The following is a 57,671-nucleotide window of genomic DNA, read 5'->3' as shown; positions in this document are numbered from 1 at the left end:
ACAATAAATAGTGGAGCATTGTTGGATAAAGAGCTGATACCGCGAACGTTGATCGTAGTTCCGTCATTCGGGTTACCGCTTGAACTCATGACGGACACACCCGCAATTTTTCCTTGTAATGCATTAGCCGCAGAAGTTGCTACATCTCCATTCAGTTCTTTCGTTCCTACGGAACTGACAGCCCCCGAGAGGTGGCTCTTCTTTACCGTACCGTAGCCGATAACGACCACTTGATCCAGCTGAACATTGTCTTCTGACATTGAGATATTGATGGGAGAGTTGGAAGAAACTTTTCTTTCAACTGTTTTCATGCCTATAGTCGAGAAAACGAGTATGTCGTTCATCTTTGTCTGAATGGTGTATTGCCCATCTAAATTTGTGATAGTGCCGTTGGTGGTTCCTTTCACCTGAACTGTAACTCCGGGCATCGGTTCATTGGTCGAAGCCTCCGTTACTACACCCGTAACCTTTATTTCCTGGGCAAATCCGGAAAGGGTTATGAGGCATAATATAAAGAATAAATAAAATCTTTTTTTCATAATACTTAGGGTATTAAACATATATTGTTTTTGGGGAGGTATGAGGTATAGGTACTGCACATTTATCTTCTTGATTGATGGCTCATACTTAATGTATCAGCAATCAATAAATGTAGTTTGAATTGGAGAGAATGCTTTGATTCTCTCCTTTCATTTCTTACTGCAATGAAAATAGATGTGATGTTATCTGAGGGTACCTTATGATCATAAACCTTACATTATTCTTTGACAAATTTTAATCCAAGTTTAACATAAGTACATTCGCCGGATCCAACTCCACTCTTCTCGTCATAGTTCTGATACTTTAAGGCGTTCGGAAGTGTCGACAGTAGCAGTGCTATATTTTCTTTATATGCTCCTAAGCTTTGGCTGTCAAGAAATTCGTTAATAACGGTCTTTGCCGCCGGGTCATTTGCCAGTTCTACTAATTTGGCTAGAATGTCTCTCAATGCAACTCCGTCTATGTTAAGTATTAATTTGTCACCATTAAGTTCATAATCACAAGGGATACCTTTTTCGAGCATCGGAACCAATAATTTAACCAGTTGTTTGGCTATTTCTTTTGTATTTCCATAGTCTATTTCAGCACGGGTCCCGCGTGAGACGGGGGTTATAAATCCTTGGATAATATCAATGAGTAAACCCGAGTTGAGTTCAAGGTGTATTTTTTCATCCGGTTTTTCGGGATCGTAGTAGTAACGCATTGCATTGTGAGGCATGCCGTCTGAGCTGCTCCATTGTGGATGTTCAAGATCACCGCTATATGAATAAATAGCATACATACCGCCATTGGGTTTAGCTGTCACACTCTTCAGTAGGTTTGATATCCATTTTTGAACAGGCAAGTTGATGGGAAGATAATCTGCCATTATGGGATCACCTAATATAACAATAAGATATGTAAATATTCCGTTAGGTTGTTGCTTTAAATTGTCTACTCCTTCAATATAGCCGGGATCAATTGCTACTTGAGAGTCCCAGTTAATCCACAATGGAGAAGTTGTTACGCAATTTATTCCCTCCATCATCGCATTGGTGTTAACCGGTGCAAGATTCCATGTGCCTGCCAGTTTTTGATTTGTCAGTTCGTAATTTATATCGACAGTCAGCTTTTCGTCTTCAATTTTCCCTTCATAGTCCATAGTATATGTTGGCTGGATATAGCTACCTTTGAACATATAATTCATTCCATTTCTGAATAGAGGAACATTCGTAATGGTGATTTCCTTTTCTCCCGGAACCGGGCTATTGCCTGTATATTTAAGACCCAGACCTTGAATCAGGTTAGCACCGGGAATCAAGCCGATTATACTTTCCAAATCAGTTTCTGCGGCAGCAAAGGTGATAGTAGCTGATTCATTTGTTTCATCCACTGCCATAACCACTTTTTTTCCTTCAAGGGGTTCTCCGTTGCAAGTCATAATTAACTCATAATCTCCTTCTATACTATAATCACCATTTAGATCAGGGAGTTCATCACCTTCTTCGTCAGTTCCATTGTTTTCTGTAAACTTCTGCTCAAGATATTCGTCATCGACACCATTGACACAAGAAGTAAATGTACTTGTGTAGCACAATAGACACGCTACTCCAATAAGATAAGATAGTTTGTTTTTCATTGCATGTTATTTTTGTTATTTAATATGTGGCAAAGTTACTTGGCTTTACTCCGTCAGACAAGTAGTATTTTATCATTTACTAATACAATTCTATCGTTTTGTATTTCAAGCTGATTCTGCGAAAGGACAAATGTGCTATCAGTTTTTTTGATGCTGTTTGAATTCGCTGGATTGCCTGTGAAGGATGCTGATAGAGTATATTGGGGGGAAGGCAAATTTTCGGGGTATAATATTCATTTGTCGCTATACATTATATGATGAAAGTTATATTTTGTTTTGTTATCGAGGGCAAAGGTATAAGGATATGTATTTTGATGCAAGTATTATGCTGTAATTAACAGCTATAAAAGAAGGAGTTTTATTACTTATAAGTAATAAAACTGTTATGATTCCCCATTTTATTACTTATAGGAAATAATTTTTGTAGCCTATATAATGATAGTGCCAAGAGTTAAATTGAAAAAGGAGAAACTCGTTATTTCTAGTCTCTTCTTCTTCCTATTAATCATCTTGAATGATTATTTGAAAACAATCTCCATGGGTCTACCTATCCAAACTTGTGGTTGTTCTAAATTAAAGATGCGGGCAATTGTGGAAGCCACATCGTATTGCATCATACTTACATCGTCGAATCGGAGGCCTTTTTTAATATTCTTACCGGATATAATGAAAGCGGTTTCCATCTCTTGCATTGTTTTGCCTCCGTGTCCTTTATCAATGCCTCCGTGGTCGGAAGTTAATATAAAAATAGTATCATCCAGCATTCCTGCATCTTTGACTGCCTGAACGATCTGTCCGACATAACTATCCAGTTCTTTAAGTTTCTCATAATATGCCGGAGTATCATGTCCTTCTGTATGTCCCGTATGGTCGGGACCGTCGAAACAGATGGCTACCAATGCCGGATGTTTTTCCTTTATGTAAGAAGAGGACATATTACCTAATTCTTTGGGTGTTTTATTGCAGTCGGCCACATGGTAGTGGTAATTTAGAGAGAGTGTATCTACCAGATATTTAATACCTTCCCATTCGTACAGACAGCCGATTTCTGCTTCCGGTCGAGCATCGCGCAGCAACTGGAAAACAGTCGGGAAGATACCGTTCTTGTTTAATACGCGTGATGGAAGTTCCGGAGTTTTAGATCCCCATTCGGTATATCCGTGTAGTTCCGGTCCGGCTCCCATAAACATGGATGCCCAGTTGATGGCACTGGAAGAGGGGAGGGCGGAACGCTTTTTCAACGTATAAGAACCGTCTTCCATCAGTTTCTTCACATTGGGCATATCTGCCTTAGGAAGGCTGTAGGCTCCCCAGCCGTCTAAACCGATGAAGACAACGTGTTTGGCTTTATCTTTTCCTTTGGCATTGCAGGAGAAGGTGAAACTGAAGAGAAGGGCGAATGTAGCAAGTAGGGTTAAAAAGGTTTGTTTATTCATGATATTGTTATTTATATGGTTAATGTTTTATTCATTATTTAATGGGGAGGACCCTAACTAATGATAGGCAAAGGTAGGACTATTTTAGGGGGAAGACAAATATAATATTAGCAGATACTAATACTTTTTATACTATTTCTTTGGATGCTCTATATTTTGATTTTGCTTTTCGATATCCTGATTGTAAATTTATGCGCATACGTTTTTTGTATGTAATATTAACTGTCAACATAGTTTTCTTCTCCAAAGATGAATAGACTCTCTTTTTGTTAGAGATAATATCTTTACAGTTTTAGAATAAACGGTCACAATGTTTTTAATAAATAGTTGAAGGGTTTATTATAAACGGTCTCCAAGTTTATTAGACACTATTTTGGAAGAATTTTCGGATTATTGGGGAATTATATAAACAAAATGGGGGTGTGCCAGCATTTTGACACAACTCCATGAATAATAGTTTTCAGTACGAATGGAAACTATAGTATAATATTGATTATCAATTGTTTCAATGATAAGAGTGGTCTTTCGGGAAATCTTCTCCCTCCCATGCTTTTTTCGACGTCCAAGGCAGTGGAGCATCTGTCCAGAATGGAGCATCGGCAGGGAGACCTAACGGCAGGAAGGCGAGAGATGCCATATATAGGCTGCCATTGTTGGTATAATAGTCAGATATATCAGGCTGAGAACCATTGAATCCTAATGTAAGGAAGCCTTTTTCATTGAAATTATGATTGTCTCCAAACATACGTTTGATGACTGCCGTCATAGCAGAACGTACTTGACCGTTTGGTAATTCTTTGGGTAGCCAATGGCGCCAGGCGAGCAGGGCCAAGGTCTGTAAGGAGCCTGTGCGGTAAGTGATAGACCGTCCGACGACAGGTAGTGTACCTTCCGGAGAGATGAGGCGTTCGAGAATGATTCCGAATCGTTGCGCGCGTTTGATCGCTTCATGATAGTTACAGCCGGGCATATTTCCAATCTTTTTATGTTTGCCGGCTTCGGTAATGATCTCCAGTGTTTCTATATACATAGGATGTATGACAAAACTGTTGTAATAGTCGAAAGCGAAATTAGGACCGTCCGAGTACCAGCCGTCTCCTATATACCATTCTTCTATTTTACGCAGAGAAGAACTGATGCGATAGGTATCGCTGGATGCACCTGCTTTCCGGAGAAATGATTCGACAGTGGCGCTGAACAACAGCCAGTTGCTATAAGAAGGGTCTACTCTCCTGAGATCAGTAAATTCAGCGATATATCGTTGTTTGGTGATGCTGTCTAATGGCATCCATAAAGCGTCATAGTTTCTTAAGAAACTCTCTGCAATAAAAGCGGCGTCTACCAATGTCTGATTCTCCTGACGCCATAGCAAATAATCGTTGGAATCCGGATCTACGGCATTGGCATAGCTTTTCAATGCCCATTCACGAAGTTGCCTGCGTCGGACTCCTTCCGGTGTGTCGTCATCCGGCAGTGACAGCCAGGGTGCCAGCCCTGCCATTAAACGTCCGATGCATTCCATGTAGGTGACGTTCTTATTGCGTCCGTCCCATGTCGGACTTAATTCAACCAGCATATTCTGTTTTAGAAGCCCTTCGCTCATATTACTCAATACAGGGGCTGCCATTCGGTACATTATATCACACCAGATTTCTCTGTCACTCTTTTCCGCTTTCTTTTTGGCACTGATACTTTTTATCGGAATCAGCAGAATAATGAATAGTAATAACCAATTGAGATTTTTCATGTATTGCCTTATTTTTAAGATTAATCTTACGATCATGAACTGTCATAACGAATGATACGGCAAAGGTAGGATTATTCCGATAGTGGGACAAATACAATTTTAGCATTCACTAATACTTTTGCGTTATTTATCAGATACTGATACTTTCTTGTGCAAAATGACTGTAGGGTGATGCTTGTCTCCGGATTTGTTATACATTTGTCCGGTAAACAAAAATAAGACTATGAAAAGGAATTGGATATGTAGCAGTATGGTTGTTGCCATGTTTGCTTTGTTGGCGGGCGGGTGCGGTAATTCACAGCGGACTCTGGAGTTTCGTGGAATTTGTGTAGATGATGCGCAGGGAGAACATGGATTGTACAATCCCGGAAGAGGATTCCGGCTGGAAACAGCCGTGGATGTACTGCACGAAAAAGATAGCCCTACCAAAGAACTGGATGAATTGTCCGCTAAATATATCTCCGATAGTGTGTCACTGGCACAGAGTTACTTTTATCTTACCTATTTAATAGGCGAGAAGCTATCTGAAGAAAACTTCCGGACCATGCAGGCTTATTTTGATGAACTGCAAAATCAAGGGAAAAAGGCTGTACTGCGTTTTGCCTATGAACGGGACTTTATGGGGAGATCACCCATCGGTCCTACCGGCGAACAGATACTGGATCATCTGGACCAGTTGAAACCTTTTCTGGAGAAAAATAGAGATCTGATTTTAGTGGTGCAAGCCGGAATGATCGGTGCATGGGGAGAATGGCATAGTTCAGTTCAAGGATTGGAAAACTCGGAAGAAACAAAGGCTGCCGTATTGGAGAAACTGCTTTCTGTAGTACCTGCGGAGAGAAATGTACAAGTAAGACTTCCTGAATTCAAGAATCTGTTAAAGGATAAACCGGAGCTTTATAAGAGACTTTCTTTCCATGATGATTTTATTGTCATACGTCCTGACAGATGGGATGCCGACATGCACGAAGGAACTCCCAAGTTTGATCAGATAGTGGCGGAATCTCCTTATTTAGTGGTTGACGGTGAACTGCCCTGGGGATTTTGGAGTGTAGGAGCCGATCCGGACAGTCCTTCTGCCGGATGGATTATTGACGGTGTGCAGGCGGCAAGACGGTTGTTCCTCCAGCACTATACTTCCTTGAGCGTTATACATAACTATAAAGAACAGCATCCCAACAATCGGTTTGACGAAAATAACCCGCCCGAATACTCTATGGTAGTCTGGAAAAAAACGATGATAACGGAAGACTCTCTTCTCCAGCATCATATGCCTGTGTCCGACAGCTATTTCCGGAAGAAAGACGGAACGAAGGTAAAGCGTAATGTGTTTGATTACATACGAGATCATCTGGGTTATCGGATTGAACTGCAGTCACTTCAGCTTCCCTCAAAATTCGTGGGTGGAGAAGAGAACATGCTGAAGTTAAGTTTGAAGAACAGAGGCTTTGCCACTGTATTTGGTGAGCATCCTGTTTATTTCGTGCTGATAGATAAGGAAGGAGAAGTTACGGAATTTCCAACGGATGCCAATCCTTTGAACTGGCAACCGTTTGAACCGAATGATTCGACCTATACCTCATTGATGCACACGGTAAATTTATCTCTTAAACTCCCGGCTTCGATTCCTGCCGGAACTTATCAGTTAGGGTTATGGATACCGGACGGATCGGACAGGCTCAGATATAATCCTCGTTATGCTATCCATTGCGCTAATGGAGATACGGACTGGTGGATTTCCAGAGATGGAAAGTATGGCGTGAATGTTTTGACTATAGCTGAGGTGGAATAGATTCTTCTTTTTGGATCTAAATATGAAAGGCTTCCGGACATAATTGCCGGAAGCCTTTTGTTTTTTTAATGTGGTTTGCCGGATTACGTATTGTAAATCAGTACCATCGTATATGCCACATAGCAAAGTATCATAATACCTCCTTCTATACGTGTAATCGTTCGCTTGGCAAAGAACAGTCCGAACAGCCAGAGCAGAATGCTGGAACCTACCAGTGTGAACAAATCGAAGTTGGTAATTCCGCTGAGGTGAAGGGGAGTGATGCTGGCACTGCATCCTAATACAAAGAAAATATTGAAAAGATTGCTGCCGATTACGTTTCCGATAGCTATTTCCGGGTTCTTTTTCAGGGCGGCTACAATAGAAGTGGCAAGTTCCGGCAGAGAAGTTCCTCCGGCTACCAGTGTCAGTCCGATGATAGATTCGCTGACGCCCATACTGCGGGCAATGCCCGTAGCTCCGTTAACGAACAGTTGGCCTCCATAGATCAGGGCTGCCAATCCGCCAATGATATAGAGGATTGATTTCCACCACGAAAGCAATTTGATTTCTTCTTCCTGGACTGCCGCATGTTCTGCCGGTTCCGGTGTAGCGGAAGACTTGGGAAAAGCGATGGCAAATGTATATCCCATGAAGATAGCGAAAAAGCAGAGTAAAAGCAAACCGTCTACTCTGTTCAATATATTTTCTGTGGCATTATCCAGAAATATATCATTGGCACATATCAGCAATACGACAGACGAAAGGATACAGAGTGGAATCTCTTTTCGTAAAGTATTCCGGGTGATGACAATCGGAGCAAAGAGTGCCGTGCATCCTACAATCATCAATGTATTGAATATGTTGCTGCCTACTACATTGCCGATGGCGATATCTGCGCTTCCTTTCAGAGCAGATGCGACACTCACCGTCAGTTCCGGGGCGGAAGTACCGAAAGCAACAATCGTGAGTCCGATTACGATAGAAGGTATGCGGAAACGTTTGGCTACGGAAGCAGCACCATCTGTCAGTCCGTTAGCTCCTAGTAAAATGAGAATCAATCCTCCGATAAGTAACAGTATATTCATAATCTATATTATTTTCGGCACAGTCATCCTCTGCCGGGTATTCGGTGCAAAGATATATTTTTCTTCTTACTCTTTGAATAGGATAGATTGAACTTTACCGGAGGAACCGTATTTTTAGCTGTGTTTTTTATTTGCCCCCAAAAGAGGAGGGGACGGGCAAATAATTGATTAAGGAAGTTGCATTCTTTTTATTCAGGCAAATGAATCCGGATCATTATCCGGATTGATGCTCCAGCGGTTCTTCGCCTGTATGTCAGAGAGGTTCAGGCAGAAAAAACATAAGAGAACGATATACAAATTCTTTTTCATAAACATCATCTATATAATTGATCTTTTCTTAGTGTTTGAAACCGGACAGTATTTTTTTATACTCTTTCTCACTGATGCGGACCATTGCTCCGTGGCGTGAATCCGGAATAGTCAGATCCGTACAGTCCCATTTTTCGGCATCCATACTGCCTGCCTGGAAACGGACATACTCATGCGGATACTTCTCAGAGAAGATCATCCACCCGTCATTGTCCGGTTTGGGCATCAGGATAGGAGCTTCATAGTAAGTATAAGGAGTAGTCACCGGCTGGCCGGGATCAGTATATGGACCGGTTAAATTCCGGGAATGGGAGATTCTGACAGTTTTGCCTGTCGGCACTCCGTCTTCAGGCCATCTTTCATCTTTAATAACGGCATAATAACTGCCATTGATTTTTCGGATGATGGCATCAATCGTAGCCATTTCCCGGTCTGCCTCATTTTGGAAGTCAAACAAACGTTCAGGTGTTGTGAAATACTCAAAATCCTTGGTCAATATATAAAAAGTTCTCATGGTTTTCCACTCTTCGTTGCCGGTGGCTCCTGCCTTGCAGGCATGCCAGGTAATCAGATATTGATCTGAATCCTTATCATAAAAAAGTTTGGGAGCGCCAAACCAGACACGTTCTGTAAAGTAGCCTTCGATATGGATAAATGGTTCGGCAGATAACTCTTTTTCCTGTTTCCATTTTACTAAATCTTTGGAAGTCCAAAGGATGGGATTCTGTGTCTTTTCAGATACGCCGATCATATAGTAGCGTCCATCCCTGCCTTTCATGATGTCGGGATGCCCCCTGTATTCCGGAACCACCCGTTCGTTGCTATTCAACTTAGTCCAGTTTTTAGCATCCCTGCTGATATAGTAATATAGGCGTCCATAGTCTTCATGCTTCATATGTGCGAAAAGATACCCTCCGTTTCCGGCTTTAAGGTAAGAGCTGGTTAGTGCAAAACACACAAATAAGAGTTTCAAAAGTAAATGTTTTCTCATGATAATAAAAAGTTGATTAGTTAGTAGCTTTCGATAAATCTTCACTCCATCCGGGACGTGAATAGGTTTGCTGTAAGTTTTTTCCATATGATTTTGCCTGTTCTACAAAATAGTTAGGCAGCGGTACATACTGGTGTGTAGGTAATACGCCCTTTGTTTTGCGGCATAGCTGGGCATACTTGTTGAACCGGATCAGATCGATTTTCCTCTGTCCCTCATACAGAAACTCTTTCGCTCTTTCTTCCAGAATTGCATCGAGAAATGTTTCTTTGGAGTTTGTCTGTTGTGTGGACAGGTTGTTCAGTCCTGCTCTGTTTCTTACTTCATTGACTGCACTGACAGCCTCTGCAGAAGGTGCTGCATTGGATTTACGCACTTCCGCTTCCGCCATCATTAATAATACGTCTGCCCAACGGGCCAGCGGGAAATCGTTTCCCTGAAAGACTGTGTTTGTCTCTATCGGGAATTTATTGATAATGTATCCATCCCATCTGATTCCCAGATCTTCTTTGGTTCTTTTGGTAGTCACTTCTCCTGTTCCGTTGTCTACCCAATACTCATTTAAAATGACGGCTCTTCGTTTGTCTTTGGAGTCGTAACTGTCATACAACTTGGGAGATACATTGTAGAATTGTGCCCATCCTTTTCCCTGATAATAGAATGGAGTAGGATTGCCGTTTATATCTACTTTGGAGGCGTCATTGGGAGTCGTAAGCATGGATAACGGGAAAAAGTTTCCGCTATTGTCTCCTCCGTCAGCGGACGGATCGCAGCTTAAAGCCATGATAATCTCACAATTAAAGTCATTTTTGGCTTTGTACATGTCCACATACGGATTATCCCCTTCTTTAAAGAGTTTGTAGCGATGAGTTGCTTCCAGTTCCTGATACATTTCTAAGGCTTTCTGATAGTACTGCGGCATGTGCTCCCCTTCGTTGAGGCAGTGTTTCATCATACAGAATCTGGCATAATCTGAAGTGTAACGTCCTCTTTCTTCCACTGTTTCCGGAAGATTTTCTATTGCGAATTCAAAATCGCTGTAGATCCATGAAGTCATCTCTTCCAAAGAGGGCCTGACCAGATTATTTAAGACTTCATCGTTTGTAACATCCTCTCCTCTGGTGACGGCGGGCAGCGGACCGTAAATATGCATCAGATAATAAATCATCAGCCCCCTGCATAAATGCACTTCGCCCAACAGCTGTTTTTTACTGATGGTGTGGAAAATGTTTTCATCAGCTTTCTCCAGTGTGGAGATGATTTCGGTGAATCTTGTGATTTGGGCCAGTTTGGGTATGTGGTTGATGTTATCTTCACTTACCCAGGAGCGCTCATAGTAAATGCAGTTGTTGAAATTGGCTTGCGAGAACTTCAGCCATTCTCCCCATCCTGTGCCCCAGACAGCCACATTGTCCGAGGGAGATTCAAACATTCTGAGAATGCCGCCTTCCGGTATATAGAAACCATGCTGTCTCAACTCAGTACCGATGTAATAGGTCCATGTCGTAGTGAACGGTATATAGCATGCTAGGGCATAGTCTTTATATTCCGTTTCTGTGGAAGGAAAGTTGTCGGGGTTCAAAGTACCGAATATTTTGGGATCGAAGTTATCTTCACAACTACTTAATACGAGCAGGCTTGTTGCAATAAACAGTCTTATCAATCTTATCTTTTTCATTTCTGCAGATTTTCTTAGGTTCATTTAAAAAGTAATATTAACTCCGAGAGAGAAAGTGCGGGTTTGAGGATATTCACCTCTGGAACCTCCACTAGCTCCGCCGCCTCCGGTATATATTTCCGGATCAAATCCTTGAAATTTAGTCAGTATGAAAGGATTCTGGGCATCTACATATACCTTAATGTTTCGTACATATCTTTGTAGAGAGCCGAGTATGTTCCCAGCCAAATTATAAGCCAGTGTGATATTTCTCATTCTCATGAATGAGGCATTTTCCCTGTCTGCATTTACCCAGGCATTACCCGGTAATGCCCCCATTTTTCCAATGGCCAGACCGGGCCGGCTTCCATTGGGATTTGTTTGCGAGTTCCAGAGACGGTATGCAAACTTATTTGAATTCTCCGGATAGTCAACTGCCAATGGACCGGCCTGTGCTGCGCTGTAGGCAATATTATATTTCTGTATGCCGAACTGCCCGTACATGAAGAAACTAAATTCAAATCTTTTGTAAGTAAAAGTGTTTCCGATACCGACATAAATGGCAGGAGAGTTATCTTTCATGTAGACATCGTTCTCATCGATTTTGCCGTCTTTGTTTTTGTCTTCAATAATCGGACATCCGGGCAATTGGGCTTCTGCCTGCAATGTCTTTTGTGATTCCGGCATATTGGACCGGTCGGTGTTGATGATTCCGGTGACGTTGTAATAATAATAGGCACTCATCGGCTCATTTTCTCTTTGCTGGTAAATCTGGTAGTCGTAGTTGGGCAGTCTTTCTTTCCAGAACGAATTTGTTTTTGAGAAGGTAAGCGAGGTGTCCCATGTGAATTCTCCGACTAGATTCTTGGTATCCACCATCAGTTCCCAGCCTCTTCTGTAGTAGTGTCCGCCGTTGATCGGTCTGGTTTCGTAGATTGCCAGAGGTGAAGTGGAAGCATATCCCAATAAGCGGGTGATGTCATTCCTGAAGAAATCGAAGCTGCCGGAAATACGGTCGCTTAGCAAATAGAAATCCAGGCCGATATTTTTCATGGTTGTTTTTTGCCAGCTTACATCCGGATAATTGGCTCCCATCGATACATAGGGAATGTTGATAATGCCGTTATCGCTGAAATTGACTTTGAAATTGTTAGGTGCATACGATCCGTAAAGAGAACTGCCCAAGTTGTCCTGCCCTGTCTTTCCCCAGCTTGCTCTGAGCTTTAGCAGGTTGATCCATGAAATGTTTTTCAGGAAATTTTCATTTGAAATCTTCCAGGCACCCGATACGGATGGAAACAAGGCGTACTTGTTTCCCGGGAAAAACTTGTCTGTTCCGTCCCGTCGCAGAGTGGCAGTAAGCACATACTTGTCCAGTATGTCAAAACTTGCTTTAAAAAACTGCGATCTCTTCTCATTTTTTCCAGTGTGCGATGTCGGATAAAACTTTCCTTTTGCCGAACTGATATCATGCTCGTTGATGGCATCGTGCACATCTTCATAGGAGATGCCGTATCCTTCGTAACTTTCCAGATACTTGCCGATACCTGCCAAGGCATCTACCTGTACGGTATTGAACATATACTTAGAGAACGTCAGCATGGCTTCCAGTGTTTGTGTCAGCCGTCTTTCAGATTGTATGTTTCCTCTTGATTTGTACATTCTGGAGAAGTAAACATCTGAAGGTATAAAAATGGAACGTCTCATGTTTTCCTGATTCATCCCATATATCCCTTTGATTGAAAGAATGTCCTTGTACAGTTTCAGATTGGCGGTGAAGTTCAGGTTGTATCCGTTTTCTTTCGTTTTGTCGGCGATGTCTTCCATTGCTTTGGGATTAGGGATGCTTCGGAAGATCGTATAACTGCCGTCATCTTGCGTCAGGGGCAGATAAGGGGGATATAAGAGTGCTGAAGTCAGTGCACTTCCCGCTACATCTCCCCGGTTGCCAGTATCGGTACCTACCATACAATTGCTGTAGATGTTTTGATTGGCATTGAAAGCGGAAGTGAGGTTCAGAAAAGGGAAGAGTTCGACACCGATATTTCCGCGAAATGTATATTTGGTCATACCGGAATTAAGTACGGTTCCTTCCTGGTCCAGGTAGCTGCCTCCCAGATAATACCGGACTTTTGATGTGCCTCCGCTGATTGTCAGATTATGCTTGGTGATGTATCCGCTTTTCAGCACATAGTCTTTCCAGTTTGTGTTGCGCGGGTTCAGACGGTCTGTTTCAGAGAATAGCGGACTCCATTTTCCGTCATATTCATCAGGACCATAAGGATACTGTTTCTTATTATACAAGTAATTCTCTTTGTTGAATACATTGGCGAGTTCCATGTATTCCTGTGAGGTGAGTGCGTCCAGATACGGATAGTTTCTCACAAAAGAGTAACTGCCCTCATAGCTGATAGTAGGCTCGGTTTGCGGCGCCTTACTGCCTTTCGGCAGCAGGTTTCCGCAGACCTGCCTCCGAACCGTACGTACATGTTCCCATGTATACGGCTCTCCATTAATAACATTAATCTATTTGCCATAACTATGAATCGTATGAAAGCAATTTTCGCACACTGCAAGCGTCTTGCGGTTCCTCTCAATCATCAGTTTATGCCATTTTGTGTCTGGCCTTAGAAATCTGAGATTTCTCACTTGGTACATGACCAAATCTGAGTTCATGCCGCATAATTCGCATTTGCCCAGTTTCAGTCTGTCGACCAAAGTTGGAAGGGGCGTATATATACGGTGGTTGAGTTCATCAACATTCGCAAATCTATTCGCTTCCGCCTTACGTTTGTAGCCGCCATTGTAAAGGACAATACACTTTTCATTCCCCTTCTTGTCCTTATACTTGACTACAAAGTCGCCACCTCTGCGATAGCGTTTGTTAATCTTTCGTATGGAACTGCGGTGCTTGGCCGCAAGGGTCTTGAAAAAGCTGAATGTCATGACATAGCCGAACGAGCCCACTACTTGCGACACATTGTGTGCGAATGCATAGTAATTGTAGAGACCTCTTATCTCGGAGTTGACTTGGGCAATGATTTCCTCTTCGGGTCTGCTTATCAGATTGTTCCTTCGTATCGGCCACCATACTTCTCTGCCATCTAAAGTCTTGAATTCAACTGCTTTGTAGGCTTTGAGTTTGGTCTTTATGGCTTCTACGGGGACTTTCAAGACAACCGCACCCGCGTGGATTCTTGCCTTGTCTCCGTTTCCATTTCGTTTGAGTAAGTCTGATTTCTGTACATGTATGTCATATCCGAGAAAGTGGGCGCTCTCTTCGGAGTGTGTGATTAGTGTCTTTTCCTGGGACATTTCCAAGTGAAGGATTTCCTTCATGAATTTGGATATGTCCTCTTTGATTTTGACACATTCGTCTTTTGTGCCGATTACTCCGATGAGAAAGTCGTCTGCATATCTCACATATTTCAATCTTTTGTACTTTTCATCCATACTCATTCCGAATGGGATGGTCACCATGATTGCTCGTGTGGCTTTGAGTTCTCGAAGAAGTGATTGCCTCTCCGTATCACTCTGTGCGACTTTGAGTTTACGTTGAATTGCGGACATCCGATTTCGGTATACATTGTATTCTGGGTTTGTCCGTCTTTTAACACCTTTGTCGAACTCTTGGGAATATTGTTTCATATACTTGTCGAATTTGTCAAGATAGATGTTTGCCAGTATTGGGCTGATGATACCTCCTTGCGGTGTTCCCGAGAAGGTTTTATTATAAGTCCAATCCTCCATGTATCCAGCCTTGAGGAATTTTCTTATCATTCTTAGGAATCGTTCATCTGATATGCGTTCCTTTAGGATTGCAATCAGAGTCTCATGGTCTATGTTATCGAAAAAGCCTTTGATGTCTCCTTCTATGAACCACTTCGCTCCTTTGAAGTTGACTTGAATATCCTTAAGTGCAGTGTGACAACTCTTATGAGGTCTGAAGCCATGAGAAGTGTTTTGGAAAGCGCCTTCGTATATGGCTTCAAGAATCATTCTCGTTCCCTCTTGCACCAACTTGTCTTCAACCGAAGGAATACCTAAAGGTCGCTTGCCTCCATTCTTCTTGGGTATGTAGACACGTCGTGCCGGATGTGGTTTGTAAGCCTCGCTCTTGAGACTTTCTATTAGGCTTTCTATTCTTTGAAGACTCATGCCGTCAATGGTCTTGCCATCGGTTCCGGCTGTCATGTTGCCTTGTTTCGCATAAATACGTTGATAGGCAACAAAGAGCATCTCTTCATTGAATAGTAGACGGTATAGCCTTTCGTACTTGTAGTCCGAAAGCTTGCTATGTGCCGCTAGATTATTTAATACTAGCTCGGGATTTCTCATAATGTCTCTCACATTTTCCTTTGTTTGTATTAAAGTTATTAACTGCCTCCCTTCCCCATGTACAAGTCGTTATCTTGCTCAGAGTACTACGGAGGCTCCGTTGCCATATTAGATTTTCAGAGTCTGAAACTCATAGCCTTTTAAAGGGCATTCTAACGTAGGCAATCCCCATTTAGATGCATGTTAACTATTTGGCTCGATAGATTGTCGGATATGACTTACGTCCTTTTATTCGCTCATTGCGATTGTGCCGAGATATGTTCCTGCTCTTCCTCTTCCAGTGTAAGGTCGAGTATCTCGGAGTGACGTTTATAACTGCTTTCCGTCACCACCAAGGCCTGGGTCACTGAACTATCATTCAACCAATCAGGCTTTATCCTCATATCTATCCTTCTTCCTTGCAGACCTAATACAACATAGCAGTTAGTTGCTTATCCGCATTACCGACATGCTACATTCCCCATACGAGTTTCCTCTCAAGGTAAGTCGGTTGGAAGTAGACCGTTGGAACCTAGTCTAATCTCTTGCCAAAGAGATATTTAACATGCAGCCATTATGGGCGCACCTGGGAGCGCCTTCTTTCCCTTTCTTGGTGGTGATTAAGATAACTCCGTTGGCTGCGCCGATACCATAAATGGCTGCTGAAGCATCTTTCAGTATTTCTACGGACTCGATATCAGAAGGATTCAGTCCGGCAAGTCCGCCACGGTTTACATTGCTCGGCAGCCCTGTTTCTCCACCATTTGTGCTGATGGCTTCGCTTGGCATTACGATGCCGTCCACTACATAGATCGGATTCTCTCCTCCACGGATGGATATATTCACTTTACCGTCCGGTTGGGTGCTATTGACAATTGCCTGTAAGCCGGCGGCACGACCCATTAATAACTGGTTGATATTGCTTGCTGCCGCTTGTGGAATCTTTTCCGGCTTCACCTGGGCAATGGCAGTCGTGAGGTTTTTTTTGGATACCGCTCCATATCCTACTACCACTACTTCGTCGATCACTTTCGTGTCTTCAGACATCCATACTTCCAGCAGGCTGTTCGCCTTTACCGGAACAAGCTGTGTGACATAGCCCATATAAGAAACGCAAAGTCTCGAATACTCCGGAGCTTCAATCTCGAAACGACCGTCAATATCACTGATAGAACCGGTTTTCTCCCCTTCTACCGTAATGCTTGCTCCGATAATCGGTTCACGGGTTTTACTGTCCATGACGATGCCTTTAGATTTAGCCGGCGTTTTCTTCGTTTCCTTCTTTCCGGCATTCAAGATGATTTGCTTTCCTTTGATATGATACTGGATATCTGTACCCTTCAGAAGAATATTTAATACTGCTTCTATCGGTTGGTTCTTTACATGGATCGTACGTTTCTGTTTTACGTCGATAACTTGTGTGCTATACTGAAAAGAATAGTTTGTTTTCTTTTCTATTTTATTCAGGATCTCATTCAGAGGAGTATCAGACATGCTGAGTGTCAATGTACTGTTCTGTGCTGACATGAGATTGGGAGATAAAATAGCTATCAGAAAAATTAATAATAAGAATTTAATTCTCTTCATAATCAGAATTGTTTTTTAGTATTGATACAGGAATGCACTTAAGTGATTTGCATATAAGACTGCTCAAAAAGAAAATACCACATGGAAAAATGAAAAAAAACAGCTGGCAGAGAAAATAAAGAGAATGAGGTTGTGTCAAAATGCTGGCACAACTTTTTTTTATGCGCAAAGCCCAGACTTTCCCAAGCCCGGGCTTTGTTATTACCTAATTTTTTTGTAACTTTAGGCATTACATTTTCGTTATGGCAAAGTTACATTTTCGTCCTTACATTCCCAACCAAACCGTTCTTTTTCCACAAAGAATTGATGAAAACATAGCTGCGAACGACCCTGTCCGCATCGTCAATGCAGTTGTTGATAATCTCAATCTTGATAATTTCAAGAAGCTTTATAAAGAAACTGGGCGCTCAGCCTATCATCCTAAGATGATGCTCAAGGTCATTATCTACGCTTACATGAACAATATCTATTCCTGCCGTAAAATCGAGAAGCTTCTTTTGCGTGACATCCATTATATCTGGCTTGCCGGTAATGAGCATCCGGATTTTATTACCATCAACCGTTTTCGTAACCGTGTAAAGGAGGAAATAAACAACGTATTCACGCAGTTGGTTCTTGTCCTTGCCGACAAAGGTTTCATCAGTCTTGACGTGGAGTATATCGACGGTACCAAGATCGAGTCCAAGGCCAACAAATATACTTTTGTCTGGCGCAAGACAGTCGAAAGGAACCGTACAAGGTTGATGGATAAGATCCGCATCCTTCTGGAGCAGGTGGATGAAACCATTGCACAGGAGAACTCCGTAAAAGACACATCCGTGGAGTTCACTCCCTCCATGCTCTCGGGCATAGCGAATGAACTTAAAGAAGCCCTGGAACACCGGCCTGCAACAAAGGACAAGGAAGAAAAGAAAACCCTGCGGGAGAAAAAGAAACAGGTCAGGGAACTTGAAGGGTATCGTGACAAGCTGATGGAATACGACAATCACCTTGATGTCCTTGGAGAACGTAATTCCTATTCCAAGACCGATCCTGATGCCACATTCATGCGCATGAAAGAAGACGCCATGAGGAATGGGCAGACCAAACCCGGATATAATTTGCAAACAGGCACTGAAAACCAATTCATCATAGACTTCCGACTGTTTCCCAACCCTACCGATACGCTGACCCTCATTCCTTTTTTCCACTCCTTCCGGCACCGCTATAACCGCTTACCTGCTATCGGTGTGGCAGACTCCGGTTACGGCTCGGAAGAAAATTACCGGTTCATGCAGGAGAACGGGATAGAAGCCTTTGTCAAGTACAACTACTTCCATAAAGAACAGCGTCCCCGTTATACGTCCAACCCGTTCCATGCGGAAAGTCTCCATTACAATGCGGAAGGGGATTATTACGTTTGTCCGATGGGGCAGCACATGAACCGCATAGGAACCAAACGTGACAGAACGGTGAGCGGATACACCACCGAAAGTGCCCGGTATAAGGCACAAAGATGCGAGGGCTGTCCTTTGCGTGGAAGTTGTTTTAAAGCACGGGGGAACCGTATGATAGAAGTCAACCACCGGTTAAACCAATACAAACGACAAGCCCGGGAAAGGTTGCTCTCAAAAGAAGGAATCAGGCATAGAGGCAGGCGGTGTATAGAACCGGAAGCTGTTTTTGGACAAATGAAATACAACATGGCATACAGAAGGTTCCGGCATGTGGGAGAAGACAAGGTGACAATGGACTTTGCCTTCTTTGCCATAGCTTTTAATATCAAAAAGATGTGTGCAAAACTGAGAAAGGCAGGAAAGGGACTCATTACATTTGCTAAATCTATGCTTATTGGGCTATTTATAAACCGCTACAAGTGGAAGATAGCAACGTCTTACCAAATGAATCAGAAAAAAGCATCATAAGCAAAAGAAAATATAGCAGGACTGTAAAACGTAAAAAAAAGGTTGTGCCAACGTTTTGACACAACCTCAGCGCTTTATATCAGAAAACGTCTAATTCTTATATACTTCTATCGTGCGGACGTTTATGCTGTCATTTCCTTCTTTCTCCGTTTCTGTTGTCCGGAAAGTAATGGGGATGCTCATTCCCATATAATCCAGTATTTCATCCAACGTCTCGCCTTTGAAAGTTGCTCTGTAAGTAAACTGGTTTATTGATGTATCCTTCAGGATGAAGCGTACCTGATAGACTTGCTCCAGCCTGTTGAATATTGATTTGAGCGGATCATCCCTGAAAGCGAGAATGCCGTCTTTCCAAGATATGTATTTATACGTATCAATATCTGTGATTTCCATACTCTTCGATGCTCTCTGATAATTCAGCTGTTGTCCCGGCAATAAATGCTTGATGTTATTCTCTTGAGACACAGCTACTTTCCCGGTCACCAGAGTGATCACCTCTTCTTGCGCTTTGGCGAAACTGCAAATATTGAAAGCTGTTCCGGTAGCCGTTACTTTCAGATCTCCCGTATTTACAATGAAAGGATGTTCTTTGTCAGCATGTACTTCAAAGTAGGCTTCTCCGGACATCTCTACTTCCCGGACATTGCTGGTGAAGGCGGTCGGATATTTCAGCGTACTTCCTGCATTCAACCAGACCTTTGAACTGTCCGGCAATGTCAGGCTGGATACCATTCCGTATGGGGCCGTCACTTCGTTGTAGGCTATAAGAGGTTCCTGATGGTCTTTTTTCATCATTAGCGCTACTATGGCAATGATTGCCGGCAAAAGAAGAATGGCAGCGATTCTTTGGCAATAAGTGATGAACCGTGTTTTTTTCGCCGGGACTTGTGACGTTGCATGGATTCTGCTTTTTACTTGTGCCAAAGCTTTGCCTGTATCTATCTTTTCAGGATCGACAGCAGGAGTGGCAACTTCCCAGATGTTTCTGATTTCCTGAAAATAGTCAGCATTCTCTTCCGAGAGGGCTATCCACTCACGGAGTTGCCGGATTTCTTCAGGTGAAGCGGTCTTTTCTAAATATTTTAGAATGACGTCTGTATCTATATTTATATTTTTGTCAGGCATAGTGCAATTTATCTGTATTATAATGACTGTTCAACTGTAATTTACCTCATTAAATTTATGATAAAAAGTAATATCAGATCATAAAAACCACTCAAATGGTTTCTTAGAAATTCCAGAGACTTACTGATTTTACTTTCCACGGTACGGACTGATACATTCAGTTCTTCTGCTATTTCCCGGTATTTCAGGTTCTTGAACCGGTTCATTTCGAAGATGGTCCTCATGTCTTCAGGAAGTTTTTTGATGGCTTCCTGCAGGTGATCGTTCAAGTCAGAATATAATAGATAATGTTCCGTATTATAGTCTATCAGGTTTGAGCTTCCCATTACATAGTTTTGATGGGTACGAACGACTTCCTGATGTCTGAGTTCTTCGAAGCAGCTGTTTCTGACGGCAGTCAGCAGATAAGCTTTCAGAGAACTTTCAATGGTCAGGTTTTCGCGGTTTTCCCACAAACGGAAGAAGAGATCCTGCACAATATCCTCGCTGCTTTCCCGTTCTTTAAGGAAAACACAGCTAAAGAGTACAAGGTCTTTATAATACTTGTTGAAAAGAAAATCAAAAGACCGGGAATCTCCTTCTTTCAATCTTTTCAGGTGGATAATATCCTCTGGCATGGATTCGTGTTTGTTTGAGGCTTTATTTTCCATAATGATTCGGTAACATTAATAATGTGTTTGCAGTTCTCCAATCCAAAGAGTCATAATATCAAATTAATAGGCGTTGCAAAGATAAATATTAATTTGAATTTCTTCATCTCTTTGTTTTTTTTGTTTTTCTCATGTGGCATTTCCGTCCTGAACAGTCTTATTAGCGTTGTTGAGATTTCTAATTTAAATTGATAAGTATGATGAGTGAGTGCAGGAAACTTAAGATTCTTTTTTTGTTATTAGTGGCTTTGTGCTGTATACCTTTGGCGGTATCAGGTCAGGGTACAAACATTGCTTACCAGGATAGTCAGGTTCGTTTTACGGTGGTGACAGACGGTACGCTCCGGCTGGAATATGCACCTGATGGCCAGTTTATTGACGACTTTTCGTTCGTGGCTGTCAACAGGCATTATCCGGCAGTAGATTATAAGTTGAAGAAGGATGGAAATTGGATAGAACTATCCACTTCAAGGTTCCGGATGAAGTATAAGAAAGGCAGCGGGCAGTTTACCTCCCGCAATCTTTCCATTACCTCAGCCAAGGGTATGTACCCTTTTCGGTGGATGCCCGGTATGAAACAGAAGTGTAATCTGAAGGGAACCTATCGTACATTAGATGGTTATGATGGAGACAAGCATATACATACGAATGAGCTCATGCCGCTCGAAGACGGGTTGCTGGCTACCGACGGCTGGACTTTAATTGATGATTCGGATAACTTCCTGTTTGATGATGCCGACTGGACTTGGGTTAAACCACGGGAGAAGAAAGGAAGTCAGGATTGGTATTTCATGGCGTACGGGCACGATTATAAATCCGCGTTAAAGGACTATACGGTGTTTGCCGGCAAGATACCTTTGCCTCCCCGTTATGCTTTCGGCTATTGGTGGTCGCGTTATTGGAGCTATTCGGACAATGAGCTGAGGGAACTGTTGCGTAAATTCCGGATGTATGATATTCCTCTCGACGTATTGGTGATTGATATGGACTGGCACTATACAGAACCCGGCAAAGGAGGATGGAGCGGATGGACTTGGAACAAACGTCTGTTTCCCAACCCCGGACGTTTGCTTGCCGACCTGAAAAAGGAAGGAGTTAAGTTGACTCTTAATTTGCATCCGGCTGACGGCTTTGCCTTTTATGAGGAGCCATACCGGGCGATAGCTACCGATATAGGTATGAATCCGGAAGGAAAAGATACGATTCCTTGGATAACTTCGGATAAGAAATTGATGGAAGCAGTGTTCAGAAATGTCCTTCATCCGATGGAGAAGGAGGGAGTAGACTTCTGGTGGCTCGACTGGCAGCAGTTTCCGTTTGATAAGAAGATAGACAGCCTGAATAATGTATGGTGGATTAATTATGTCTTTTTCACTGAAATGGAAAGAAACCGTACTACCCGTCCGATGCTCTATCATCGCTGGGGTGGACTGGGGAATCACTGTTATCAGATTGGTTTCTCGGGCGATGCTGTTATTTCCTGGAAATCACTTGATTTCCAGCCCTACTTTAACTCTACAGCTTCCAATGTGCTGTACGGTTATTGGAGCCATGATTTAGGAGGGCATTTTGAGGCAGACCGGATTGACCCGGAGATGTTTACACGCTGGATGCAGTTTGGTGCGGTCAGTCCTGTGATGCGTACTCATTCTTCTAAGAGCGGCGTGTTGAACAAAGAGCCCTGGGTGTTTAGCCCTGTCTATTTTAATACGATTCGCAACGCTATTTTGCAACGTTATGAGATGGCGCCTTATGTTTACACAATGGCCCGTAAGACGTATGACGAGGGATTGTCCGTCTGCCGTCCGCTGTACTACGATTATCCTGAAAGCGAGGAGGCATACGATTACCGGAACCAGTATATGTTTGGCGACCAGATGTTGATTGCACCGGTCACCGCTCCCATGAAAGACGATTATTCCACATTGAATGTATGGTTGCCTGCCGGAACCGACTGGTATGAGTGGCATACCGGAACGATGCTTAAGGGTGGGCAGACGGTAATACGTACTTTTGCCATAGACGAATATCCTATTTATATCAAAGCCGGTTCGGTTCTTCCTTTCTGCGGTCGTGTGAAGTCACTGGCAGGCGATGATCATTCTTATGTGGTCACTGTTTTTCCCGGCGGAGACGGGATATTCGATTTATACGAAGATAATGGTAATGATAAAGAGTACGACAGGAAGTATGCCCGTACATCTTTGCAGTCCAAGCATGTTGGTAACCGTCTGGAAGTGACGATTGGCAGTCGGAAGGGAGGTTATCCGGGCATGCCTGCCGAGCGTGCTTTCAAGGTGAAGGTGGTAGGTTCTGCTATTCCTCAGTCGGTAACGGTGAATGGAAAGACGGTAAATTATGTATATGACGGAAACTCTTTATCTCTTTTGATAGATATACCCATAGCGGATGCGAAATGTGAGAAGCAGGTGTTGATCACCTATCCCGAACAGACAGCAGACCTGAACGGACTTCCTGGAAAGTTCAGGAGACTTCAGAAGGGCATCGTTGCACTGAAGTATAGAGATGCTGATATTGTACTGAATGAGGAGTTGGGTACGATGGAGTCAACCGGAAGGAGCATTGAGTATACTCCGGAGCAGATGGACCGGCTTGTTGCCGACTTTATCCGTAACTATGATAAACTGCCGGAGATACTGAAACAACATAAGCTGAGTGAAGAAAATGTTCAATGGTTCTTGAAGGCCGTACATTGGGAGGACTAACCCGGAGATTTTTTAGGGCTGATTAAGGGCGAATGGCATATCTTGCAGGAGCATAGTATCAAAGAACAAACGGTGAGCATTTTGACAATTTGTATTTTTAATCCTTCTGGATTCTTGTTTTTCCACCTTAGGTTGGAAAGAAATGGAAATAAACGATTGAAAATTTATATTTTCTTGATTGATAGTGGAATATAAGAATCTATACAATTCTAATATATCGGAACTGTCACCTTTTTGTTGAGTATGAACGCTTCATTTCTTGGTTATTGCTATCTGATCTGTTGGCTATAGTTATCTGACCTGATGGATGTAGTGATCCAACAGGTCAGATAGCCTGAATGACAAGACATTTATGAATCTAAAATGCATATTCTATGCATAAACTGAAGGTTCTGCATGAAATTATTGTATATTAATACATCACTTTTGGGGACTGATATCTGTTTTTGTTCTTTTTGCTTATGCTGGTGTCAGTGATTTCTCGATTATACTTTCTTTTTGGTCACAGAACTGCCTCATTAATAGAATGACATTCGTTACGTCCCTGTATAGCTGTTTGTTCTCTTATTGGCAGTAAGTTAACGTGTGTTAATGCAATGTGGGGTTTTGTTTCAGGCTAGTCTATTATACAAATGAGCATAAAATAAAATGAGAAAAACAATGAAGCGAACTTTCGATACAACTCTACTTCTTTTTTGCCCTTTTTCAAACTTTTGAAATGATAAAAAGACTTTGTGCTTTATATAATTAACTCTTAAAAGTAATAAACTATGAATGTGAAAAAAGCATTATTTGCGAGTTCACTTTTTTTATGTGGTGTAGGTGTGCTGCCGGTAACAGCCGGTCTGCCGGTTGCTCATGACGAAAGTGAAATTTCTTCTCCTATGCCGGAGCAGCAAAAGAAAAAACGGACCATTACCGGTAATGTAACGGATGGCTCTACCGGAGAACCGCTTATCGGAGTGTCCATTATGTTGAAAGGTTCCTCGGATGGAACTACAACCGACTTGGATGGTAACTTTAGCCTTTCGATTCCCGTCAAGGCACAGTTGGAATTTTCTTATATCGGCTATAAAAAACAAGTGTTAGATGTAACGGATTTAGTGGTAGCTAATGTAAAACTGGAGTCGGACAATGAAATGCTGGCGGAAGTGGTTGTAGTCGGTGCAGGTACACAGAAAAAGGTATCCGTGACCGGTGCCATTACCTCTGTGAAGGGAACGGAACTGCATGCGCCCAGCTCTTCTCTGACCAGCAATTTCGCCGGAAAGCTGGCCGGTGTAATTGCAGTGACCACCGGTGGTGAACCAGGGACTTCGTCCAACTTCTATATTCGTGGTATCGGAACCTTCGGAGGGCGTGCCACTCCGTTAATCCTGTTGGATGGGGTAGAAATATCTTCGGGTGACCTGAACCGTATCCCGCCCGAATCTATCGAAAGTTTCTCTATTCTGAAAGATGCATCGGCTACGGCTATCTACGGTGCCCGTGGTGCGAATGGTGTGATGTTGGTCACGACTAAGATTGGTACTGAAAACACCAAAGCATCGATCAACGTGACGGTAGAAAACTCATTTCTGAAACCTGTCAATGAGGTAGGCTATGTGGATGGTGCCAGATGGATGGAAATCTATAACGAAGCTCAGTTGGCAAGAACACCTAATGCGACTCCCAAGTACAGCCAGGAGAGGATCGATTATACCCGTAGCGGCATCAATCCGTATGTCTATCCGGATGTAGACTGGTACGATCTTGTCTTTAAAGAGAGTACCATGAATCAGCGCGCGAATGTCAATATTATGGGTGGCGGACCGAAGGTTAGTTATTACATGAGTCTGCAAGCCAACCACGATACGGGTTTGCTGGATATTCCCAAGGCTTACTCGTTCGACAATAACATCAATAAATGGGGATATACTTTCCAGAATAATATCGCCTATAAGGTGACGCCCACTACACGTATCGACCTGAGAATGAATGCACAGATCGGAAACAATAAAGGGCCGAACGCTTCAGTGTCGGACATCTTCTATCAAGTTTACAACAATAATCCGGTCACTTTTCCGGCTTACTTTCCGGCGGAACCCGGCGACAAGCACATTAAGTATGGTAATGCCATATTGAGTGGTACTTCCTTGTATACGAACCCCTACCAGTATATGTTGGGAAGTTATAAAGAAGTGAACTACAGCATGTTGAATACCTCCATTTACATTAATCAGAATCTTGATTTCGTGACGAAAGGACTGAAGATTATCGCATTGGTGAACTGGAAGTCCTGGTCAGAAACGTCATATACCCGTTGGCTCGACCCGTATTGGTATCGGGCAGACTCCAAAAGCTGGTCGCCCGATAATCCGGGAGAATATACATTAGAACGTCTGAACAGTAGCGGTAGTGAATATATCTCGCAATCGGGCATTGGTCGCGGAGCCGATAACACGTTCTATTTTCATGGGCAGCTGAACTATGAAAACACGTTTGGTGAAGATCACGGAGTGGCTGCCATGTTGATGTATATGCAGCGTGAATATCGGAATGATGTACTGCCCAACCGTAATCAAGGGCTTTCCGGACGTCTCACCTATGCTTTCCAACAGAAATATCTGGCAGAGTTTAACTTCGGATACAATGGTACGGAACGTCTCGACAAAGGAAAACGTTTTGAGTTTTTCCCTGCCATGTCTTTGGGATGGGTGGTCAGCAGTGAGAAGTTCTGGCAACCAATCGAAAAGTATGTCGATTACTTCAAGCTCAGAGGTTCATACGGTCTGGTAGGTAGTGATGAAACCGGTTCATACGACGGTGCCGCCCACTTTTTATATGTCAATAATGTAAATCTGGGCGGTGGCGGAAGCTATTCGACCGGCCCTACCTATAGCAGCATATATAAAAAAGGACCGAGTATTAATTCGTATGCTGTTCAGAATGCGCACTGGGAACGAGTGAAAAAGATGGATATCGGTGTGGATATGAAGCTGTTCAATCAGGTGGACGTCACATTCGATTATTTCTGCGATAAGCGCGACCGTATCTTGATGCGGCGTGCGTCATGGCCTGCTCTGCTGGGTTATGTCTCAGCTACTCCGTGGAGTAATATCGGTAAGGTAGAGAATAAGGGTATCGAGCTGGGGGTCAATTGGAAGAAAGAAGTATTCAAAGGTTTCCATGTCGACTTCCGCGGCAATTTCACTTATACGGAAAATAAATATATTGACAAGGATGAACCGGCCTATCCGTATGTATGGCAGACGGAGACAGGAAAACCGCTGAGCAGGACAACCGGCTACATTGCCGAAGGACTGTTCAGAAGTCAGGAAGAGATTGACGACAGTCCTGCACAGGATGGCATCGGCAGCGCGAAACTGATGCCGGGTGATATCAAATACCGGGATGTAAACGGCGACGGTAAGATTACGGAAGATGACCAGGTAATGATCTCTCCTTATGGGACAATGCCCCGTATCCAGTATGGTCTGGGACTGAACCTCTCTTACAAAGGCTTCGATTTTGGTATATTCTTTAACGGATCTGCCAAACGTACTCTGATGCTGAATGGGGTAGATCCTTTCGGTTCGGACGAAGGACATGGCGACCGTAACCTGATGAATTTTATTGCAGACAACTATTGGAGTGAAAACGACCAGAACTGGGATGCCGAGTATCCGCGTTTAGGATTGACCAAAGTTCAGATAGCTAATAATATGGTTCCTAGTACATACTGGAAGCGTAATGGCAACTTCATTCGTTTTAAAACATTGGAAATCGGTTATTCATTTCCGCATTGCCGTGTTTTCGTCAGTGGTGACAACTTAGCGGTGTGGAGCCCGTTCAAGTTCTGGGACCCGGAACTCTCTTATAATTCTTACCCGTTGCAGCGTACCGTTAATATCGGTGCTAAATTTAGTTTTTAACCTTTAAAGAACTCAACTATTATGAAACGAATATCGAAAATAGCTCGCTATGCAAAGACGATACTGCCTCTTTGCTGTCTGGCATCTTGCAGTTACCTCGACGTAGTGCCGCCCGAAACAGAAGACATCAAAGATATGATGAAGAACGAAGACGCTACCTTGTCTTTTGTATATTCTTGCTATAACTCCCTGCAATGGGGATATACCGACCCGATAGATTATCGTACTTACGAGTCTTCTACGGATGAATTTGTGGTTCCTGCCCTTTGGAATCGTGCCGGTCAGATTGCTTCATGGAATCAGTTATCGTCGCAATATAAACCTAACTGGGATACAAAATACGCCTGGCAGATACTTTATGACGCGATAGGTCATTGCAATCTGTTTCTGGACTTGCTGGTGAAACTCAATCCTGACATCGCACCGGAAAAGAAACTGCGGTTTGCCGCTGAAGTGAAGTGTGTAAAAGCGTACTATTATTCACGCCTGCTGGAACGTTTCGGTCCTGTACCTATTATAGATACTTATCCGGATATGAATATGCCGGCATCTGGTTTCCCGGGACGCTCGCATTATGACTATTGCGTAGATTATATAGTCCGCCTGCTGGAAGAAGCCGAGACAGACCTGCCGGCTGTTGTGGCGGACGATGATTTGGGACGTGCCACTTCCACCATTTGCAAGGCATTGAAAGCACGTGTGCTTCTTACTGCCGCTTCTCCTCTGTGGAATGGTTCTTTCCCCTACAAGAACTGGAAAAATACGAATTATGAAACTCCGGAGTATGGAAAAGAACTGGTAAGCAACCAATATAGTGTGCAGAAGTGGGAGAGAGCATTGACAGCTTGTGAAGAAGCTCTGACTTTTGCTTTGGGTGATGGTAAGCGTGAATTGCTGGACATTGCACAGTCGGAGAATATTCGTATGGGTGAAAGTGTGCCTTTGCCTGTTATTCCGGGTCTGGATACAAATACGCCTGAAGGGCAGGAGTTTCAAAAACGTGTGGTACTGATGCGTTATGCACTGACTGCTATTGAAACAGTAGGAAATAAGGAACGTGTCTGGGGAGCCGGATTTGCACAGGAAAACCTGGATGCCTCTATGCCTCACAACCTCGTGTATGCCAATGGCAACTGGACCAGTATGTATGGTGGTATTGCACCGACGCTCAATACTATGGAGAGCTTCTATACCGCCAACGGAGTATTGCCGGATAACGACAAGAATTTCCCAGCCAAAGACGACCGGCTGAACTCAGCCGGACTGTCTTCTAACAGTAATATCATTAAGTTGAACGTCAATCGTGAACCGCGTTATTATGCCTGGCTGTCTTTTGACGGTGATGAATACAGTTCTTTGATCACCGACGGCAATCCGATGTTTCTCGATATGCGTAGCAGCGATAAGCAGGGATATAATCCGGATAAGTTTAACCGTGACAATAGTACGACAGGCTTTTTGTCGAAGAAGTTTATATTTCCTTCTGTCCGCTTTCGTTCCAACGATGGCTGGTATGATAAGAAGCAATTCCCGTTCCCTATCATCCGTTTGTCCGAACTTTATCTGAACTTGGCGGAATGTTACGCTTACCTGGCAGAGAAAGAGGGACATGCTGACTATGTGGAAAAAGCATTGAGCAAGTTGAACGACATTCGCCGCAGAGCCGGAATACGTGAACTGGTGAAGGCTGATATCTCAGGCAATATGACTTTACAGAAATGGGTGGAAAGCGAACGTTTCATTGAACTATGGGGAGAAGGGCACCGCTATCGCGATGCACGCCGATGGATGACCGCCCCTGATTACTTTAAGGCCGGTGTACGTGAAGGGCTGAATGCTATCCAGAAGAAGGACCCCAGTTTCAAAGAGTTCAACCAGCGTGTGAAGATTGACCAGCCTTTTCAATGGGCGAACCGTATGTATCTTATGCCTATCCCTGCGAGTGAAGTGTATGCTAATCCGCAGTTGGAGCAGTCCCCCGAGTATTAATCTGATTAAAAACAAGCATATATGAAACAATTTATATATAAATCGCTGATACTGGGAAGTGTGCTGACAGCTGCTTCCTGTAGTAACTCAGAGTATGAATTTGATAAATTATTTCCGCAGGAGTACCATAAGATTCTTTACGTGAAACACAATGGCAAGCAGGAAATGAATATGAATACGGTGGAAACGACCCCTGTATATAGTATCAATGTGATCAAAGCCGGAAGTGACCCTTCTCTGACGGCCCATGTGAAACTGTCAGTGATGAGCCAGCAGGAAGTAGATGACTCATACGGGCTGCTCGACAATATTGACTACCGGGTGATTCCTTCCAATATGTATTCGATGGCTGCGACGGAACTCGAGTTTCAATCGCAGGAGGTGACGAAAAAGCTGGATATCGTTTTTCATTCCGACCTGATTTATGAGCTGATGCAAAAGAACAAAGACGTGAAGTACGTGCTTCCCGTCCGGTTTTGGAGTGAGCAGGATTCTGTCAATAGTTCGAAGAATGATGTAATGCTTTTGCTCGATGTGAAGAAGCCGGTGATTACATTCAAAACGGGCGAAGTGAATACTGCTATGGTATACAAGCAGCTGGAAGTAAACGTTGGCGCCAATTTGCAAAACATTCAGTTCAGTAAGTGGAACTTTACCTGTGATGTGACGGATGCGCGGAAAGACGCTTTGGTCGAAGCTTATAATACCGAACATGGAACGAGCTATCTCCCGATGCCTTCTGCGGCATATCAACTTGAAAAGATGACGTTTGAAGAAGGAGCGAGCACCGGAAATCTGAAGATGAATATTTCCAGAACTCCGTTGGCGAGTGACAAGTCTTATCTGTTGCCGCTGAAAATGTCCGAAACCTCACAGGAAGGTTTTGACCTGGACGAGAATGTCTGTTTCCTGAAGGTGGAGAATCCTAAATACGGGACGCTGGATTGCGACCGCAGCAAATGGGAAGTCGTTTTCTGTAATAGTGATGAGAAGAATGCCGTGTCGGAGCCTAACGGAGACAAGGGCGGTGTGGGCTGTCTTTTTGATGATGACATTAACTCGTACTGGCATGCCAATTGGAGTGGGGGAACGAATAATGATGATCAGTTTCCCCAGCTTTTCCAGGGTGGGAGAGAGATGCCCATCACGATTGTAGTGGATATGAAGGAATCGCTCATTGTTCATAGTATTGGTTGGACCCAGCGTCAGAATTCAGACTATCAGGATACGAAGAAGGTGGAATATTATGTGTCCGATGACGAACAGTTCAAACTGGGCGGTAAGGAAGACTATTCACCTGTGGCACTGAATAACTGGACGTTTGTAATGGAACGCTCGTATCAGAAAGGCTACAATGCCACTCAATGGCAGACACAGTCTGAGGAAGTGTTGCAGAAGAAGGTGAAAGGGCATCTGCTGAAAGTGAAAATAGTAGAAGGCTATCGGGATAGGCTGGCCAGCGGAGCCGAATTGTACGTAAAGCAACTGCTGGCGATTGACGGCGAACCCATAAAATAATTTCAGGTAGCGAACAGATATTGAAAGAGGTAAAAAAGAAAATGTTCAAAGGATGAAATGACTGGCAACTGGAACTTCTGCCAGTAGTCCGACGCTCCTGGACTACTGATTGGAAGTTCCAGTCTGCCTCTAATAAGAAGAAAATCAGTTTATTCAAAATATGAATGATATAATTATGAGAAAATTTATTTGTTTGTTTATGGTCTGTTTTCTGTCAATAGCGACAACACTACGGGCGTGGGAGGGTAATGTTTTGATTTCTACTCCGAATACTTCCATTATTTTAAGTGCCACAGAGGGGCAGCAACTTCGTTTTTCTTACTTTGGAGAGCGGATTGAAGAAAATCAGATTCACCAGGTGTTTGATTCCTGGGCAGGCTTTCATCGTCCGGCCTATCCGGTGTTCGGTACTTCCACTTATGAAATATCAGCACTCCATGCGGTGCATGCTGATGGTAATCAGACACTGGATTTAGTTGTCGACAAGGTCGAACAGAATCCGGTGAAGGATGCCATACTGACTGTGATTACGATGAAAGACCGTGTATATCCTTTCACTGTAAAAATGTACTATAAGGCTTATCAGCAGATAGATATGATAGAAACATGGGTGGAGGTGTCTCACAACGAGAAAAAGGCGGTGGTACTTAAACGCTTTGACTCCGGTCATTTTCTGATTCGTCGCGCGGATGTATGGATATCTTCTTTGCACGGACATTGGGGAGCTGAGACACAGCTTGAAAGTGAGCCGTTGGTTTCCGGAATGAAAGTGATTAAGAATATGGATGGTATCCGCAACGGGTTGGGTGATCATTCGGAAGTGATGTTTTCTCTTGATGGCAAGCCGCAGGAAAATAGTGGCCGTGTAATTGGTGCAGCACTTTGCTGGAGCGGACGTACTAAGATCAGAGTGGATATGGATGATACGTTCGGCAGATCTGTACACAGTATTTTTGCCGGAATGAATGAAGAAGCTTCCGAGTATAAACTGGAACCGGAAGAAGTATTCACTACTCCGGTACTGGCGCTGACTTATTCGCAGGAAGGTATTGGCGGTGCCAGCCGTAATTTCCATCGGTGGGCACGTGCAGGTATGGTTCACGGTTGCGACAAGCCACGGGATATCCTGCTCAATAGTTGGGAAGGTGTATATCTGAATATTAAAGAACCTGAGATGGACCAGATGATGAACGACATTGCTTCTATGGGAGGTGAGCTTTTTGTGATGGACGATGGCTGGTTTGGCAGGAAATATCGCCGGATAAATGACAACTCTTCGTTGGGCGATTGGGTGGTAGATACGGAAAAGCTGCCTAATGGTATTCAAGGGCTGACCGATACGGCTAAGAAATATGGAATCAAATTCGGTATATGGATCGAACCGGAGTTTACGAATACAAAGAGTGAGCTGATTGACAATCATCCCGACTGGGTATTGCGTGCCGGAAGCCGTGAACTGTCATGTGGTCGTGGCGGTACGCAAGTGGCACTCGATTTATGTAATCCGAAAGTACAGGATTTTGTCTTTCATGTAGTCGATACGCTATTGGCAAACTATCCGGATATTGCTTATATCAAGTGGGACGCAAACGGCGAATTGCTGAACTACGGTTCTTCTTATTTGCCGAAGGACAAGCAATCGCATATCTATATAGATTATCACCGTGGTCTGGTCAGAGTGATGGAACGGATTCGTGCTAAATATCCGGATGTAGTGATTCAGGCATGTGGAAGCGGTGGCGGACGTGTCAGCTATGGAGTAATGCCTTATTTTGATGAGTTCTGGGTCAGCGACAATACTGATGCCTTGCAACGTTTGTTTATCCAGTGGGGTACTTCTTATTTCTATCCTTCTATTGCGATGGCACAACATGTCAGTGCTTCTCCGAATCATCAGACGGGACGTGTGGTGCCGCTTAAATTCCGTTTTGATGTAGCGATTACCGGTCGTTTGGGAATGGAGATCCAGCCAAAGAATATGACCGATGAAGAAAAAGACTTCTCAAAGAAGGCGATTGCCACCTATAAGTCTATCCGTCCTGTGATACAGTATGGTGACCTTTATCGTTTGATATCTCCTTACGACCGCAAGGGGGTGACTTCGATGATGTATGCCACGGAGGATAAGAGCCGTGCCGTATTCTTTGTCTATAAGATGGAGCAATTTGTCAACCAGCTTCTGCCGCGTATTCGTATGGCAGGACTCGACCCGAAAAAGAACTATAAGATTCGTGAGCTGAACGTGGCTCCGGGAGCCAATCCCTGCTTCTTGAATGATCGCGTATTCTCGGGGGCATTGCTTATGAATACCGGTATCGAGCTGCAACTGGAACGTGAATATGCAAGTTGGGTACTTGAGCTGACCGAGATTTAGAAACATGGCAAAATAGTACTTTGGGATAATCTTTCAGAGAAACGGTATGAATCCAAACTCAACAGTATGGATTTATACCGTTTTTTGAATGGATATGTCAAAAACAATCCGTATGTTTGCCATGTTTATTAAAAAGTGAAATTATATTTCATTTACTAACTTGGAATCTTTCTATATGGATATGAAAAAAATAAAACGGTTTGTATTGCTGCTGATAATGGCCTTTCTTGCAGTGAATGTACAGGCGCAACTGGAACAGGCTGTGAAGAATATCTTCGCTGGAGATACAATAGCAACCCATCCGGTACCTTTGCACCGGGATTCGGATTCTGTCCGTGTGGCAAATCTGCAGAAATCGTTGGAAGAGGCACGTCTCAATGAAGCAAACATGCGTCTGGAGATGGAAGAAATGAAACTTCAGATGTTTGCCGCCGATTCGGTGAAGGTATCCCAGCAACGGCAACGGATTGATTCTTTGCGCCAATTCACTAAAGGAGTGCCTGTCATTGCCGAAGGAGATACTTTATTCTATCTTTTTACAAAACGTGGAGGATATACCCCTCAACAGCGTGCCCAAATGACTGGTGCCGCCATAGAGGAACTGGGAAAGCGCTTTAATCTCCGTCCCGATTCCGTATCCATAGACCATTCGGATATTGTGTCCGACTTGATGTACGGCAATAAGGTATTGCTGTCCCTTACCGATCAGGACGCTTTGTGGGAAGGAATTTCCCGTGATTCCCTTGCTAAAGAGAGACAACAGAATGTGATCACCAAACTGCATGAAATGAAGGCTGAACATAGCGTTTGGCGTATGGTGAAACGTATTCTTTATTTTCTGTTGGTGATAGTAGGGCAGTATTTTCTGTTCCGTCTGACGAACTGGTTGTTCCGCAAATTGAAGGTACGCATCCTGCGGCTGAAAGATACAAAAATAAAACCTGTATCCATTCAGGGATACGAATTATTGGATGCGCAGAAACAAGCTAATCTTTTAGTCTTTCTGGCAGGTATCGGGCGCTATATTCTCATGGGGTTGCAGTTGCTGTTTTCCGTGCCGTTGGTTTTTATCATTTTCCCGCAGACGGAGGGGCTTGCCTATCGTTTACTCGGTTACATCTGGAATCCGATTAAGGGCATCTTTGTTGGTATTATCGATTATATTCCCAACTTATTTACGATTATTGTTATTTGGTATGCGGTAAAATACCTGGTACGCCTTGTTCTTTATCTGGCACGTGAAATAGAGGCGGGACGTCTGAAGATTAACGGCTTTTATTCGGATTGGGCAATGCCGACTTTTCATATTATCCGTTTTTTGCTTTACGCTTTTATGATCGCGATGATTTACCCTTATTTGCCGAAGTCCAACTCAGGCGTATTTCAGGGAATCTCGGTTTTTGTCGGGTTGATTGTTTCACTTGGTTCAAGCACGGTGATTGGTAACATTATTGCAGGACTGGTGATCACCTATATGCGTCCGTTCAAGATGGGCGACCGGATTAAATTGAATGATACTGTCGGGAATATTATAGAAAAGACTCCTTTGGTGACCCGTATCCGTACACCGAAGAATGAAGTGGTGACGGTTCCCAATTCGTTTGTGATGTCATCGCATACGGTGAACTATAGCACTTCAGCGCGTGAATATGGTCTGATCATTCATGCTGAAGTGTCAATCGGGTATGATGTACCTTGGCGAAAGGTTAATCCGTTATTGATTGATGCGGCATTGAACACTCCCGGAGTGGTGGACGATCCGCGTCCGTTTGTGCTGGAGACTTCACTGGAAGACTGGTATCCGGTTTATCAGATTAATGCTTATATCAAGGATGCTAATCAGATGTCACAAATTTATTCGGATTTATATCAGAATATCCAGGATAGGTTTAATGAGGCGGGAATTGAGATCATGTCTCCGCATTATATGGCTGTTCGTGACGGAAATGCTACGACAATGCCTAAGGATGATTTAAGTAAGAGTAACCCTGCGGATACAGCTAATCAGAGTAACAAACCTGAGTAACATAAGCTTGATCGTGTGATTTTCTTTTCATCTGCTGGAATAAAGGGTTACTATAAATAAGCAGAGCGCCCCCTTCCTCACGAAGGAGACGCTCTTTGTTGTGTGTTTTTTCAGTGAGAGTAGAATTTTCTTTATAAGAGAACTTATTTTTTACGGGTAATTGTATAAAGTACATTTCCCTTTTTATCTATCATACGCAGATTAAGCTCTTTCTTGTCGATAGAGCAGACGGAGAAACCCGGTTCGGGGCTACAGAATCTGGTACCTTCGATGGGTTCTACTTGGCGTGCGAGGGAAGCGGCGGAATTGACTACATAATCGATATCGCTTCCCGGCACACGGATATGCTGAAAGTTGTGGATATGTCCACAGATATACATATCTACTTTGTGCTTGCACAGAATACTGTCTACCCGTTTCTGCATATCAAGACGTTCACTTTCCTCTTTCGGAGTGTAGGCATAGATAGGGTGATGTCCGGCTACGATGATCCAGTCCTCCTTGGCATTTGCCAGTACGGATTCCAACCAGGATAGTTGTTGGCTGATATCTTGCTTGCAGGCATCCGGATATTTATCACTTTCTTCGCGGTATTTATCAATCAGCGGGGTGGTATCTATCCAGACAATGCGGATGGTAGCACCTTTTTCTTCGAATACTTTGGTGTAGTAACGATCGGGCATCGACCAGCGGCGGCTGATGTTCGTGTAGTCCAGTACCGCCTGAGTGCTTCCACGATATTCGTGGTTGCCTAAGAGGGGAAACCAGTCGATCATCAGTTCCGGATGAGCGTAAATGAGCTCGTAGTTAGTCATCCACAAAGGGTCGTTTACACTGCGTACTCCGTCGAAGTGGTGAACATCTCCGGTAGCTAATACAAATTCGGGACCGATCTCTTCACCCATCGTGCCCATTAGTTCTGCGATTGGCTTTTGGTCATAGTAGCCGTTGCGGCCTAAATCATTGGCTATGTAAAAGTTAAACTTCTTGTCAAAGATGGAGTAATCCGTTATCTGTGCATGGATGAATGTAAAGGCGGAAAGGAATAGAAGAATGAATAAGCTTTTTATTTTCATATTAGTTTGATTATTAGTGATTTATAACTATGTCTCTTATCGCTGTGAGATTCTCTGTTTTTGGGGTTTAAAAGGAAGGTGCCGTTGGTTTTAAACCAACGCCCCGTTCCTTTTAAACCAACGGGGTGTTCCTTTTAAAGGAACGGATGCTGTCTTCTTTCCAGTCGTTAGAAGTTGACTTTCACACCGGCGTTAATCTTTACACCATAGTGCTCCGACTGCATGGTACGGTCTTTGGTACCTTGATAATAACGGAGCGGTTGGTTCAGCAGATTGGTAGCGTCTGCATAGAACGTTGTTTTTATCTTCTTTCCGAATGTGTAGCTGGCATTCAGGTCCATGTAGCTTACTGCGTCATAGTAGCGGTCGAGGGCTGCTACTTCTCCCATTTCGTCGATGAAGCTTGAAGCATAGTTGTAGGAGAGGCGTACGTTGAGGCCTTTCTTTTCGAAGTAGAGGGAAGCATTAGCTGTATGTTCGGGTGATCCCGGCAGAGACAGGTCTTTTTCGTTCTCGCGACCTTCGAAGTTGAAGTTGTTCACTCGGGTGTGAGTGTAGGTGTACGTACCGTAGAAACCGATGCATTTCAGTGCGGGAGCGATGAATCCGAAGTCACGCTGATAGGCCAGTTCTACTCCCAGCAGATCGGCGTCGCCGGCGTTTTTGGGTTGGGTGAACTTCTTGTATTCGTTGTTTTGGTAGGTGTAGTCACCGATTACCTGATCGACGATAAAGTCATTGATCTTCTTATAAAATACACCTGCACTCACCAGACCGACACTTTTGAAATAGTAATCGGCACTAAGGTCGAAGTTGTAGGAGATGGTCGGAGTCAGGTCGGAGTTACCCATAACCAGTTCATTGTCACTGCGGTTGATGTTGACACATGGGATCAGCGCGGAGTATTTCGGTCGGCTCAGTGTCTCGGTAAAGGAAGCTCGGAGCTTTAAGTCATCGTTCACATCGTATTTGAATAAGAGGCTGGGAAGCCAGTTGATGTAGCTGTTTTTATGATTTCCGGTAGGTTCGAGGGTTTCTGTCTCCTCTTTGTCGTCGGCTACATTCCAGTTCCAGCCGTTGTATTTGATGTGAGTGGCTTCCATACGCAGGCCTGCCATCATTTTCATCTTCTTTCCTAAGTTCTGGTCGAAGCGGAAGAAGGCGGAAGTTACGTTTTCTCTGGCGTGGTAGTTGCCGGAGGATTCTTCGAGTACTTGTTGCCCTTCCAAACTGCTGAGGTCGAGTGATCCCAGATATTCTTTGGATACGAAGTCGGTTGCTTTATATTGGTCTCCCGGCATGTATCCGTCGCGAATCTGGCTGGTGAGGTTATTCATATAATCTTTGTCGAAAGCATCCTTGTACGCATCTGCGTAATCATAGCAGAGGGTAGTCCGGTCTTTGGTCTTGGAAGCGTATTTGGCTCCGAATTTAAGGCTGTTGCCATAAATGCCGTTTGTCAGCGGAAGTTCGAAGTCAACTTTGAATTTCAGGTCTTTTTCATAGATTTCCTGATTGCTTTCGGTCAGTTCCTTCACTTTCCATTTGCCTCTTTCACCGTCTACTTCTCCATTGTGGAGGTTGACATCCGTTGTCACGTAAGGGAAACGGTCACCGGCATCTACGACAGTAAAGCCGAGGAAGTCTTGTTTCAGGCTGAAATATCTTTCGTTCGGGCGGTCTTCGCTGGCACGGGCATAAGAGGCTCCCCAGTTGACGGACAGCTTTCCAAACTGATGTTCACCGCTCAGACTGAGATCCATTGTTTGCTGTAATTCCAGACGTGCGTTTCTGTTGTTGGGTGTTCCTCCTTTCGTCTCGATCTGGGCGGATTGCTGCATATCTCCTTCATCGTCCAGTCCCGTTTTATCCAAGTCTTTATAGGTGACACGATAGCGGTTTTCCCAGTCGTGGCGACGGTTGTAGATACCTTGCAGGGTCAGTCTGTGATTCGGGTTGATGTCGTAGTCGAAAGCCAGGGAGTAGCTTTGGCGCTCACGGGTCACGTAGTACTGGCGTTTCTGCGCTTCCACCATGACTACTTCACCTTTTTTGTTGACGTCATATTCAAACTCCACATCGTCCGATCCTACTGGTGCGTTCTGATAGGAGACAGCGGCCATCATTCCTAATTTATCATTGAAAAATCGGTCACCGTAAGTGAATCCTAGGTTCAGCTGAGCTTTCTGGCTGATCCAGTTGTAGCCGGTTCCCGCTGTAGCACTGAACATCCGTTTGTAAGGCGTGCTTTTCGTCACCAGATTGATGGAGCCGCCGATAGCGTCTCCGTCCATGTCCGAGGTAACGACTTTGTTCACTTCGATTGTCTGCACCATGTCGGCGGGGATGAGGTCGAGCTGGACGTTACGGGTGTCGCCTTCCGCAGAAGGGAGGCGGTTGCCGTTGATGGTCACGGAACTAAGATCGGCGGAGGTACCGCGAACTTGTCCGAAGCGGGCTTCACCCTGGTCGTATTGTACATTAATGCCATTGATACGTTTGAGTGCGTCGCCGATATTGGAATCGGGAAACTTGCCGACCTGATCGGCTGAAACGACATTGGTGATTCCCATGTTGTTCTTTTGTGAGTTGATGGCGCGGCGTTGCCCCTGAAAAGCACCGCCTACCACTACTTCCTGTAGTTCGAGTCCTTCGTTGAGTACTACGTCTTTTTCGAGTGTTCTTCCTGCCGGAATGGTGATTTTCATTTCGACGGGAGAATAACCTACATAGCTGACTTTTACTGTGTATGTGCCCGGCGTAAGGTTGGCGAATGTATAATAACCGTTGACGTCGCTTGTCACTCCGGTATGTAATTTTTCGATGTAAATGGAGGCTCCCGGAAGGATTTGTTTGGAAGTGTCTACTATGCGTCCGCGGATCGTGCCTTGTTTGGCTGCGTTTACTTTTTCCTCTGCAAAAGTGTTTCCGCTTGTACTCATGATTAAAAGGGTCAAAGAGACTAATCTGAGAAATCGTTTCATAAATGTTGGCGTGCGTTAATTATTTGCTGCAAAAGTAGAGGCTTGACGTTTCTTGCTCTTTACAGTTGATTGAAGAACGCGTAACAAATGTGCTACGATTGTATTACGTATGATTATGATAAACGGAAGGGTGCCCGCCTGCGGACACCCTTCGATACCTAACCCGATAAATAGTTATATTGAATGTATCTGAGATACGATTAATTCATTGGAATCTCTATACGTTCGCCTGTAACAGAAACGGCACTTAGTTTGAATCCCTCTTTCCAGCGAACCGGAATCGTGAATGTGTCTACTGACGAAGGAGTGTTTTCACCGCTACAGATAAGGACAAATTTACCCGTTTCATCTTTCACTTCGTAAGCCACTACATTGGTCCAGTTCTTTATGGTGATCGTCTCACCGTTATAAGTGACGGCATTATCGCCGGAACCTACCGTAAATGTTTTGGGAGAATGAGTAGCATTCTCTCCTTTTATAATGGCGGGTTTCGTTTTATACAGTTCGTACGTATTATCCGAAATGTATTCTAAAGCGACATCCGGCTGGGTACCTCCCAGTGCGTTTACTTTCTGTTTGAGGGCGTCTATCATGTCTTGTGTTACGGTGAGTTGCTTTTTCCCGTAATCATCCAGTTCTTTATCAACCGGAGTGAGAAATCCCCATTTGGTAAAGAAATCAAGTAAGTTCATGCCGGAAATCTTAGAGCAGGCATATACAAAGTCCAGTTGAATCTCTCCGTGACTCATTCCGGTGTAGTCTTTATTCCGGGCGTATTCATATACTTCCGGATAAAAACCTCCTTTGTCTGCTTGTTGTAACGGAGTCTTGCCCAGTACTTTTCCAAAATAGAGTTCTAATTGCCAGAAAGGAACGAGTTTGCAGAATACATCGTTGGCATTATTCCCTACATTCTGGAAATCGGCATGCGGGCTCCCGGCAGCGATAATTCCACTCCAGGCTTTGGAGTATCTGTTTCTGTAGACAAGTCCCATGTCTTCGACCTGTATTCTGGATGGCTGGCCGAAAATGGTCGTTTGTATATACTCGGACATGATGTTGTTCGTCACTTCCGTATTACCGCCCCACAACACTCCCGGACGTGTCTGGTTGCAATGTCCTATCTCATGGGCAGGTCCCCAGCAACCGCTTGTCTTTAGCCTTTCCGGATTGCAGATTTCGTTCATTGTTGTCCGGTTGTAACCTGTGTGATAGGCTGTTGCATACATGTAGGAGTGATACATAACATTCAGGTACATCCGGTTCCTGAACATCTTGTCGTATTTCTCCAATCCCAGTAACTGCTGTTCACTGTATACGATCTTATCATAGAGGTTTATCAGTTCATCTCCTTTGGAGCCTGCGTACGTTTTGAGGTCGCTCGTTTCGAAAGTGAGGTGGGCATATTTCCCCAGTACATCGAAATACCGGTTGGTTGCTTTGTTGAGTAATTCCGACCAACGTCCGGTATGTTCCGGATTTTGTGAGTCGAAGTAGCCATTTACTTTTCCCGAAGCAAAATGAATCTTGATAGGAGTTGCCCTCGGATCGTCCAGAGTATTCGTGACGTACATCACGTATGCCAGCCCTTGCTCGCTGATAGTAAGCTTGTTGATTCCCTGATTCAGTAAGTAGGTCACTCCACCAAAACCGTCATTCCCGGGCGCATCCAGATTCTGTACCCGCAGTCCGATGTCATAGCCGTGTGTGTCTCCCACCAGAACAATCAGGCTTTCACCTGCTCTGACTGATATTCCGGTTGGATTGTCCAGCTGGCTATAAGGGTTTGTCTTATGGGTTGCCGACTGGATATCCGGATTAGGATATGCCTTGAACTCGTTAATACGGAATTCTGCGGGATACTTACCTTTAATCATATAATAAGCTATATTCTTAAAGAATGGGTATTCGCACTTCGCAATGTCGTCTTCCGTAATACCGTTTTTTAGCTCACTGCAACTTGCGTCTGTGAATAGAGTCGAATAATCAAAATTTACGGGATTCTTTGCGTAGAATTCCATTTCGGCGCATGAAGCAAATCCTTGTCCGTCGCCGGCACCGCTTTTCACGATGAAGCGGAAAGACTTCGCTTGTATCGTTTGGTCGAATGCAACTTTGCCTGCTGTAGCCGAACCTTGAAAATCCTTTTCTAAGAGTTTGGTAAATGTATGACCATCTACTGAATATTGTATTTCTGTTTCTTTGAATCTGCCATTGTTTCCGCTGCTGCGTGGATGGTAGATCAAATAATCGATATCTGTGACTGTTTCAAAATTATAGGTTAGTGTGATGGGGAAATAGTTGCCTGCACCATTACTCCAGCTGGAATGATAAAGTGTCGAGTAGTCTCCGTCAAAAGATTTCTCGATGTCACTGCCGGGTTGAAAAGAAGAAGCCGTTCCGCTTACTACTTTAATCTTGATGTCGCCCTTTACATCTTCTCCGTTGCCTTCGGCAAATTCGTTGAGTCCTTTTTGGGTAACAGATACGAATGCGTTCACAGGCTCTGCCTGTTCGGTATCAATGGCCGGTAGTACTTCTGTTATTTCGATGTTGCCGTGACGCTGATTGTCAAGTACGGTCGCTTTCACCACATAAGTGTGTGTAGTGGTGACTGTGGCTGGTGCGCGGCTGGCAGGTCTCTCAGTAATCCATTCAGGCAAAGTGAATTTTACTTCTACATTTGTCGTCACGTCAAACTGGATTTCTCCACCGATTACCCCTACCTCAAAGCTGGGCTGGTCAACGAGAATGGCAGGTTCGTATCCCAACTGGCGTACGGTGATTGTCTTCGTCTGGTCGGCAGCTATGACGGTAACAGTTGCTTTGCGCACATACCGTTCCTCGCTTTCATCTACAGATATTTTTAGTGCCTTCCCGTCTGCTGACGGGTGGCACCAATTTTTATCTGATTTGACTATCCAGGTATCCACATTGGTAGTGATAACTACACTTTGGCTACCGGACTCACAATTAAAGTCAACTGTCTCTTTCCCAACGGTTAAATTGGGGGTTGAAGAGCCGTCATCGTCAGAGCATGCCGTAGACAGGCATGGCAGAAACGATAGTAGAAAGAAAAGCAGTGTATATTTCTTCATTTGTGTTTTTATTCCGGTACGACCATTGAACATTTGTAGATTTCCAATTCTCCCAGTGCAAAATAGGAGGTGCCTTTAGTAGTCTCTGTCACTTCAAACCAAAGATATCGGGAAGGTTTTGACAAAGGGATTATTTCGGAATTATATACTTCACTTGTTCCGTCGGGAAGTTCCGTCAAAGTGGTTTCCTTATGAGTGCCTGCCTGTGAGATATCGACACTGTCTCCATTTATAAATTTCACACCATCAAACCATTGGGCCGGATTGTAATCATCGCTCGTATATAAATTAATCGTTTTCCACGAGCTGTCTGCCAGACGGTTCGTATTGGTTGAACGGAACTTGATAGCACTGACTTCTTCTCCTAAGTCTATCACGAGGTAATGAGGCATTGCCACTGTCGTTTGCCACTGAGAATGGAAGAAGTTTGTAATATCTCCATCTACCAAAGCCGTTACCGGACGGGTAGGGAAGGGGGCATTGGTCCATATCTTCTTGCCATCCAGTGCCAGTTTCACAGGAGTGCCGAAAGTGGGACTGGCTTTTTCAGCCTGAGCCGTTATTTGGTGGCTGGGCCCTGCCGTATTGCCACGATTGAAGACTTGTACGGTGAAGTCGATTTCACCGTATTTTTGTAACAGGTTATCTATCACCAGTTCACTGGCATATTGGCTGACTTGTTTTCTGTACGATTTACCGGTTGCTTCGATGCTATATTCTACTTGTACATAATAGAGGTTTTCATCGGCAGGCGTCGTCCAGCTCAAATTAATCTGTCCGGGACCGGGAGTCGCTTTCAGATTGTCGATGTCGCTGGGTGTCGGATACGATGAACTGTCATCGTTACAGGAGAAAAGCATGGCCAATCCTCCGATAAGGTACATCGCCATAAGTATCTTTTTCATAATCAGATTGTTTTTTTATAGTTGTTATTCATCATTGATTAGTAACCCGGGTTCTGCACCATGTTTGGATTTTTGCTGACCTCACCTGCAGGAATAGGCATCAGATACTGACGGGGAGCATCGAATGTACGTTTGTCCTGTATCTCTACAATCTTGGCAAAGTCTTCCAATCTCTCGGCAAGAATGTTCAGGCCACGTGCTTTGACATTGAAATAGGTTTCTCCCATTTTCCAGCGGCGAATATCCCAGAAGTTATGATTTTCCTGGTAAAGCTCGATCATACGTTCCTGTCTGACAATTTTCATCACTCTGCCGTCAGGACCGCATTGACCGTCGTAGCTTGTCAAAGGCTGTTTGGCCTTTGCCCAACTTTCCAATACGGGTTTAAGTCCGGCGCGTTTGCGTACCTTGTCCAGATAGGCCATTCCTTTTTCGGGATAACCTTCTTTACCGTATCCTACACAAGCTTCGGCATAATTCAGGTAAAGTTCGGCAAGACGAATGATAGGCCAGGGATATTCGATGGTCGGTTCTACTTGGTTGATGTTAGCTTCTGTACCCGGATGCACTCCTTTCTTGTTCAGATATCCTGTTTTAGAGTAGTTCTGACTACGGGCAGCAGTAACGACTTTTCCGTCATCGGCTCTGACACCGCAGTTTTCTGTTGCCAAGAAGCCGGTTATCCATTTGTCATCTGAAGCTTTGGCACCCCAGAAACTACTATACGCATATCTTTCTTCAGTAGTACGGCATTCATAATAACCGTTTTCAAAAGCAACCCATGCATAAAAGCGGGGCTCGCGATTCATATGCATATACAGCGTTTGTCTTCCCGGTACAGCATAAGTGGTACCATCCGGGATAGTCACGATGTCCAGTTTGTTGTTAATGTTGAACTCCGGATCTTCATCAATCGGCAATCCATTGGCTGTGTAAAACCGGTCGATCATTGTGATAGTGGGGGCGATACCATTCCATGAACCACGGGGGAAGTAGGGAATCGATTTACGTTGGATACTGTAGGTTCCGGCCTTGCGGGTTTCAGCGAAGATCACTTCACCGTAGTCTTCTTTGTCTATGAAGGTCATACGTAAACTACGTTGTGTCAGATCATTTGGCTCCGGATAAGAGGTGCTGACGGAAGTTGATTCATAAAGTTTATAATGAGCAGCATCTGCCAGTTCGATCGCTTCCCATGCTGCATCTGCGGCACGCTTATATTTCTCTTCCGAATAAGTGGTTGACAGTAATTGCTCACCATCGGGATTCTTGAAATTTGCATAGTCAGGGTTTCCGTTGAATAGCGGTGAGGCGGCATAAAGCAGCATACGCGCTTTCAGGCTTTTTGCAGCAACGCTGGTGGCTCGTCCATAATCAGCAGTGCTACGTGTAGCAGGCAGTCTTTGAGCAGCATCATCAAACAAGTTGGCTACCCAATCGATGCATTCATCGTAAGGACGGCGTCCGAGCATGTTGGCTGCCGGTGTATCGAGTGCCGGGAGTTCTTCTACCAAGACAGTCGGCCCGTAGCATTTAATCAATAACAAGTGGAAGTAAGCAATCAGGAAGTCTGCTTCTGCTGTATAAAGGTCTATTTCGTCCTTGCTGATGTTAGGAACAGAACTGATATTAGCTTTCAATAGGTAGCATTGACGGATACCTTGGAACAGTGTATTCCAGTAGCTGATAATCGTATTGCTGGAGTCGTAAGAACCTTCTGCAAATTTTACGTAAGTCTCGGTAAACGGACTGATAGTCTCGTCTCCGGTGAAGTCCATACATCCCTGAACCATATTAGATTGGGGGAGGTAACCGTAGCATGAGTACAAATATTTTAATGCCGCACGTGGGTTTGCAAAAGCATCTGCTTCTGTGGCTGTCTCATCAGGAACGATGTCCAGGTAGTTACAGGAAGTATTCAATCCCATTACTGACAAGAAGAACAGTAAATATAAAATATGCTTTTTCATGTTTCTCAGGTATTATTTGTTGTTAATAGTCATTTGGAATCCAATGTTGAATACGCGCTGGGTAGGATATGAAAGACCGCTACCTCCACCTTGTTCAGGGTCCCATAGCTTGAAGGGGGCAAACGTTAGCAAGTTGGAGCCACTGATGTATATACGCATATTTTTATGAGTATAGCCGATTTCTGCATTTTTTAATTTTAGGAAAGCTCCGTTGCGTTGCCAGTAGGTAGACAACTTTGTATTGTTAGCATTGGTCTTTCTAGATAAACGCGGATAAGTCGCATTGGTATTCTGGTTGTCCGGACTCCAGCGTTCGTCTGCTATCCATGAAAGTACGTTGCGCAATGAGTTATCACCGAACGGGTGCATATCTTTTACCATGAAAGACGTTTTGGCTACTCCCTGGAAGAAGAAGGAGAAGTCCAGATTCTTCCATTTGATAGATGGACCGAAACCGTATACAATTTCAGGTACACTTGGATATTTTGCCCATACCCAGTCGTCTGTATCAGTTAGATTGTCGTCATATCCGTACCAGTCTCTTGATACATTTACGTATTTGATATCGCCCGGAACGATCGTTGAACCCAGCTGTTGCTGATGGTGTGCAATATCTTCACTGTCAATAAAGAGCCCGTCAGCGATATAAATGGCATTCATATTGGCACTCGCCCCTACTTTTGACTGCCAAGGGTATTTGGGAGACTCATCATATTTGGTGATTTCATTATGTGCATAGGTGAAAGTTCCTTTAAAGCTGACGAACCAGTCTTTGTTGAACTGTTTGTTATAGCTGGCTGCCAGTTCAAATCCTTGGTTGCGCATAGCGGCTAAGTTACCATATACTTTGGTGGATGCCGTACCCATATAAGTTGGTACGGTTTGTTTCTCCTGGAAGATGTCGCGACGATTTTCACGGAAGATGTCGAATGTTAAATCAAGAGAACGGAATAATTGTAGGTCAACTCCGAAATTTATCTTTTCTCCAACTTCCCATGTGATATCTTCGTTGGCATAACGTTGATATACCGGACCGCTGTAGGTTACATTCTGATTGACACCTGTGGTAAATCCTTTTCCGCTTAAATTGATTTGAGACATATAGAGGAAACGTGCATCGCTAATCTGGTCGTTACCCACCAATCCCCATGAAGCACGTAGTTTTAATTTACTGATTGTGTTTTTCAAAGGTTTGAAGAAATTTTCTTCACTAATGTTGTAACCTACGGCAACGGATGGGAAAAGACCGAAACGATGCCCTTTTGCAAAGTTTTCCGAACCATTATAACCAACGTTCACTTCAGCCATATATTTTCCTGCATAAGCATAAGAAGCACGTGCTGCAATTCCTTGTTTGCGTTTGGGTAATGAACCGATGAAGTTTCCGTTGCCCGGTACATTGTTTACATATTCGTCCTGGCTGTAGATAAACATTGCATTGATATCATGTTCGTCAAAAGTGCGGCTATAATTCAGCATTCCTTCTAAATAGAAACGGCGGTCGCCGGAAGTTGAATTGGTTGTAGTCAAGTCTGTCTGGAATTCGTCTCCGATGCGACTGGTAGTATAGGTATAGCCGCCATTACCGTCCTCTTCGTATCCTGTCAATGCGAATCTGTTCCATTTACCGGCGCGTGCATTGGTAGAGCTTGACCAGTTCTTGAATGAAGCTAACGCCTTAAAACTTAATCCTTCTGTCAGGAAGTCTAGTTTCTGATTGAATTCCAAGGCGGCAATCACTGTGCTCTCAAATGACTTATTGTAACCTGTAGCGGCCTGGGCCACCGGGTTTGTCTGGTAGTCGGCATTTACACGCTCTGTTGCTCCCCATTTGATATAAGGAGTTTCACCGTCATCCGGGAAATAGACCGGAAATTCAACAGGCGATGTATTCATGGCATTGCTGAAGATTGCCCCTACTCCTTGATTGGGAGTAGTCATATTGCGTAACTGTACGTTCAGACGCAATGATAATTTAGAACTATTACTCAATTTGGCATTGATGTTATTCTGAAAGTTGTAGCGCATCACATCAATATTATTATTGTATGAGAAGAAGTCCTTTGAACGATTTTTCAGCATACCCGATTCGTGATTGATAGAAATACTGGAGAAGTAGTCTACCCGTTTTCCACCACCGCGGATGTTGAAGTTGAATTTTTCACTGTAAGAAACGTCTTTGAACAGTTCGTTATACCAGTTTACGTTTGGATAAATGTACGGATCTAGTCCGGCACGCGTTCCTGCAATCCTTTCGTTACTGTAGAGTACATCACCGCTGTTGTCATTATTGACGGCTTCGTTGAAAAGTTCCATGTATGTAGCACCATCTACGAATTTCGGTGTGCTGGTTGGTTGGGATATTTGTCCTTCCATGCGGAAGTTTATGATTGGCTTATCCAGGTTCATACCCGACTTAGTTGTCACAATCATTACACCATTGGCACCGCGAGTACCATACATAGCTGTTGCTGTGGCATCTTTCAGAATGGAGAAGCTATCGATGATTTCGGGGTCAAGATTGTTCAGGTCACCTGAACTTACTTGTATACCATCCAGAATAATCAGTGGATCAGTAACCCCATTCATCGTAGAGACACCACGAATCCAAAAGTTGGCACCGTCAGCACCTGGCTGACCACTGCGCTGCACTGCGACAACACCCGCCAGACGTCCGGCAAATGCAGTAGACAAGTTGGTGGATGGAACCTTTAATTCTGCCGGTTTGATCGCTTCAACTGAACCGACCATACTGGCTTTCTTTTGTCCGGTACCATAGGCTGTAACAACTACCTCTTCCAGCTGTTTAGCATCCTCAGTCAACTCAATTGACAATACTTTATGTGAACCAATCTTGATTTCTTTTGGGGTATAACCCACATAAGAAATGATAATGACATCCGACGGACTAGCCATAATCGTGAATTTTCCGTCAATGTTAGTAATCACTCCTGTTGCAGCTCCTTTAATTTGTACAGAAGCTCCAATAATTGATTCACCCGTGTTAGCATCGATTACTACACCTACGATTTCTGATTTCTTCGCTCCTGGTTTGGGCTGTTGGGTTTCATCTGACTTTGCACTTTTAAGAATAATCTCATTATTCTTTATGACATAGTCGATACCACTGTTACTAAATACTTTTTTTAATACTTCGTTGATATCTCCTTCGCAATCATAATCTTTCTTTTCGTCATTAGTGATGACACCGGACTTGAAAAAGAACGTGTACTGGCTATTTTCTTCAATCAACTGAATAGCCTGTTGCATGGTGATGGACTGACCTTTGAGAATAATCCTCTTTCCTTGCGCACTGTGGGCATGGAGAGCCATTGGAAGGAAGCAAATCAATAGAACGGCATATCTGAGTATGCTGTCACTAAAATGCATGTTTTTCATGTTTCTAAAAAGGTTAAAGTGAATTATAATAAACTATTAGTTTTTCTGATATGTATTAAAATAATATGATGTTGTTATTTTCCTGTTTTTCATTTAAGTCCAGACTGATACATATCTTTTCTATGATATCAGTAAGCGGCTCATTTTTATGTATCGTTCCGTTGAACTTTAATTTCTTCAGTTTTTCTTCTTTGATGATGATGTTTACATGGTAAGAGCGATTGATGAATTCAATGAATTCTTGTAATGGCTTATCAGTAAAACGATATTTGTTTGAACGCCAGTCATATTCATTGATATCTATATTTGTACATACAATTGATTTGGTATGGGCATTGTATACGATGTGTTCAGCTGGTTTCATCGGTAGTTCTTTTCCTCCTTCTTCAGCCTGAAATATAATAGATCCTGTAAATAAGGTTATTTCGGATTCTATATTTTCAGATTTAATGTTGAATTCGGTGCCGGTTACTTCGATATGCGATTCATGAAAATAGACCCTGAAAGGTGTTCTATGAGCTTTCTTCACTTTAAAGAAAGCTTCTCCTTTTTCTAGAAAGATTTCTCTGTTGTTTAGGAATGACTTGTGATAACGGATTTGAGAAGCTGCGTTGAGCCATACTTCTGAACTATCTGGTAGCGTGATTGCTAGTTTATCATCCACAGGAGCACTGATGTTGATGTAAGATGATGAAACATTATTAACTATCCAGAAGCCGACAATGAAGAGAGCGACAGTGGCCGCAATGGAATACCCGATGTGATAGTATTTTCTATTTTTTAATATAGGCTGTTTTTCACTCCGGCATTTAACCATAATCTTATTAAGTATGTTTTGAGAAACCACATTATCTTGTATGTGAGCCTTTGGTGCTTTCTTCCATTGTTGAGATTGGAAGTTTATCATAGGCTTCTCATCGAGAAGTTGTTCTCTTTCAGAAGTCGTCAGGTTATCAGCCAACATCTTTTTTATAATATTAATGAGTTCTATTGAATCCATGTCTTTATAGTTTAATAATAGTGGTAATCATTGATTCTGGTTACATACTAAATACTTCTCATTTAGCTTTTACCCCTATCTGTTATAAAAAAAATGTGTTTTATTTTTGCTTCTTTTAAATAATGTGTAGATTTGAAGCCACTAATATATACGCAACTATGAACGAAGTAGAAAGAGTGTTAGCGATTAAAGATGGTGATCATCAGGCATTTATAAATTTGTATAACGAATATTGGAGTCAGGTGTATGACTTTAGTCGGTTGTATATTACTACAATTGCTGATGCAGAGGAAATTGTTCAGGATGTGTTTGTGAAGTTATGGGAATCAAGGTATTTATTGAAAGAAGATGAAAATATTAAGGGCTTTCTCTTTATTGTTACCCGAAACATTGTATTTAATAGGCATAAAAAGAAAGTAAATGAGAATCTTCTTAAAACTTCTGTTTTATCAGCTTTTGGACATGAAAGTTATTATAACTCCACTAGTGTGGAGGAAGATTATTGTGCTTCTCAACTAAAGATTTTCATTGATAAGTTAATCAACTCACTTCCTGAACAACAGAGAAAATGTTTTTTGTTAAGTCGTGAAGAGAATCTGAGTTATAGAGAGATAGCCGAGAGACTTGGTATTAGTCAGAAGACTGTAGAAATACATATGAGCAAGGCTTTGAAGTTTCTGAAAGACAAGGTTAAACGGGGATGGGAAATTCTTTTGTCACTTCTTTCATTTTAGTTGTAATAATAAGGATTGTTTATCAGAACTTTATAGCTAAATCATTTGCTTTTAATATGAATTGTTTGACCATTTAATGAGGTTATCCTTTTGGGATAGACCATTCTTTCTTGTCTTTTTTGATACTATATAAAGGGATACTTATCTTCCTTTTTCGATTATTGATAGGGATATGTTCTATACATGATTTCATGAGTCTCTCTTTTAAGATAGGATGCTCGGAGTCACTAAAAAACAATAATATAATAGAAAGTTGTATACTTATAGCGATAATTAGGTTCTAAAATTTATAGCAATAAACTTTGATTCATATAATTAGTCTGATGATAAAAAAGTTGGGAAAAAGTTTTGTATGATTACTGTTTTTGTGCTAAATTTATGACTAATCTCTATTTCAAGTTATGTATTAATGTTTGAATGGAAACTTCGGTCGCTTTTTGATCATACTTATTGTATTTTGTAAGCAATGGTTTGAATGTCATATATAACAGAGAATTACAGAACTGATAGAATAAATAAAACTTCAACTAATTCGGACAAAATGAAAAGAGTACTATTGACTTTGAGTATGAGTATCGCTACATTGGTGGGTACTTTGGCGCAAAATGAACCTTATAAGAATCACCAGTTGTCTCCAAAAGAACGTGCAGATGACTTGTTGGGGCGGTTGACATTAAAAGAGAAAATTGGCTTGATGCAAAATTCTTCTAATGCGGTGGAGCGTCTGGGGATTGCTCCTTACAATTGGTGGAGCGAGGGATTACATGGTGTTGCCCGCAATGGGCTGGCAACAGTATTTCCGATAACGATGGGAATGGCCTCTACTTTTGATGATGAAGCTATCGAAAAGATATATACAGCCGTGAGTGATGAAGGACGTGCTAAATTCCACGACGCACATCGTCGTAACCGCTATGGGTGTGGAAATGAGGGACTTACTTTCTGGAATCCTAATGTGAATATTTTCCGTGATCCGCGCTGGGGCCGGGGGCAGGAGACTTTTGGAGAAGATCCTTATCTGACTACTCGGATGGGAGTATCTGTAGTAAAGGGCATGCAAGGACCGGCAGATGCTGCATATGATAAGACTCATGCATGTGCTAAGCATTATGCTGTACATAGTGGTCCTGAAGCGAAGCGTCACTCTTTCGACGTAGAGCATCTCTCTCTTCGTGATTTGTGGGAGACTTATTTGCCTGCCTTCAAAGCACTTGTGCAAGAAGCAGATGTAAAGGAAGTAATGTGTGCCTATCAGCGTTTTGAGGGAGAACCTTGTTGTGACAGTAACAGGTTGCTGACGCAAATCCTACGGGATGAATGGGGATATAAGCATCTGGTGGTCAGCGACTGTGGCGCTATCAGCGATTTTTTCTATAAAGACCGTCATGGAACGCATAAAGATGCAGCTGATGCTAGTGCTTCTGCTGTGATTAATGGTACGGATTTGGAATGTGGTGTCGAATATGCTCATCTGGAAGAGGCTGTAAAGAGAGGTTTGATTACGGAGGAACGTATAAATACCAGTTTGCGCCGCTTGCTAGAGGCTCGTTTTGCCTTGGGTGAGATGGACCCAGATTCCATTGTTGCTTGGAGTAAAATCGGTATCGACACTGTAGATTGCGATTTGCACAGACAAATGGCTTTGGACATAACACGCAAATCAATGGTATTGCTTCACAATAACGGTATACTTCCTTTGGCAAAAACATCGACGCGTATTGCCGTAATGGGACCCAATGCCGTAGATTCAGTCATGCAATGGGGGAATTATAAAGGAGTACCTTCGCATACATATACCATTCTGGAGGGAATACGCAATAAAGTTGGTAACGTTCCTTACGAAAAAGGATGTGAATTATTGGAGAATCAGGTTTTTGATTCTTACTTCAATGAGATTTCCAACAAGGAATATCATGGCTTAACCGCTACTTATTGGAATAATATGAACATGAGTGGGGATGTGGCTGCTACGGAGCAATACACTTCTCCGGTTAATCTGAGTAACGGTGGCCATACTGTATTTGCTACAGGAGTCGGATTATACAACTTCACAGCAATATATGAAGGTACTTTCTGTCCGAAGAAGGATGGTAATTATACATTAATTATTGAGGGAGATGATGGTTATCGGGTATATGTGAATGGCAGTAAGGTAATTGATTATTGGGGAGAACATGCCAGTGCAAAAAGAGAATATACATTGAAAGCTACAGCAGGGCAGGACTATAAAATAAAAATAGAGTATATGCAGGCAGGTGCAGAGGCTTTGTTGAAGTTTGATTTAGGTATTTATCGGCAGATCCCTGCTGCAACGGTTGTTGATAAAGTAAAGGACGCGGATATTGTCATTTTTGTGGGTGGTATTTCACCGGATTTGGAAGGAGAAGAAAAACATTTTGTAAATTGTCCCGGCTTCTCTGGTGGCGATCGCACCTCGATTGAACTTCCGCAGGTGCAACGGGATATTCTGAAAGCATTAAAGAAAGCAGGTAAGAAAGTGGTTTTTGTCAACTGTTCCGGTTCGGCAGTAGCATTGGTTCCTGAAATGGAGTCATGTGATGCCATCTTGCAGGCGTGGTATCCTGGACAAGCAGGTGGATTGGCTGTGGCAGACGTTCTGTTTGGAGATTTTAATCCGAGTGGGAAACTGCCTGTTACTTTTTATAAAAGTACGGACCAATTGCCGGATTTTGAAGATTACAGCATGAAGAACCGTACATATAGATATATGGTAGAAGCTCCTTTGTTCCCTTTTGGATATGGATTGAGTTATACTACTTTTGATATATCTAAAGGACGTCTAAATAAGAAATCTATATCTGCCGGAAAGGATTTAAATTTTAAAGTCAATGTGAAGAATACAGGGAAGTGCGATGGTGCTGAAGTCATTCAGGTATATGTCCGTAAGGTGGATGATATGGAGGGACCGGTAAAGAGTTTGCGGGCTTTCCGCCGGGTACCGTTAAAGGCGGGAGAGTCTTGTGTAGTATCCATTGATCTTTTACCAGCTACATTTGAATTCTTTGATCCGGTTACAAATACAATGCGTGTTATGCCCGGAAAATACGAAGTTATGTATGGCAATAGCTCGGATATAGCTTCGGAGAACAAACTAAGTGTTATACTTCGGTAATAAGAATGTATGCGCTTATAAAATAAATATAAATAGCCTCGTGAACTGTTGTTTATGAGGCTATTTTATATTCCGGAATATTCAGTAAAATACTTGAAAAAACAGACTATCCGGAACCTTTCATTGTTTCCACAACAATCTGTTGATGTGTATCATGCTGGAGGAAGTCATGTTATAATGCTTCTATTGCATGACTCAGACTTTCTCACAGCGAACCAGTACTTTCTGTTCATCGTTTAAGGTGCTGGCAAATAGATAAGTGTTCCCACCTTCCATAAGTTTGGTGCGTTTACGGAGTTCGGCAACTGTAGCCGGAAAATTGCGTACTGTAATATTTGCTTTCTTTAGGTCTGCAAGTCCCTTTTTTATTTCTTTTTTGTTAAAACTGCACTGGTTGACGATGTGAAAAATTCTGCCGGGAAAATTTCCGATCAAAGTATCGGAAGTATAAAGATGACTATTAGGATGCAACTTTTTAACAGGAAATGCAGAAGTGATGATGCGGAAAGCTCCGGCTTTCAAGAGCGAGGCATTGGGCTCGTAGAGATAATTCTCCAATGTATTAGTGTAACTGCATTTGCTGCGCTGTTCTTCCTCACGGGTGAAGACAAAGCGTTGTTCCTTCTGCATTCCCTTTGTATAGAGGTTGATGCAATGGATGGGTATTTCATCTGCCGGTGTTTGTCCAAGTATCAATAGTAATTCTTTGCATTCATTGTTGGCGGATATGATATGAACTTCTTGCACACTTTGTAACTCTTTTAATGCCAATGTCAGGTCGAGCATGGGAGAAAGTTTGATCATGACTCGCTTGCCTTTTTTCAATAAGAGTTCTTCCAGTTCGGCTACGTTAGGTTCACAATCGGAGATGGCAACTGTCTTTCCTCCGTGCCCGTTACGACGGGCAGGATCGAGGAAGATACAGTCTACCGGAGACATGGCATTCAGATAATCTACTCCATCCTCATTTCTTACATCAATATGTTTTAAATTCAGAATAGGAAAATTATGTATTGCTATTTCACAGAGATCTTTCTGGCGTTCCACATAAGTAACGGACTGGAATTTGGCAGCAAGGAAAGAACAATCAATCCCGAATCCTCCGGTCAAGTCTGTCAGAGAATCGCCTTTTAAAAGAGTTGCTTTGTAGTGGGCGGTGACTTCTGAGGAACATTGTTCCAGTGACAAATGCTTTGGATACCATATATCGTTTATTTCTTTCCATGATGGAATTTTTTCGGCTGCTACTTGCCTTCCTGCTATCTGTGTGATGGCGGTCGGCATATCTACGTTTGGGTATTTTCTGCCTTGCAGGGCCAGAATGCGTATATCGTCCGTTTGATGTTGGCGGATAAAGAGCTGAGTTTCGGGTGAAATTTGCATCATAGGTTGTTTATATTCGGTGTTATATGGTGGATTTGTTATGGTATTACATTGTATTTTTTGCGAGCTTCCTCGCGGCTACAGAAATTGAAATGCCACCATTCGCTGGGCAATGCACGGAATCCGGCTGTTTTCATCACTTTCCTTAGTAATATTCGGTTCTGACGTTCCGCTTCGGTAATTTTGCCGTTTCGTACCAGTTCGCCTTCCTCTGTGGTATGTGCTTCTACACCAAGATGATCTACTTTTGTGCCCATGGATAACGGGTGGCCCAAAGAATCCAGAATACTGATGTCTACCGCCAGGCCGTAGTTGTGAAGTCCGCCTCCACGGTTTGGGTTAGAAACGTATCGGTATTTGGAAGTTCCTTTGACTACATCCCACATTTTTCTTTGTACAGACATCGGACGTGCAGCATCATAAATGATGAGACTGTAGGATGGATACAATTCTTTCAGTGTTTTTTGCGCTTTCATAAGAGCATGTGCCGCATCGACATGCAGGTAGGCTTCTGCCAGACTATCATAAAGAATTTCTTCGGTGAAGTTATCCGCTTGGGTGTACATTAGGCTGATGGCAATACTGCTGTTCAGTTCCGCTATATTTACCAGACCAAGGGAATCCATGTAAAGGGCCATCGGGCTTTTCTCATGTCCCGAGGTCGGTTGGTTGCCGACTTTATTTTTCTGCAAGAGGGTGGCATGAATGGAGTCCGCATGAATAAGGACTGTGTACATAGGATCTGTACACGTTGTTTCGGTTGCTGTAGATGTCCTTTTCTCCTTGTGTCCTGATGTGCAGGAATATCCTGCTAACAGAAAACAAAAGACAGGTAAACTATATTTCAGAATCATGACTACTCCTTTGGATTTAGTGTGCCAAAGATACTTCTTTTTGAATTTAGCGCCAATAAAAAGCCCTTTTTACGTTGTTTGTCGGATATATATGTGTGTTGGATACGCAAGATTATACAGAAACCGTATTTTTAACTTTCGATGTTGGCTATTACTTTTTCAGTTTTGTTGTTTTCTTCCATATTTCGAGTAGAGTGTTTAATGCGGCACCTTTGGTAGATTGCATGCCAAGACGATACAGATTGCATGTAGGCTTTTTACCGGTGAAAAGGCGTTTTTTTGTCCACACATTACTAAATAATAGTCACATTTTCCACTCTTTTGGGGAGTTTGTTGAAAGAGCCGAAGTATCTGTAAACGGTGAAAGGAATAAACTTGTTCGGAGACAGATTGGAATATTGATAAGAAATAGTATCAGCCATAAATAAACTGTATTTGATTCTATATTTCCCCAATATAGATATTTATTTTTAAGGAAGAAGGGGAGAGATGTATTCAGATTGATTTTATGAGTTGTTTACTCATGCCTGGATGTTGAATTAAGAGAAGAGAAAATTTGTTTTTATCCCTCTGTTTTATGATTTGGCAGAAAAAACTTGAACTGTTTTGAGCGTTTGGTGTTTCTTGCCGGAATTGATTATTAAAATTGGTTCATATCTTGGTATAGACTTGTATTACTATGGGTATAGACGAAATATAATATTGTAAAACAGTGGTTTATATTATTCTGCTTTGCACTAAAATAACGTTTTTTATATAGCTGCAGATACAATTCTTAATAACTTGAATACAATTCTTTATATATAAATATATTATTATTAATAACTGATTTAGAATCCTTGTTCCTTATCTAATCTTGAAACTGTATTTTTGCTCAGCAATATCATTGAAATGTGGTATTGTGACTAATAAGTGTTATGAAATATTAGATTAAGGTAGCTGTTTGTGAAAATCGCTCCAATATTGTTTGTTTTGTTTGTGTTATCCCATTTTGAATGCCAAGAGTGGTTTCAAAATGGGATTTTGCATGAATATGGAGCAGACGTTATAAAACAGTATCTCTTGTTGGAAAAAAGATTTGGAGATACTTTTGTAGGTAGTGCAACTGTGTAATTCTGTTTTAGAGAAATTATTGTGGCATTCCGAAAGCTGCGAACTCATAAATTCCGTCAGCCCACATTGCGGAATTGTTTGTATGTACGTTGACAACACCATAAACGCGCAGGCGTAGATATCTGTAGGGTGTCGCGTCCTCAATGGGGAGGATTTGAAAGCCTACTTGCCAGTTCGTTCTACCGTCAATGAGCATCTTATAACTTTTACCGTCCTGACTGCCTTCGACTGTGTATTTATAAGCAGCTTCAGATCCATTGACTAATCTTGTAGAAAGATTTATTTCTGAGATCTTGGCATTCTTCTGCATGTCGACAACGAACAGGTGTGGGGCACCAACAGGAGAATTTGAACTCTTTTGAAAAAAGTCGGAAGAATTCAGATCGGCTCCATCGGTGATGCAATCGGCTTTTACCCCTTTTGCACCGCTAACCTGAGAAGTTACGGGCATATTTAATGTGAGATTTTTCCCATTTTGAACGGGAATGATGCCGTATTTCTCGTCAAACTCCAGATATCTGTAGTAATCCATTGAAGCATATCCTTGGTTGAATGAAGCGACAGAGACTCTTGGAAAGTTACCATCCGGGTCTTTGTGATGGTATTGTGCTCCCCAATGATAGCTCCATACCCCGTAAGTTGATTTATCAGTACCGATTCTTCTGATGTTGTTGAACTGGGCACCGAAGGTAGAGTTGTTTCCGATTTCTCTCAATGAGGTCCATGCTCCTCCTA

The 57,671-nt window shown here is 43.0% G+C and carries 34 protein-coding genes (2 of these 34 cut by a window edge); 10 read left to right on the top strand and 24 right to left on the bottom strand.

Annotated features, from left to right (window positions below; all coding sequences use genetic code 11):
* The 4 genes from K6V30_RS03910 to K6V30_RS03895 form a co-directional block, all read right to left on the bottom strand.
* Positions 1–539: the 5' portion of a SusC/RagA family TonB-linked outer membrane protein gene (locus tag K6V30_RS03910; RefSeq protein ID WP_022301275.1), read on the bottom strand. It extends 2,515 nt beyond the left edge of the window; the window shows 539 of its 3,054 coding nt (coding positions 1–539); the start codon lies at positions 537–539; its stop codon lies off the left edge, out of view.
* Between the two features lie 218 nt (positions 540–757).
* Positions 758–2,158, bottom strand: a complete 1,401-nt coding sequence (locus K6V30_RS03905; RefSeq protein ID WP_010535810.1) for a DUF4925 domain-containing protein — start codon at positions 2,156–2,158, stop codon at positions 758–760.
* A 518-nt stretch (positions 2,159–2,676) separates the two neighbouring features.
* Positions 2,677–3,594 (bottom strand): alkaline phosphatase family protein, encoded by a 918-nt coding sequence (locus K6V30_RS03900; protein WP_010535809.1) that lies wholly within the window; start codon positions 3,592–3,594, stop codon positions 2,677–2,679.
* Positions 3,595–4,099: 505 nt separating this feature from the next.
* Positions 4,100–5,341 (bottom strand): DUF2264 domain-containing protein, encoded by a 1,242-nt coding sequence (locus K6V30_RS03895; RefSeq protein WP_022301274.1) that lies wholly within the window; start codon positions 5,339–5,341, stop codon positions 4,100–4,102.
* Between the two features lie 223 nt (positions 5,342–5,564).
* On the opposite strand from K6V30_RS03895, the gene K6V30_RS03890 reads away from it, so the two are divergent.
* Entirely contained in the window at positions 5,565–7,133 is a 1,569-nt protein-coding gene (locus K6V30_RS03890; RefSeq protein WP_022301273.1) for a DUF4832 domain-containing protein, read from the top strand.
* A gap of 83 nt (positions 7,134–7,216) precedes the next feature.
* Here K6V30_RS03890 and K6V30_RS03885 read toward each other — a convergent pair whose 3' ends face one another.
* The 7 genes from K6V30_RS03885 to K6V30_RS03855 form a co-directional block, all read right to left on the bottom strand.
* Positions 7,217–8,200: a calcium/sodium antiporter gene (locus tag K6V30_RS03885; protein WP_010535806.1), complete on the bottom strand. Its 984-nt coding sequence runs from the start codon at positions 8,198–8,200 to the stop codon at positions 7,217–7,219.
* Between the two features lie 337 nt (positions 8,201–8,537).
* Entirely contained in the window at positions 8,538–9,500 is a 963-nt protein-coding gene (locus K6V30_RS03880) for a glycoside hydrolase family protein (protein ID WP_224207258.1), read from the bottom strand.
* A 16-nt stretch (positions 9,501–9,516) separates the two neighbouring features.
* Positions 9,517–11,178, bottom strand: a complete 1,662-nt coding sequence (locus K6V30_RS03875) for a RagB/SusD family nutrient uptake outer membrane protein (protein ID WP_055269248.1) — start codon at positions 11,176–11,178, stop codon at positions 9,517–9,519.
* Positions 11,179–11,202: 24 nt separating this feature from the next.
* Positions 11,203–13,542 (bottom strand): SusC/RagA family TonB-linked outer membrane protein, encoded by a 2,340-nt coding sequence (locus tag K6V30_RS03870; RefSeq protein ID WP_231946738.1) that lies wholly within the window; start codon positions 13,540–13,542, stop codon positions 11,203–11,205.
* Between the two features lie 141 nt (positions 13,543–13,683).
* A complete protein-coding gene (ltrA, locus tag K6V30_RS03865; protein WP_055269246.1) occupies positions 13,684–15,495 on the bottom strand; it encodes a group II intron reverse transcriptase/maturase in 1,812 nt (603 codons plus the stop codon).
* 236 nt (positions 15,496–15,731) lie between these two features.
* The gene (locus K6V30_RS03860) at positions 15,732–15,878 is read right to left on the bottom strand and encodes a hypothetical protein (RefSeq protein WP_155520380.1); all 147 of its coding nucleotides are present in this window, start codon (positions 15,876–15,878) and stop codon (positions 15,732–15,734) included.
* A 133-nt stretch (positions 15,879–16,011) separates the two neighbouring features.
* The gene (locus K6V30_RS03855) at positions 16,012–17,061 is read right to left on the bottom strand and encodes a SusC/RagA family TonB-linked outer membrane protein (RefSeq protein ID WP_055269245.1); all 1,050 of its coding nucleotides are present in this window, start codon (positions 17,059–17,061) and stop codon (positions 16,012–16,014) included.
* A 242-nt stretch (positions 17,062–17,303) separates the two neighbouring features.
* Here K6V30_RS03855 and K6V30_RS03850 point away from each other — a divergent pair, with 242 nt between their 5' ends.
* Positions 17,304–18,965 (top strand): IS1182 family transposase, encoded by a 1,662-nt coding sequence (locus tag K6V30_RS03850; protein WP_010536421.1) that lies wholly within the window; start codon positions 17,304–17,306, stop codon positions 18,963–18,965.
* 90 nt (positions 18,966–19,055) lie between these two features.
* Here the strand turns inward: K6V30_RS03850 and K6V30_RS03845 are convergent, their stop codons facing one another.
* Together K6V30_RS03845 and K6V30_RS03840 are read right to left on the bottom strand one after the other, a co-directional pair.
* Positions 19,056–20,090, bottom strand: coding sequence for a FecR family protein (locus tag K6V30_RS03845; protein ID WP_055271487.1), 1,035 nt, complete (start codon positions 20,088–20,090; stop codon positions 19,056–19,058).
* Positions 20,091–20,131: 41 nt separating this feature from the next.
* Positions 20,132–20,740, bottom strand: a complete 609-nt coding sequence (locus K6V30_RS03840; protein ID WP_081030959.1) for an RNA polymerase sigma-70 factor — start codon at positions 20,738–20,740, stop codon at positions 20,132–20,134.
* 200 nt (positions 20,741–20,940) lie between these two features.
* Here K6V30_RS03840 and K6V30_RS03835 point away from each other — a divergent pair, with 200 nt between their 5' ends.
* The 6 genes from K6V30_RS03835 (at position 20,941) to K6V30_RS03810 (ending at position 35,287) form a co-directional block, all read left to right on the top strand.
* Positions 20,941–23,466, top strand: a complete 2,526-nt coding sequence (locus tag K6V30_RS03835) for a glycoside hydrolase family 31 protein (protein WP_055271504.1) — start codon at positions 20,941–20,943, stop codon at positions 23,464–23,466.
* 770 nt (positions 23,467–24,236) lie between these two features.
* Complete coding sequence (locus tag K6V30_RS03830) at positions 24,237–27,380, top strand: SusC/RagA family TonB-linked outer membrane protein (protein ID WP_055271485.1); 3,144 nt, start codon at positions 24,237–24,239, stop codon at positions 27,378–27,380.
* Positions 27,381–27,401: 21 nt separating this feature from the next.
* Complete coding sequence (locus K6V30_RS03825) at positions 27,402–29,369, top strand: RagB/SusD family nutrient uptake outer membrane protein (protein ID WP_055271483.1); 1,968 nt, start codon at positions 27,402–27,404, stop codon at positions 29,367–29,369.
* A gap of 21 nt (positions 29,370–29,390) precedes the next feature.
* Positions 29,391–30,887, top strand: a complete 1,497-nt coding sequence (locus K6V30_RS03820; protein ID WP_055271480.1) for a BT_3987 domain-containing protein — start codon at positions 29,391–29,393, stop codon at positions 30,885–30,887.
* A gap of 175 nt (positions 30,888–31,062) precedes the next feature.
* Positions 31,063–33,261, top strand: coding sequence for an alpha-galactosidase (locus tag K6V30_RS03815; RefSeq protein WP_055271502.1), 2,199 nt, complete (start codon positions 31,063–31,065; stop codon positions 33,259–33,261).
* A 175-nt stretch (positions 33,262–33,436) separates the two neighbouring features.
* Positions 33,437–35,287 carry a mechanosensitive ion channel family protein gene (locus K6V30_RS03810; protein WP_055271500.1) on the top strand — a complete coding sequence of 617 codons (1,851 nt, stop codon included), beginning with the start codon at positions 33,437–33,439 and terminating at the stop codon, positions 35,285–35,287.
* A gap of 143 nt (positions 35,288–35,430) precedes the next feature.
* Here K6V30_RS03810 and K6V30_RS03805 read toward each other — a convergent pair whose 3' ends face one another.
* The 7 genes from K6V30_RS03805 to K6V30_RS03775 all read right to left on the bottom strand — a co-directional run bounded on the left by K6V30_RS03805 (position 35,431) and on the right by K6V30_RS03775 (position 49,719).
* Positions 35,431–36,363, bottom strand: a complete 933-nt coding sequence (locus tag K6V30_RS03805) for a metallophosphoesterase (RefSeq protein WP_010535781.1) — start codon at positions 36,361–36,363, stop codon at positions 35,431–35,433.
* A 167-nt stretch (positions 36,364–36,530) separates the two neighbouring features.
* Entirely contained in the window at positions 36,531–39,347 is a 2,817-nt protein-coding gene (locus tag K6V30_RS03800) for a TonB-dependent receptor (RefSeq protein ID WP_055271476.1), read from the bottom strand.
* A 200-nt stretch (positions 39,348–39,547) separates the two neighbouring features.
* The gene (locus tag K6V30_RS03795) at positions 39,548–42,445 is read right to left on the bottom strand and encodes a M60 family metallopeptidase (RefSeq protein WP_055271498.1); all 2,898 of its coding nucleotides are present in this window, start codon (positions 42,443–42,445) and stop codon (positions 39,548–39,550) included.
* Positions 42,446–42,453: 8 nt separating this feature from the next.
* Complete coding sequence (locus tag K6V30_RS03790; protein WP_055271474.1) at positions 42,454–43,350, bottom strand: DUF4959 domain-containing protein; 897 nt, start codon at positions 43,348–43,350, stop codon at positions 42,454–42,456.
* Positions 43,351–43,388: 38 nt separating this feature from the next.
* Positions 43,389–45,320 carry a RagB/SusD family nutrient uptake outer membrane protein gene (locus tag K6V30_RS03785; protein ID WP_055271472.1) on the bottom strand — a complete coding sequence of 644 codons (1,932 nt, stop codon included), beginning with the start codon at positions 45,318–45,320 and terminating at the stop codon, positions 43,389–43,391.
* A 12-nt stretch (positions 45,321–45,332) separates the two neighbouring features.
* Entirely contained in the window at positions 45,333–48,710 is a 3,378-nt protein-coding gene (locus K6V30_RS03780; protein ID WP_055271470.1) for a SusC/RagA family TonB-linked outer membrane protein, read from the bottom strand.
* 64 nt (positions 48,711–48,774) lie between these two features.
* Positions 48,775–49,719: a FecR family protein gene (locus tag K6V30_RS03775; RefSeq protein WP_224207257.1), complete on the bottom strand. Its 945-nt coding sequence runs from the start codon at positions 49,717–49,719 to the stop codon at positions 48,775–48,777.
* A gap of 158 nt (positions 49,720–49,877) precedes the next feature.
* Here K6V30_RS03775 and K6V30_RS03770 point away from each other — a divergent pair, with 158 nt between their 5' ends.
* Positions 49,878–50,453, top strand: a complete 576-nt coding sequence (locus K6V30_RS03770; RefSeq protein ID WP_022301244.1) for an RNA polymerase sigma factor — start codon at positions 49,878–49,880, stop codon at positions 50,451–50,453.
* Between the two features lie 541 nt (positions 50,454–50,994).
* Positions 50,995–53,586: a xylan 1,4-beta-xylosidase gene (gene xyl3A, locus K6V30_RS03765; protein ID WP_055271468.1), complete on the top strand. Its 2,592-nt coding sequence runs from the start codon at positions 50,995–50,997 to the stop codon at positions 53,584–53,586.
* A 195-nt stretch (positions 53,587–53,781) separates the two neighbouring features.
* Here xyl3A and K6V30_RS03760 read toward each other — a convergent pair whose 3' ends face one another.
* The 4 genes from K6V30_RS03760 to K6V30_RS03750 all read right to left on the bottom strand — a co-directional run.
* The gene (locus tag K6V30_RS03760) at positions 53,782–54,972 is read right to left on the bottom strand and encodes a THUMP-like domain-containing protein (protein ID WP_022301242.1); all 1,191 of its coding nucleotides are present in this window, start codon (positions 54,970–54,972) and stop codon (positions 53,782–53,784) included.
* A gap of 35 nt (positions 54,973–55,007) precedes the next feature.
* Complete coding sequence (locus K6V30_RS03755) at positions 55,008–55,823, bottom strand: M15 family metallopeptidase (RefSeq protein ID WP_022301241.1); 816 nt, start codon at positions 55,821–55,823, stop codon at positions 55,008–55,010.
* A 293-nt stretch (positions 55,824–56,116) separates the two neighbouring features.
* Complete coding sequence (locus tag K6V30_RS25175) at positions 56,117–56,245, bottom strand: hypothetical protein (protein ID WP_022301240.1); 129 nt, start codon at positions 56,243–56,245, stop codon at positions 56,117–56,119.
* Between the two features lie 707 nt (positions 56,246–56,952).
* Positions 56,953–57,671 carry the end of a family 43 glycosylhydrolase gene (locus K6V30_RS03750; RefSeq protein WP_022301239.1) on the bottom strand. The gene runs 1,099 nt beyond the window's last position, so only the last 719 of its 1,818 coding nucleotides appear in the window; the start codon falls outside the window, past its right edge; the stop codon is at positions 56,953–56,955.

The sequence above is a fragment of the Bacteroides faecis genome (assembly GCF_020091505.1).
GTDB classification, from domain to species: domain Bacteria; phylum Bacteroidota; class Bacteroidia; order Bacteroidales; family Bacteroidaceae; genus Bacteroides; species Bacteroides faecis.
The sequence above is the reverse complement of the archived record's forward strand: the minus strand, read 5'-3'. Positions and strand labels throughout refer to the sequence as shown.

What these genes read in the sequence shown, in the direction of transcription:
- K6V30_RS03905 (WP_010535810.1), bottom strand. Translation starts at nt 2,158, where the DNA reads ATGAAAAACAAACTATCTTATCTTATTGGAGTAGCGTGTCTATTGTGC.
- K6V30_RS03800 (WP_055271476.1), bottom strand. Translation starts at nt 39,347, where the DNA reads ATGAAACGATTTCTCAGATTAGTCTCTTTGACCCTTTTAATCATGAGT.
- K6V30_RS03850 (WP_010536421.1), top strand. Translation starts at nt 17,304, where the DNA reads ATGGCAAAGTTACATTTTCGTCCTTACATTCCCAACCAAACCGTTCTT.
- K6V30_RS03775 (WP_224207257.1), bottom strand. Translation starts at nt 49,719, where the DNA reads ATGGATTCAATAGAACTCATTAATATTATAAAAAAGATGTTGGCTGAT.
- K6V30_RS03755 (WP_022301241.1), bottom strand. Translation starts at nt 55,823, where the DNA reads ATGATTCTGAAATATAGTTTACCTGTCTTTTGTTTTCTGTTAGCAGGA.
- K6V30_RS03835 (WP_055271504.1), top strand. Translation starts at nt 20,941, where the DNA reads ATGAGTGAGTGCAGGAAACTTAAGATTCTTTTTTTGTTATTAGTGGCT.
- K6V30_RS03815 (WP_055271502.1), top strand. Translation starts at nt 31,063, where the DNA reads ATGAGAAAATTTATTTGTTTGTTTATGGTCTGTTTTCTGTCAATAGCG.
- K6V30_RS03780 (WP_055271470.1), bottom strand. Translation starts at nt 48,710, where the DNA reads ATGCATTTTAGTGACAGCATACTCAGATATGCCGTTCTATTGATTTGC.
- K6V30_RS03895 (WP_022301274.1), bottom strand. Translation starts at nt 5,341, where the DNA reads ATGAAAAATCTCAATTGGTTATTACTATTCATTATTCTGCTGATTCCG.
- K6V30_RS03825 (WP_055271483.1), top strand. Translation starts at nt 27,402, where the DNA reads ATGAAACGAATATCGAAAATAGCTCGCTATGCAAAGACGATACTGCCT.
- K6V30_RS03880 (WP_224207258.1), bottom strand. Translation starts at nt 9,500, where the DNA reads ATGAGAAAACATTTACTTTTGAAACTCTTATTTGTGTGTTTTGCACTA.
- K6V30_RS03890 (WP_022301273.1), top strand. Translation starts at nt 5,565, where the DNA reads ATGAAAAGGAATTGGATATGTAGCAGTATGGTTGTTGCCATGTTTGCT.
- K6V30_RS03860 (WP_155520380.1), bottom strand. Translation starts at nt 15,878, where the DNA reads ATGAGGATAAAGCCTGATTGGTTGAATGATAGTTCAGTGACCCAGGCC.
- K6V30_RS03805 (WP_010535781.1), bottom strand. Translation starts at nt 36,363, where the DNA reads ATGAAAATAAAAAGCTTATTCATTCTTCTATTCCTTTCCGCCTTTACA.
- K6V30_RS03900 (WP_010535809.1), bottom strand. Translation starts at nt 3,594, where the DNA reads ATGAATAAACAAACCTTTTTAACCCTACTTGCTACATTCGCCCTTCTC.
- K6V30_RS03840 (WP_081030959.1), bottom strand. Translation starts at nt 20,740, where the DNA reads ATGGAAAATAAAGCCTCAAACAAACACGAATCCATGCCAGAGGATATT.
- K6V30_RS03885 (WP_010535806.1), bottom strand. Translation starts at nt 8,200, where the DNA reads ATGAATATACTGTTACTTATCGGAGGATTGATTCTCATTTTACTAGGA.
- K6V30_RS03785 (WP_055271472.1), bottom strand. Translation starts at nt 45,320, where the DNA reads ATGAAAAAGCATATTTTATATTTACTGTTCTTCTTGTCAGTAATGGGA.
- K6V30_RS03830 (WP_055271485.1), top strand. Translation starts at nt 24,237, where the DNA reads ATGAATGTGAAAAAAGCATTATTTGCGAGTTCACTTTTTTTATGTGGT.
- xyl3A (WP_055271468.1), top strand. Translation starts at nt 50,995, where the DNA reads ATGAAAAGAGTACTATTGACTTTGAGTATGAGTATCGCTACATTGGTG.
- K6V30_RS03770 (WP_022301244.1), top strand. Translation starts at nt 49,878, where the DNA reads ATGAACGAAGTAGAAAGAGTGTTAGCGATTAAAGATGGTGATCATCAG.
- ltrA (WP_055269246.1), bottom strand. Translation starts at nt 15,495, where the DNA reads ATGAGAAATCCCGAGCTAGTATTAAATAATCTAGCGGCACATAGCAAG.
- K6V30_RS03810 (WP_055271500.1), top strand. Translation starts at nt 33,437, where the DNA reads ATGGATATGAAAAAAATAAAACGGTTTGTATTGCTGCTGATAATGGCC.
- K6V30_RS03795 (WP_055271498.1), bottom strand. Translation starts at nt 42,445, where the DNA reads ATGAAGAAATATACACTGCTTTTCTTTCTACTATCGTTTCTGCCATGC.
- K6V30_RS03760 (WP_022301242.1), bottom strand. Translation starts at nt 54,972, where the DNA reads ATGATGCAAATTTCACCCGAAACTCAGCTCTTTATCCGCCAACATCAA.
- K6V30_RS03790 (WP_055271474.1), bottom strand. Translation starts at nt 43,350, where the DNA reads ATGAAAAAGATACTTATGGCGATGTACCTTATCGGAGGATTGGCCATG.
- K6V30_RS03845 (WP_055271487.1), bottom strand. Translation starts at nt 20,090, where the DNA reads ATGCCTGACAAAAATATAAATATAGATACAGACGTCATTCTAAAATAT.
- K6V30_RS25175 (WP_022301240.1), bottom strand. Translation starts at nt 56,245, where the DNA reads ATGGCTGATACTATTTCTTATCAATATTCCAATCTGTCTCCGAACAAG.
- K6V30_RS03855 (WP_055269245.1), bottom strand. Translation starts at nt 17,061, where the DNA reads ATGAAGAGAATTAAATTCTTATTATTAATTTTTCTGATAGCTATTTTA.
- K6V30_RS03875 (WP_055269248.1), bottom strand. Translation starts at nt 11,178, where the DNA reads ATGAAAAAGATAAGATTGATAAGACTGTTTATTGCAACAAGCCTGCTC.
- K6V30_RS03820 (WP_055271480.1), top strand. Translation starts at nt 29,391, where the DNA reads ATGAAACAATTTATATATAAATCGCTGATACTGGGAAGTGTGCTGACA.